Genomic DNA, 56429 nt, shown 5'->3' on the forward strand with positions numbered 1-56429 from the left:
CGGGCGGTGCGCGACGTTGCCTGGTGTCGACGATGCGGGCGATGCTGTCGGGGAAGGGCCGGGCGTACGGGGACATCGAGGCGGCGCGTCAGTGGCTGTCCGGGTCTGCGGACTGCACGGGGAAGATCGGGGTCATCGGGTTCTGCATGGGCGGCGGGTTCGCGCTGATGACGCTGCGTACGGGGTTCGACGCGGCGGCCCCGAACTACGGGGTCCTGCCGCGTGACCTGGACGCGGCGGTGGCGGGGGCGTGTCCGGTGGTCGCCAGCTACGGCGGGAAGGACTTCGCCCTTCCGAACGCGGCAGCCAAGTTGGAGTCGGCACTGGCCCGGGCCGGTGTGGTCCACGACGTGAAGGAGTATCCGACGGCCGGTCATACGTTCCTGAACGACGCACTGGCCGGACCGAAGGTGATGCGTCCCCTGATGAAGGTCACAGGGATGGTGCCCGACCCGGAAGCCGCCGCCGACGCGTGGACGAGGATCGACGGTTTCTTCGGGGAGCACCTGGGTTGATCAGTAAGTGTACTGGCGGGCGCTGGAGGTGGCGCGCCGGTAGTCGAGTCCGCACGCCCGGACGACCTGGCCGAGACTGAGGTACCCCTCGATGCTCGTGGCCTTCGCGAATTTGCCGTCGGCCCGTACCGAGACCGTGACGCTGGACGCGACCGAATCGACCCGAGCGAGTTCGTACTCGTCGACGCCGCCGGCGGCCTGAGCCACACAGGTGACAGCGCCCTGGGCGTACGCGATCTCGATCAGGTCCTCGATCATGTGCGGGCTCCTCGCCTCGAAGTAACGGACTGAGGTTAGCCTTAGCTACTCGTCTCCTGTCAAGTCCTTCGATGCGGAATGCCGTCCTCGACCGTGGTCCGCGGGCGGTCCCGGCGTAACGTGACCCACGCTTTCGGACGGTGACAGCAAGGACTGAGAAGGGTTGCAGGTGTTCCATGGCTGACCGCACTTCCTCGACGGACTCGATCGGATCGGGCGGCGACCCGGGGACGGGAGCGGGCGGCGAACCGCATCTCTCCCGGCAGCTCGCCAATCGGCACATCCAGCTGATCGCGATCGGCGGAGCAATCGGCACGGGCCTGTTCATGGGGTCCGGGAAGACGATCTCGCTGGCCGGACCGTCGGTGATCTTCGTCTACATGATCATCGGCTTCATGCTGTTCTTCGTGATGCGGGCGATGGGGGAGCTGCTGCTCTCCAACCTGCACTACAAGTCGTTCTCCGACTTCACGGCCGACCTGCTCGGCCCCTGGGCCGGGTTCTTCACGGGGTGGACGTACTGGTTCTGCTGGATCGTCACCGGGATCGCCGACATCATCGCGATCTCCGGTTACGTCCGGTACTGGTGGCCCGACCTCCAGTTGTGGATCCCGGCGCTGATCGCCATCGCGGCGCTGCTGCTGCTGAATCTGCCGACCGTGCGGGCGTTCGGCGAGACCGAGTTCTGGTTCGCGCTGATCAAGATCATCGCCATCCTCAGCCTCATCGTCGTCGGACTGGTGATGGTGTTCACGCACTTCACGTCGCCGGGCGGTTCGGAGGCCGGTTTCGACAACCTGTGGAACGACGGCGGCATGTTCCCGACCGGCGCGATGGGCTTCGTGGCCGGATTCCAGATCGCGGTCTTCGCGTTCGTCGGTATCGAACTCGTCGGCACCACGGCGGCCGAGGCGAAGGATCCGGAGAAGAACCTGCCGAAGGCGATCAACTCCATCCCGATCCGCATCCTGCTGTTCTATGTGGTGTCGCTGATCGTGATCATCTCGGTCACGCCGTGGCGTGAGGTCGTCCCCGGGGAGAGCCCCTTCACGGCGATGTTCACGCTCGCAGGTCTGGGGATCGCGGCGGGGGTCATCCAGTTCGTGGTGCTGACGTCCGCGGCGTCCTCGGCCAACTCGGGGATCTATTCGACGTCCCGGATGGTCTACGGCCTGGCGCAGGAGGGTGACGCGCCGGCCAGGCTCGGCAGGCTCAGCTCCCGCAAGGTCCCGGCCAACGCGTTGATGTTCTCCTGCGCCTTCCTGCTGTCGGCGATCGCGCTGCTGTTCTCCGGCGACTCGGTCATCGAGGCGTTCACGACTGTGACGACAATCTCATCGGTGCTGTTCATCTTCGTGTGGACGATGATCCTGGCCAGCTACCTCGTGTACCGGAAGCGCCGCCCCGAACTGCACGAGGCCTCGAAGTTCAAGATGCCCGGCGGGGTGGTGATGTGCTGGGTCGTGCTGGCGTTCTTCGTCTTTCTCATCTGGGCTCTGACCCAGGAGGACGACACCCTCGAGGCGCTACTCGTCACCCCGGTATGGTTCATCGTGCTCGGTATCCCGTGGGCGGTGATTCGCCGGCGTGCCCCGCACCGCGCTCGGTACGCCGCCTTCAAGGCGGAACTCGAGGACCGCCGAACATAAACGTTCGGTAACGGTGGCGCGGACCTATACCGTTTTGTTACATTCTTCGCCAGACAGAGGAGCCCACCCCGGATGGGGAGAGCTGCAATCCGACGACTGACGAGGTATCAACTGTGGGTTCCCACCACCGGGCGAACGGGTCTTCCATTCGCTTCGAGATCGATCCGGACGCGACGCGCGGTCGCCATCGCAACCAGCAGGCCGGAGCGGGTGTGGGCATCAAGGCCGCGACTGTCGCGGCCGCCACCGGAGCCATCGTCGTCGGTGCAGCCCAGCTGGGTGCCGGAAACGCCGCCGCCGCCCCCGTCGACTCGCACGAGACCAACGGTGCGCAGACCCTGCCGGGCCTGCCGTTCGAGATCCCGGCCGGTGTCCTTCCCGCCGGCTTCGAATTGCCCGCAGACCTCGGCACCGCCGCCCAGAACCTCGGCGGGCCGGACCTCGGCGCCCAGGCTCAGCAGTGGCTGTCCTCCGTCAACCCGGTCAAGCCCCACACGGTTCAGCCGGTGTCGGGCAAGCTGACCTCAGACTTCGGTTCCCGCTGGGGAGCCCACCACGGCGGCATCGACATCGCGGCGCCCATCGGCACGTCGGTGCTCGCGGCGGCCGACGGTCAGGTCATCGACGCCGGCGCGGCGTCCGGCTTCGGACTGTGGGTGCGTCTGCTGCACGACGACGGCACCGTCACCGTCTACGGACACGTCAACGACTACACCGTGAGCGTGGGGCAGCGCGTCACCGCAGGGCAGGAAATCGCCCACGTCGGCAACCGCGGCCAGTCCACCGGACCGCACCTGCACTTCGAGGTGCACGACGCGAGCGGAAACAAGATCGATCCCGGCCGCTGGCTTCAGGAGCGCGGCGTGTCCGTCACCTGGGGCAACGCGGGCGCCAACGCGTAAGGGCCTACTCCGGCTCGAGATCGTCGTCGTTGCGGAACACGAGTGGTCCGCTGTCGAGGGCGATCGCCCAGCGGCGTGACACGGCCCAGTCGCGGCCGTACGAATCGTTGCTGATGTCCTGGACGCCGGCGAAATCGTCGACGATGACGCCGGCCTCCAGGGGCCACTTCTTCTCGGCCAGTTCGTGATCGGCCGAGTGCCGCGTTTTCACGCGCGTGCCCACGGAGAACTCTGGTTTCTTCTTGGAGTCGGTATCAGGCGTCATCTCCGGTCCTTCCGCTCACCAGCGTCTGGTTCGAGGTTAGCCCGCCATCCCGCATTCGCGCGGGCTGAACGGATATGCTCCCCCGTGAGCGCAGTTCGACGCGCAGTTGGGGAGTGGTATGGGTCGCGAAGTGACGTCTCGGACATTCACCCGAGAAGACCGGCGCCTGTTCCGGCAGAAGGTGCTCATGTGCGTCGACGCGCTCGAGAGGATGCTGCGGGAGGGAGCGTTCGCCGACGACGTCGACCCGCCGCGGCCCATGCTCGGCATGGAGATCGAGTTCAATCTCGTCCACTCGGACATGACGCCCGCGATGTCCAATCTCGCGGTCCTCGAGTCGATCGACGACGACGCCGTGTTCCAGACCGAGCTCGGACAGTTCAACGTCGAGATGAACGTCCGCCCCGGGCCGCTGAACGGTGAGGGGACGTTCGAGCTCGAACGGACCCTGCGGGCGTCGCTGCACGTCGCCGACGCCCGGATCCACGGGCACGACGCCCAGCTGGTGATGGTCGGCATGCTGCCGACGCTGGAACTCGAGCATCTCGGCCGCGAGTGGATCACGGCGAACCCCCGCTACGAGCAGCTCAACGACCAGATCTTCGCCGCGCGCGGAGAGGACATCGAACTCGACCTCGAGGGCGTGCCGCTCGAGGGGCGGGCCGCCGAACAGCTGAAGGTGGACGCCAATTCGGTGCTCCCGGAGGCCGCGTGCACGTCGCTGCAGTTGCACCTGCGCGTCGCTCCCGACGAATTCGCCGCACACTGGAACGCCGCGCAGTGCCTGGCAGGGGCCCAGGTAGCGCTCGCGGCGAACGCACCGTTCATGGCGGGCACGGCGTTGTGGCACGAATCCCGCATCCCGATTTTCGCGCAGGCCACCGACACGCGTCCGCTGGAGTTGAAGAATCAGGGTGTGCGGCCCCGCGTGTGGTTCGGCGAGCGGTGGATCACGTCGGTCTTCGACCTGTTCGAGGAGAACTCCCGGTACTTCCCGGCGCTGCTGCCGGAGGTGTCCGACGTCGACCCGTCGGCCGAACTCGACGCGGGCAGGGTGCCGGACCTCAACGAACTGCAGATGCACAACGGCACCATCTACCGGTGGAACCGCCCGGTGTACGACAGCGACGACGGCAAACCGCACCTGCGGATCGAGAACCGGGTGCTGCCCGCAGGCCCCACCGTCCTCGACACGATGGCGAACGCCGCGTTCTACTACGGTGCGCTGCGCGGGCTCGCCGAATCGGATCGGCCGGTGTGGTCGCGGATGTCGTTCAACGCCGCAGAGGAGAACCTGCACGCCGGCGCGAAATACGGCATGGACGCCGAATTGTATTGGCCCGGTGTCGGGTTCGCGGGCGCCGACGAACTCGTCCTGCGGCGGCTGCTGCCGATCGCCGACGAGGGGCTCGCGGCGTTCGGGTTGTCGGCGAAGGCCCGCGACCGGTACCTCAGCGTCATCGAGGGCCGATGCGTCACCCGGCAGACGGGGGCGTCGTGGCAGCGCGCGCAGGTGGTCCGGCACGAGAACGCCGGCCTGAGCCGCCGGGAAGCCCTGGCCGCCATGTTGCGTCAGTACGTGGACAACATGCGCGAGGGCAGCCCCGTCCATACCTGGCCGGTGTGAACGGCGCCGCGTCGGCAGTCACACGGTGGCCGACCAGCTGTCGGGGCCGAACACCTCGTAGTGGATGTTCTCGGCGGGCACGTCCTTGGCGAGTAGTGCCTCGCGTATTCCCAGCATGAAGGGCAGTGGGCCGCACAGGTAGGCGCGGGTGCCGGGCGCGATCGTGACCTCGCCGAGGTCGGCCCGTCCCTCCCGCAGGCCACCCTCGGGACGCCGGGCGCCCAGGTCTTCGTACCAGCGGTGCATCACCGCGAACGGCAGACGTTCCACCAGTTCGGTCAGCTCCGCGCGGTGCGCGTGACTGCTGGCGGACCGGTCGGCGTGGAGCACCGAGATCGGGCGGCTGTCGTCGGTGTCGGCGAGGTGGCTGAGCATCCCGATCATCGGCGTGCACCCGATGCCCGCGGACACCAGCAGCAGCGGTGTGTCGTCGTCCTGCAGGACGAGATCGCCGAACGGCGTCGACACCGTCAGCACATCGCCTTCGAAGACGTTGTGGTACAGGAAGTTCGACACCTCGCCGGCGCGCTTCACCGAGATCCTCCAGTCGCCGCGCGACGGGGCCGACGACAGGCTGTACTGACGGATCTGGCGCGCGCCGTCCGGCAGGCGAACCGCGACGGAGAGGTACTGCCCCGGAGCGAACGACGGGAGCGGTGAGCCGTCGACGGAGGTGAGGACGAACGACACCGTGTCCGCGGACTCGTGCCTGCGCTCGCGGACCCGCACGTCGCGCCACACGTCCCCGACGGCCACCCCCGCCGAGGCGTACAGGCCGGCCTCCATCGCGATCAGGGTCTCCGCCATCAGCCAGTACACCTCGTCCCAGGCGGCCGCGACCTCGGGAGTGACGGCGTCGCCGAGGACCTCGACGATGGCCGCGAACAGGTGCGTGTGCACGATCGCGTACTGCGAGGGTTCGATCCCCAGCGAGGCGTGCTTGTTGGCGATCCGCGACAGGATGAGGTCGACGCGCGCCTGATCGGGTTCGAGTTGGAGGGCGGCGAACGCGGCGATGGCCCCGGCCAGCGCCTTCTGCTGTTCGCCCTGCTTCTGGTTCCCGCGGTTGAACAGGTCGCGTTCGAGTTCGGGGTGAGCGTCGAACATCTTGCGGTAGAACAGCGTCGTGATGTCCGAGATCGCGGCGCCGACCACGGGCAGGGTGGCGCGGATGACGTCCGTCGAGGTGGGCGAGAGCATGTCATTCTCCGATCGTTCGAGAAAACTGGGAAGTGGAGGTGGCCACCCGGGGGAGGGCGAGCAGCACGGTTCCGGTGGGGGTTCGGGTGAGGTCTTCGACGGTGAGGCCGTCCAGCGAATCGAAGAACGCGTTCTGCGCGCGCCGGAGCGCCGACCGCAGCAGGCATCCCGATCGCAGCGGGCACGGCTGGGCGCCGTCGCAGTCGACGACCTCCGCGTCGCCTTCGAGTCGGCGGGCGAGCCAGCCGACGGACGCGGTGCGGCCGAGTTCGGTGATGGCCAGGCCGCCGGCGCGTCCGCGGCGTGCGTCGACGATGCCGAGTTCGCCGAGCCGGGTGATCACCTTGGCGGCGTGGGTGTACGACACCGACAGTTCCTCGGCGATCGCCCGGCTGCCCGGTCGTTCGCCGTCGCCGGCCACGGCCAGTCGCATGACCACCCGCAGTCCGAGGTCGGTGAACTGTGTGAGTTGCATGACCCGAACGTACTTTAATTCGCATCTCGGATACCAAATTTGTGACCGAGATCGCTCGGGGGATTCGATGGATCGAAAGGGTCAGTGGCGCAGTTCTATTCGAAGCGGGGCACACCACTCCACTTCTCATCATCGCCCAATCCGGCCGCTGCGGCTACGGCCGGACAGCCCGAATCGGTGGGGACTTAAGTCCCACGTCGAAAGGTGAACGGCGGCAGACGCGAAGAGGAGGCCGGGGATAGTGTGAAGCCATGAGCACACGGGACCGCAACAGCGTCGTCGTCGGCGTCGACGGATCGGACAGCTCGAAGTCCGCTGTCCGGGTGGCTGCCGAACTCGCCACCGAACGTGGACTGAACCTGAAGATCATCCACGCACTCGACTTCGCTCCGTACGGGTTCGGCGGCCCGTACATGGATTCGGGCGGCGTGTACGAGTGGGTGGAGTCGAGCGGCAAGGCGATTCTCGCCGAGGCGCAGGAGCGGGCGTTCGCGGTCAATCCCATCATCGACGTCTGCACCGAACTGTCGATCGGCAGCAGCGCTCAGTGGCTCGTCGACCTGTCCGAGAACGCCCGGATCGTGGTGGTCGGCGCGTCCGGGGCCGGGGCCGCGGCCACCGCGCTGCTCGGGAACACGGCCATCAACGTCACCAGCCACGCGCACTGCCCGGTCGTCGTGGTCCGCGGCGACGCTCACGCGGGCGGTCCCGTCGTGGTCGGCGTCGACGGCAGCGCCACCAGTGAGCGGGCGATCTCGGTGGCCTTCCAGGAGGCGTCGCTGCGGAATGCTCCGCTGGTGGCCGTCCACGTGTGGAGCGACCTCGGATCGAAGGCGTTCGAGGATCCGCGGGCCGCGGCCCTCGTGCCCCAGGGCCTCGAGGAGGACGAACACGCCGTCCTCGCCGAGAGCCTCGCCGGCTGGCAGGAGAAGTACCCCGACGTGCGGGTCACCCGCGAGGTGTACATCGACAATCCGCGGGCACGGTTGCTCGACTGGTCGACGAAGGCGCAACTGCTGGTCGTCGGCAGCCGGGGGCGCGGAGGGTTCAAGGGGATGCTGCTCGGTTCGACCAGCAACAGCCTGGTCGGTGGGGCACAGTGCCCGGTAGTCGTCGTGAGGCCTGCACGCCCCTGAGGCGATTGCGCGCAGTAGTGTTCTGGATCGAAGCAGGAACAGGTTGCAGGTAACGCCAGGATTGGGGAACGACGTGCGCATAGGAATGGGCTTGAACTACAGCGGCGGATTCGCCGAGACAGTCGACGAGGTCGCCGACCTGGAGAAAGCCGGGCTCGACATCGCATTCGTGCCCGAGGCCTACTCGTTCGACGCGGTGAGCCAGATCGGTTACCTCGCCGCCAAGACCACCACCCTGGAACTCGCGTCGGGCATCTTCCAGATCTACACCCGCACGCCGAGCCTGACGGCGATGACGGCCGCCGGCCTCGACTTCGTGTCGGACGGACGCTTCGTGATGGGGCTCGGCGCCTCCGGTCCGCAGGTGATCGAGGGTTTCCACGGCGTCAAATACGACGCCCCGCTCGGCCGCACCCGCGAGGTCGTCGACATCTGCCGCAAGGTGTGGCGCCGCGAGAAGGTCGAATTCCAGGGCAAGTACTACCAGATTCCGCTGCCCGCCGAGAAGGGCACCGGGCTGGGCAAGCCGCTGAAGATCATCAACCACCCTGTGCGTGATCGCATCCCGATCGTCATCGCCTCGCTCGGACCGAAGAACGTGGAGTTGACCGCCGAGATCGCCGAAGGCTGGGAACCCATCTTCTACCACCCGGAGAAGGCCGCGAGCGTGTGGGGCGAGCCGCTGGCCAAGGGCAAGGCGAAGCGCGACCCGAGCCTCGGCGACTTGCAGGTCTTCGCGTCGCCGGCCCTCGCCATCGGCGACGACGTCGACCACATGCTCGACTGGGTCCGCCCCGGTCTCGCCCTGTACATCGGCGGCATGGGCGCGAAGGGCAAGAACTTCTACAACGACCTCGCGGTCCGGTACGGCTACGAGAAGGAAGCCGAGACCATCCAGGATCTCTACCTGTCGGGCAAGAAGGACGAGGCCGCCGCCGCGGTGCCGGACGACCTGGTGCGGGCCGTGTCGCTGATCGGTCCGGAGAGCTACGTCGCGGAGCGGGTGGCCGCGTTCGCCGAGTCCGGGGTCACCACGCTCACCGTCACCCCGCTCGCCGCGGATCGTGCGGGACGCGTCGCGTTGGTCGAGAAGCTCCGCAAGATCTGCGGGTAGCACCGCACACCTCAGCAGTGCCCAGCCGGAAGAATCAGGAAAGGTGACCATGACCGGAATCAAGCCGATCGTCGTGGGTGTGGACGGATCCGAGTCGGCGTCCGCCGCAGTGGCGTGGGCCGCGCGGGCCGCCGCCGCACTGTCGCTCCCGCTGCACATCGTGACAGTGGTCCACATCCCTGCCTTCTATTACACCGAGCCGTATCTGGCCGAGAGCTTCAAGGAAGAACTCGAGGACACGGCGAAGGCCCGGCTGGGCAGTGCGCGGGTGCACGCCAAGCAGACGGTGGACGAGCCGCTCGACATCACCACCGAACAGTTCGAGGCCAAGGTGAGCCAGACCCTCATCGAACTGTCCGCGAACGCGCACATGGTGGTGCTCGGCTCGCGCGGGCACGGCGAGTTCACCGGCCTGCTGATCGGTTCCACGACGTCCGCGGTCGCCGCGCACGGCCACTGCCCGCTGGTGGTCGTGCGGGGGCGCACCCTGGACGGGCAGCCGCCGACCGAGGGGCCGATCGTGGTCGGCGTCGACGGGTCCGAAAGCAGCAGGGCCGCGTTGGAAGTGGCGTTCGAGCAGGCCGCCGCCCGGGGTGCGAGCCTCGTCGCGGTCAACGTGTGGAGCGATGTGAGTGTGCAGCCGTCGCTCGGCGCCAGCCCGGACGACCCGCTGTGGAGCAGCATTCAGACGGGCGAGGAAGTGGTGCTGTCGGAGCGCCTCGCCGGGTACCAGGAGCGGTATCCGGACGTGACGGTCGAACGCGTCGTCGCGCGCGACCGCCCCGTGCGGGTGCTCAGCGAATTCGCCGAGAAGGCGCAGCTGATAGTCGTGGGCAGCCGTGGCCGGGGCGGTTTCAAAGGAATGCTGCTGGGCTCCACCAGCAACGCCTTGCTCCACACCGCGGACTGCCCGGTGATGATCGTGCGGCCGGAGAGCTAGCGTGTTCTGTCAGTAGCTGGGAGGTGCGCACATGACCACGCGGGTGTTCCTGGTCGACGATCACGAGATCGTGCGACGAGGCCTGGTCGATCTCCTCGGCAGCGTTCCCGACCTCGAGGTGGTCGGGGAGGCTGCGTCGGTCGGGGAGGCGATGGCGCGGGTCCCCGGCAGCGGCGCCGACGTCGCCGTGCTCGACGTCCGGTTGCCGGACGGCAACGGCGTCGAACTGTGCCGGGATCTGCGCGCCGCACTGCCCGACCTGCGGTGCCTGATGCTGACGTCGTATTCCGACGACGAGGCGCTGTTCGACGCCATCATGGCCGGGGCGTCCGGATTCGTCCTCAAGCAGATCCTCGGCACCGACCTGGTGGCGGCCGTGCGGACGGTGGGGGAGGGCGGTTCGCTGCTCGACAGCAGGGCGACGTCGGCACTGATGAGCCGGATCAGGTCCGCCCGGCGGGACGACCCGCTGGCGCAACTGTCCGAGCAGGAACGCGCCGTGTTCGACTTGATCGGTGAGGGGCTCACCAACCGGGAGATCGCCGAGCGGCTCTTCCTCGCCGAGAAGACGATCAAGAACTACGTGTCGAGACTGTTGTCGAAACTGGGGATGCAGCGGCGGACGCAGGCTGCGGTGCTCGCCACCGAGTTACGCAAGCATCGCTGAAAGTTCGATCACGTCAACGGCACCCGCCAGGTGACGACGGTTCCCCCGTCCGCGGAGTCGACCGTGCAGACGCCGCCGCAGTGCTCGGCGCGCCGATCGAGGTTGTCCAATCCGCTGCGCCGGGCGCCGTCCGCGATCCCGATGCCGTCGTCCGCGACGGTGACGACGAGGTCGTTCCCGGCGGCCACCGAGATGTCGATGGTGGTGGCCCGCGCGTGCCGCAGCGCATTGCTCAGCGCTTCGCGCAACACCGCCTCCGCGTGGGGGTGGATGCGGCTGGGCACGAGAGTGTCGATGGCACCGGTGAACTGGACGTTCGGCGCGACCGGCGATTGGGAGGTGAGGTCGCCGATCACGTCGAGCAGGCGGCGCCGCAGACTGGTCGCCGACGCGATGCCGGTGGCCTGCAGATCGAAGATGGTGGTGCGGATCTCGCGCACCGTCCGGTCGAGTTGCTCGACCGCGGTGGCCACGATGGACCGCACGCCGTCCGGAACGTCTCCGACCGCGTGCGTGCTCTGCAGGCTCATGCCGGTGGCGAACAAGCGCTGAATCACGTTGTCGTGCAGGTCGCGCGCGATCCGGTCGCGGTCGGCGAGCACCGACAGCAGGCGTTGCTTGCTCTGCTGGTCGGCGAACTCGACCGCGACGGCCGCGAGGTCGGCCACCGATTCGAGTCGGGCCACCTCGTCCGGGTCCCACGGAGTGGTGCCCCGCGCCGTGACCACCAGGACCCCGCCGACCCCCGACGCCGTCGACAGCGGCAGCACCGCGGCCCGGCCCGCCTCGGCGGAGAACGGTGCGAGACCGTCGATGCCCGTCAGCAGCGCGGGGGTGCGGGAGCGCAGCACTTCGGCGAACGGTTCGGCCTGGACGGTGCTCCGGAAGTTGCTGCGCAGCGGCCGCACCGCGCTGTCCACCCCGACCACGGCGCCCTCACCGAGCGTCACGACGATGAAGACCTCGTCACCGCTGGACAGTTCGCGTACCTCGGCGGCGAGCGTGTGCAGCGTTTCGTCGAGTGATCCGCCGACCATCAGCCGGGAGGTGATCGCCGCGACGGCCGTCAACCACCGCTCCCGCGTGCGCGATTCCTCGAACAGCCGGGAATTCTCCACCGCCACGCCGGCCGACGTGGCGAGGGCGCGCAGAATGACCTCGTCCTCGTCGGTGAACTCCGGTCCGCTGAGTTTCTCGGTCAGGTAGATGCTTCCGAAGACTTTGCCCCGCATCATGATCGGCATTCCCAGGAAGCTCTTCATCGGTGGATGATTGGGCGGGAAGCCGAGCGACCCCGGATGATCGGCAAGGTTGGCGAGGCGCACCGGACGGGGGTCGTGGACCAGCAGTCCCAGCAGCCCGCGGCCCTCGGGCAGGTGTCCCATGCGTGCACGCTCGTCCGGCGTGATGCCCTCGTAGACGAACTCCGAGAGCCCACCGTCGGGGGAGTGGACACCGAGCGCCCCGTAGCGGGCGCCGAGCAGGGACGTGGCCGAAGTGACGATGCGCTGCAGAGTGGAATCCAGCTCGAGCCCCGACCCGACCACGAGGACCGCCTCGAACAGGCGCTGCAGACTCCGGCGCGTGGGGATCACGTCGGCGAGCCCCTCCCGGAACTCGCTGATCCTCGCCTCGTGCCCACCGTCCGCTCCCATGTCAGCAGCATAGGTCCGGGGGAGGCGTAACACCGCCAACCACGGCGTCGATAAGAGCTCGAGTGTTTACTCATCCGAACTAATGCTTACCCATTGACGTGACGAGGGAGAAGAAGAATGAATCGACGGCACTTCGCACGACGGGTCGCAGCAGGTCTGACCGCTGCAGTGGCAGCGACGATGATGTTCACCGGTGTCGTGTCGGCGCAGCCCGCAGATTCCGCTGCCGTCGTCGACCCGGCGACCGCGATCGCGAAGCTGCGCACCGTGGCCGCCGGAAACCCCGCGGCCGAGGCCGCCATCGAGCGGCTTGCCGCGTCGCCGGCCGACACCGCGGCGACGAACATCGCCCTGCCGGGCCAGATCTTCCAGGTCCCGGCGTACTCCGACACCGGGCAGGGCGGTCCCGTTCTCGGACAGCTGTACGGAGCGGGTGTGGCGACCAACATGAGCAACCAGTTCCGCTTCGGCTTCTTCGGCGGACCGGGCGTCATCGCGGGCGACCAGACCGGCGCCGAACTCGACGTCGTGTACTACAGCTTCGCCACCGGTGCCAGCGGCATCGCGAAGCTGGACCAGAACAACGTCGCGGTGCCCACGGTCGTGTCCACCGCCCCGGTCGCCGGACTCGGCAGCGGACTGGTCGTCGCGGCCGTGTACGGCTCGCTGAACCACCAGGTGGGGCCGAACGTCGTCAAGAGCACGATCTGGTGGCCCACCCTGGGCACCGTGCTCGCCTGACCGGTCGAGAACTCAGGTGGCAGGTCCGGCCCCCGGCCGGTCCTGCCACCACTCCGTCCACCGCTGCTCGAGCTCGGCCCACTCCTCGTCGTCCAGGCCGTAGGCCGCGAGCAGGATCTGCGCACCGCCGTTCGGACGCGCCGCGTTGACGGGCTGCTCCCCGAACTGCAACAGTCCGGGGCCGAGATCGTCGACGCTCACCGCGGTCTGGTGTGCGCCGACGAAACACACCACCCCGTGCAGCAGGTCGCCCGTGTCGGCGACCGCGGTGAAGTGATCGCCCACCGTCATGCCCGCGAGCTTGTCGAGGCCGAGCAGGTGCCGCGCCGAATCTCCGTCCGCGACCGGGCCTTCGAGGAACAGTGTGCGACGCTCGTCGAGTCCGTGCCGTTCGATGCCGAACTTGAGGAACTGCAGGAACGTGGTCCAGCCCTCGGTGACGTCGTCGTACCAGTCGTCGGCGGCGGGATCGGCGCCCCGGGGCGGCCGGGTGATCCGTACCAGCGTGGTGCCGTCGTGCTCGTGGAGGCTGAACCGGTCGGCCCCGCCGAGGGCGAGGGTGAAGGCCTCGGCGTCCTCCGTCACGTCGTCGCCGAAGTAGATTTGCCTGATCTCGTCGTCCAGGCCCTCGTAGTCCCAGCCGTGCCAGCGACGAAGCAACTCCGGGTCGCGCAGCGCAGGCCATACGACCGACGGCGCCGCAGCCACCGATACCTCGATCACGGGCGGGGTTTCCGTCATGGGCTCTCCTGCGTCTCCACTGTTGCCGGTCCGACCTGCACCACCGACCGCCACAGATGCACCACCATGACGACGAACGCCACGCACCACACGGTGAATGCACACCACAGTTCGGCACTACCGACCATACCGACGAGCGGAATGTGGTCCGCTCGGCCCAGGTAGATGCCGGCGACCGCGTACATGCCGAGGGGGAAGACGATGCTCCACACGGTGGCGTCGTAGCGCAGCGGCACCTTGTTGGCGATGTGACGCCACCATCCGGCGGCCACCAGGACCGGGATGAGCCAGGTCGCGAACGCCCAGAACACCACCGCGAATCCGCCGATGAGCCCGCGCGTGGCGTTCACCATCGGCGCGTCCTCCATCTCGACGATGCGGGCGCCCGCGAGAACGGTGATCGCGCACGCACCCATCGCCACCCAGTACGGCGCCGTGAGGTCGCGCGGCCGCAGCGGATACAGCAACATCCGCGCGGCGACGAAGATCCCCGCCGCGCCGTACAGGCACACTCCGACCGACCAGCAGAAGACGGCGACCACGGCCAGGAACCGGCGGGCGCCGTCGTAGACCGGTTCCAGGGTCGCGGCGGCCACGGCCACCGACTGCGCGGCGACCACCCAGATGAACCAGGTTCCGTTGGCACGTGCCACCACCGGACGTTCGGACGTGCCGAGGACGGCGGTCCACGGGACGACGTAGCCGAGCACGACCCACGTCAGCCCGGCGACGGTGAGCAGCACCGCGGTGGCAGCGTGGTGGCCGTCCATCGCCAGGCGCACGCCGAAGACATCGGTCCCGGCGATGAACGTGAAGAAACCGAATCCGCGGCTCGCGTCCGTCAGGTCGTCGACGACCTGACGCCGATACGCCGCGATCCGCCAGATCGTGAGGATCACCAGCGTCACGTAGGCCGCGGCGCAGACGATGAGCAGCAGAACCGACAGCACGTCGAATCCGCCCAGTTTCATGCCCACCGAGATGATCCCGCTGGCCATGACGATCGCGAAGTAGCCCGGATTCAGGGTCCGAACGGAATCCTCGAGACGATCGCGCACGACCGTCACATGGCGACGGTGAGCAGGAACGCGACGTCCTCGATGGCCTCGACGCTGTGCCGGTCCGTCGGGAGCACCAGCAGGTCGCCGGTGGAACCCTTCCACGAGTCCTCACCGGCCACGAGGTTCAGTTTGCCGCTGAGAATGAACAGGGTGGCCTCGCCCGGACTCTCGTGTTCGGCCATCTTCTGACCCGCGGCCAGGGCGATGACGGTCTGCCGGAGGCTGCGCCGATGCCCGCCGTACACGGTCTGCGAACTGCGGCCGCTGGACGTCCCGCCTGCCAACTTCAGTTGCTGACGGGCAAGGGCGGTCAGTGACTTCTTGTCCATGAGGTGAGTATGAACCACTGCGCGCACCGTCACCCGTCGAATGGGGTAACGGTGCGGTGGCAAACAGGTGGCCGGTCAGCGCCGGGTGTAGGTGATCCAGCGGTACCGGGTGCCGTCCTTCGCCGACGTGAGCCACTCACCACTGTCCTGTGCGTGCCAGGAGTCGTCGATGGGGGGTGCCCAGGCGTCGCCGTCGATCGTCACGTCGATCTCGGAGACCAGCAGCTGCGTGGCGAACGGCATTGCCGCCGTGTAGATCTGGCCGCCGCCGATGACGCAGACGTCCTCGTCGGTGAGCGCGAGCGCCGAGGCGATGCCGTCGGCGGATTCCGCCCCCTCCGCCGCCCAGCCGGGCTGACGGCTGATCACGATGTTGCGCCGACCCGGCAGCGGCCGGAATCGCGGGGGCAGCGAGTCCCACGTCCGGCGGCCCATGATCACGGGGTGGCCCTGCGTCACCTTCTTGAAATACGCCATGTCCTCGGGGACGTGCCAGGGGATCGTGTTGTCGCGGCCGATGACGCCGCCGGCGCCCTGGGCCCAGACCAGCTTGACCTCGCGGGCCACTAGACGGCCACCGGCGCCTTGATGGCCGGATGGTGCCGGTAGTCGACGATCTCCACGTCCTCGAACGTGTAGTCGAAGATCGAATCCCGCCGGTTCAGTTTCAGCGTCGGGTACGGCAACGGCTCCCGGCTCAACTGCTCGGTGACCTGGTCGACGTGGTTGTCGTAGATGTGGCAGTCGCCACCCGTCCAGATGAAATCGCCCGGTTCGAGCCCCGCCTGCTGCGCCACCATGTGGGTGAGGAGCGCGTAACTCGCGATGTTGAACGGCACACCCAGGAACAGGTCGGCGCTGCGCTGGTACAGCTGGCACGACAGTTTGCCGTCCGCGACGTAGAACTGGAAGAACGCGTGGCACGGCGCCAGCGCCATCTGCGGGATGTCGCCGACGTTCCACGCCGACACGATGATGCGACGCGAATCCGGGTTCGACTTCAGCGTCTCGATGGTCTGGCTGATCTGGTCGATGTGCTCGCCCGACGGGGTCGGCCAGCTGCGCCACTGCACGCCGTAGACCGGTCCCAGTTCGCCGTCCGCGTCGGCCCACTCGTCCCAGATCGTGACGCCGTTGTCCTGGAGCCACTTCACGTTGGAGTCGCCGCGCAGGAACCACAACAGTTCGTAGACGATCGACTTGAGGTGCACCTTCTTCGTGGTGATCAGCGGAAACCCGTCCGCGAGGTTCCAGCGCATCTGATGCCCGAAGACGCTCTTCGTGCCGGTACCGGTGCGGTCGGCCTTCGGGGTGCCCGTGTCCATGACGAGTCGGAGCAGGTCTTCGTACGGCGTCGGCACAGATGTCACGGTACGAGCATAGGCGGCTCCGCCACCCGTGCGCGGTTCGCGGGTCCCTGCACTCCTCGAGCACTCACGGGCGATAGCCTGCCGCCATGCGTGAACTCTTCGTGATCGGCATCGGCGCCGGCGACCCCGACCAGGTGACGGTCCAGGCGATCAAGGCGATGAACAAGGCGGACGTGTTCTTCGTCATCGGCAAAGGCGACGAGAAGCAGGACCTCGTCGATCTCCGCGCCGGCATCCTCGAGGAGCACGTCACCGGCCCGTACCGCGTCGTGGACATCGTCGACCCGCCCCGCGACCGCACCCCGTCCGACTACGAGGGTGTCGTCGACGACTGGCACGAGCGCCGGGCGGCGCTGTTCGAGGCCGAGTTCGCGTCGGAGCCGGGGGTCGGGGCGATCCTCGTGTGGGGCGACCCGTCGCTCTACGACAGCACACTGCGGATCGTCGAGCGGGTGCTCGCCCGCGGCAACGTGTCGTTCGACTACTCGGTGATCCCGGGCGTGACCAGCGTGCAGTCGCTGGCGGCCCAGCATCGGATCGTGCTCAACCGGATCGGCGAACCCGTCCACGTCACCACCGGGCGCCGCCTCGCCGAGGGGCTGCCGGACGGCGTCGACAACGCGGTGGTGATGCTCGACGCCCACTGCACGTTCACGCAGGTCCCCGGCGACGACGTCCGGATCTGGTGGGGTGCCTACCTGGGCACCCCCGACGAGGTGCTGATCTCCGGTCGCCTGCGGGAGGTCGAGGGCGAGATCCAGCGGGTGCGCGCCGAACTGCGCGAACGCAAGGGCTGGATCATGGACACCTACCTCCTCCGCAGGTGAGCGCGAAAGTGTGGAGGAGCACACTTTCTCGCTCACATGCCGTTAGCCTGGGACCATGCCCGAGCTGCCCGAGGTGGAGGCGTTAGCCGAGTTCCTGCGTGAACACGCCGTGGGAGCGGTCGTGGGCCGGGTCGACGTGGCGGCCCTGAGCGTGCTGAAGACGTTCGACCCCCCGATCACCGCCCTGCAGGGCCGCGACGTCACGGGTGCCGCCCGGTTCGGCAAGCACCTCGCGCTCGACTGCTCCGGGTTGTGGCTCGTCACCCACCTCTCGCGTGGGGGCTGGCTGCGCTGGACGGACAACCCGTCGGTTGCGCCGCCGAAACCGGGCAAGGGCCCGCTGGCGCTGCGGGTGCATTTCTTCACCCCGGAGGGGGCGACGCCGGCGTTCGACCTGACCGAGGCTGGCACGAAGAAGCGGCTCGCGGTGTGGCTGGTGCACGACCCGCAGGAGGTGGAGGGGATCGCCCGGCTCGGGCCCGACGCCCTCGCCGTCACCGAACCCGAATTCGCGGCGCTGCTGTCCACCACGTCGGCGCGGATCAAGAACGCGCTCGTCGACCAGTCGCTGCTCGCCGGCGTCGGCAACGCCTACTCCGACGAAATCCTGCACACCGCAAAGATTTCCCCGTTCGCGACGTCACGCACCCTGCCGGAAGACCAGGTGCACGTGCTGTACGACGCGATGCGTTCCGTGCTCACCGACGCCGTCGACCGGTCGCGCGGTCAGGACGCGGCGCGGCTGAAGGGGGAGAAGAGATCCGGGATGCGCGTCCACGCCCGGACCGGCCTGCCGTGCCCCGTCTGCGGCGACACCGTCCGTGAAGTGTCGTTCGCGGAGAAGTCTTTTCAGTACTGCGCGACGTGTCAGACCGGAGGCAAGGTGCTCGCCGACCGCCGGATGTCGCGGCTGCTGAAGTAGGCGCTGGTGTGAAACCGTGCCCGCATATAGTTGTGACCATGCGTGAACAGGCACCCGGACGGTTCGGTACCCCTCTGACGGCAGGCGCGACCCGCGTCATGCTCCTCGGGTCGGGTGAGCTGGGCAAGGAGGTGATCATCTCCCTCCAGCGACTGGGGGTCGAGGTGATCGCCGTCGACCGCTACGACAACGCGCCGGGCCACCAGGTGGCGCACCGCGCGCACACGATCGACATGAGTGACCCGGAGGCGCTGTTGCGGCTCGTCGACACCGAGAAGCCGCATTTCGTGGTTCCCGAGATCGAGGCCATCGCCACCGATGCGCTGGCCACCGTCGAGGAGCGCGGCGCCGCCGTCGTGGTTCCCACCGCGCGGGCGACGCAGCTGACGATGAACCGCGAGGGGATCCGGCGGCTCGCGGCGGAGGAACTGGGACTGCCCACGTCGCCGTACGAGTTCGCGGAATCGCTCGAGGAGGTCCGGGCCGCCGCCGGGCGCATCGGCTTTCCCTGTGTGATCAAGCCGGTGATGTCTTCATCCGGGAAGGGGCAGTCGACGGTGCGCGCCGCCGACGACGTCGAGAAGGCCTGGGACTACGCGCTCGCGGGCGGCCGCGTCAATTACGGCCGCGTCATCGTGGAGGGGTTCGTCGACTTCGACTACGAAATCACCCAACTCACCGTCCGGGCGATCGGCGCCGACGGCGAAGTGGGCACCTTCTTCTGCGAGCCGATCGGGCATCTGCAGGATTCGGGGGACTACGTGGAGTCGTGGCAGCCGCAGCCGATGAGTGACACGGCGCTCGCCCGGTCGCGTGAGGTGGCGGAGAAGGTGACGTCGGCGCTGGGCGGTCGCGGGATCTTCGGGGTGGAACTGTTCGTGAAGGGCGACGACGTGTACTTCTCGGAGGTCAGCCCCCGCCCGCACGACACGGGACTGGTCACCCTTCGGACGCAACGACTCTCGGAGTTCGAACTGCATGCCCGTGCGATCCTCGGGTTGCCCGTCGACACCACGCTCACGACACCCGGTGCGTCCGCGGTGATCTACGGAAAACTGGATGCCGCCGGGATCGGGTTCGAGGGTGTCGCCGACGCGATGGCCGTCCCCGAGACGGACCTGCGGCTGTTCGGCAAGCCGGAGAGCTTCGCGCGGAGGCGGATGGGCGTCGCCGTGTCCACGGGGCCGGACGTCGAGACCGCGCGCAGCCGCGCGCGGGAGGCGGCGTCCCGCGTCGTGCCCGTCGCGTGAGTCCGGTCGCGGAAGCCTTCGTCGGCCTGGCCGTCGTGGTCGGGCTCGTCGGGATCGTCATTCCTATTCTGCCCGGCACGATCCTCATCTTCGCGGCAATCCTGGTGTGGGCCATCATGACCGGTGGTGCGACGGCGTGGACGGTGTTCGCGGTCGCCACGCTGTTCCTCGTGATCAGCGGCGTCGTCAAATACACCTGGCCGGGCAGGCGGATGCGCAACGCGGGCGTGCCCAACGTGTCGCTGATCGTCGGCGGACTGGCCGGGATCGTGGGATTCTTCGTCGTTCCCGTGGTGGGGTTGTTCCTCGGTTTCATCGCGGGAACGTATGTGGCGGAGCTGTACCGGCTGCGTGCCCACAACCGGGCGTGGGCGTCGACGTGGCACGCGTGCAAGGCCGTCGGACTGTCGATGCTGATCGAACTGCTCGGCGCCCTGATCGCGTCGGGGGTGTGGCTGGCTGCCGTGGTCGCGACGTAGGTCGCCGAAATCGTCGCCGGGGGTATCCAGGAGCGACCTCCACCTGCGATGATGAAATGCGGATGTTGATCTTCCCGGCTAGCGGAGGAATGCGCCGTGAACAAGAAGACGACCTGGATTCTGGCCCCGCTCGCTGCGGCGGCCCTCGCACTGAGTGGCTGCGGCAACGACTCGTCCGACTCGTCCGCGCCGAGCGCCACCAGCGCCGCGGAGGCCACGAGCAGCGGCGAAGCGGCGCCCGCGTCGAACATGATGGAGAAGATTCCGTCACCCTTCGTGATGACCCCGCAGATGGACCCGACGTACGTCGGTTCGGTCGACGGGACCGACGCATACGTCGCGCTGGCCAGGTCGGGCAACGACATGGTCGCCTTCCTGTGCGACGGCGACGAGATGTGGACGTGGATGACCGGCACGATGGACGGCGACACGGCGTCGATGTCGTCGCCGGACGGAGCGACGCTCACGGCGTCGATGAGCGACGGCACCGTGACGGGGCAGGTCAGCGCGCCGGGCATGGCCGACAAGGCGTTCACCGCCAAACCGGTCGGCGCGGAGGACGGGCTGTTCCGGGCAACCACCAACCACGACGGCACCGACTACACCCTCGGCTGGATCATGACCCCCGACGGCGTCCGGGGGCTGGAACGGCAGGCCAACGGCTCGACCACCGGTGGCATCGCCGTCGACCGGAACGGCGACGACATGGACGATCGGCAGCGGGAGCGGCGGCAGGAACGTCGCGAACAGCTGGACTGCGACGAGATGAACACCTACAACACGTGGCTGGTGGCGCAGCCGCAGACGCCGCCGGTGGCCGAGATGGTGTCGATGAACAGCGTGCAGATGGAAGGCTGCTGACGAGGGCCGTGCGTGCTAGCAGCGTCCGTCCGGAGTGTCGCAGCGGTACCACGCACGCGCGTTGCCGCCCATGACCTTGTCGAAGTCGTCGCCGACCGCGTCCGCCACGATGTCGATGTCGCTGTCCTGGAACACTCTTCGGGATCGGCTGCCCGGTAGGTCGGTGCCGAACATCAGCGCCTCGGGGTTGACGGCGTGGATCTTGCGCAGCACGTCGCCGACGTCCTCGATGGTGGTTCGCCCGAACCCGGTGGCCTTCACCCGAACTCCCCGGTCGACGAGATCGAGGAGATACGGCAGGCCCCGCGTCGACATCCCCAGGTGGTCGATGCACACGGCGGGCAGCTTCGCGAACACCGGCTCGAGCGACAGCAGCAGGGTGGCGTCGACGTAGAACTCCGCGTGCCAGCCGGCCAGCTCGTACGCCCGCAGGGCCTGCTTGGTGAGGAGCTTCACGTCGGTCGCGCTGCGCCGAAGATTGAACCGGACGGCTCGGACCCCGGCGCGGTCGAGTTCGAGGATGCTCTCGTCCGGGGTGTCGAGTTCCATCTGGGTGACGCCCACCCAGCTGGGGCCGAGCTCCTCGAGCGCGGCTTTCAGGTAATTCTGGTCGGTGCCCTGGTACGAGGCCGTGACGACGGCGCCGCCGTCCACGCCGAAGCCTGCCGTGCGTGCCCGGTAGTCGGCGATGGTGAACGGCTCCGGAAGGTAGCCGTGGTTCTCGACCACCGGGAACCGGGGATCGATGATGTGAACGTGGGCGTCAAACACGACTCATATCCTGCCTTGTGCGGGGGACTGCCCGGGACATCGCGCCGCAACCGGGGCGACCTCGCCACCGCCCGGACACACCTGCTCCGAGACGACGGAAGGGAACCTCCCGCGGGAGGTTCCCTTCGCACCGAGTCTGAAGATCAGGCCTTGTCGGGCTCGCTGGCCTTGAGCATGTCCTCACGCTCGACGACCTTGATCCGCTCGCGGCCCTCGGGCTCGCCCAGACTGCGCTCGTGCGCGTCGAGGCGGTACCAGCCCTGCCAGGTGGTGTAGGGGACCTGCTTGCCCTCGAGGAACTCGATGATCGCGTCCTCGCCCGGGTTCGCGGGCTCGGGGAAGCCGGTCCGGTCCTCGAGTAGGTTCGCGACGGTCTCGTTGGCATCGCCCTTGGTGTGGCCGATCAGGCCGACCGGGCCGCGCTTGATCCAGCCGGTGACGTAGGTGGCCGGCATGAACCGGGCGTTGCCCTCGGCGGTGTCGTCGGCGATGACGCGTCCGGCCTCGTTCGGGACCGTGCCCGCCTGCTCGTCGAACGGCAGCTTCGCGATGTTCTGCGACAGGTAACCCACGGCGCGGTACACGGCCTGGACGTCCCAGTCGTTGAACTTGCCGGTGCCCTTGACGTTGCCGGTGCCGTCCAGCTGGGTGCGCTCGGTGCGCAGACCGACGACCTTGCCGTCCTCGCCGAGCACCTCGGTGGGCGATTCGAAGAAGTGCAGGAACAGCTTGTGCGGGCGGTTGCCCACGTCGCGGATGGCCCAGTCCTGCAGGGTGTTGGCGACCATGTCGACCTGCTTGGAGTTGCGGCGCGCCTGCTCGGAACCCTCGTCGTAGTCGATGTCCTCGGGGTCGACGATGACCTCGATCGTCGGCGAGTGATCGAGTTCACGCAGCTCGAGGGGGGTGAACTTGGCCTGCGCCGGTCCGCGGCGGCCGAACACGTGGACCTCGACGGCCTTGTTGGCCTTGAGTCCCTCGTAGACGTTGGCGGGGATCTCCGTCGGCAGCAGTTCGTCGCCGGTCTTGGCGAGGACGCGCGCGATGTCGAGGGCGACGTTGCCGACACCGAGGACGGCGACCTTCTCGGCCTCGAGGGGCCAGGTGCGCGGGACGTCGGGGTGGCCGTCGTACCAGGAGACGAAGTCGGCGGCGCCGTAGCTGCCGTCGAGTTCGATGCCCGGGATGTTGAGGGCGCGGTCGGCGTTGGCGCCGGTGGAGAAGATCACCGCGTCGTAGAAGCTGTGCAGGTCTTCGAGGGTGATGTCGCTGCCGTAGTCGATGTTGCCCAGCAGGCGGACCGACGGCTTGTCGAGCACCTTGTGCAGGGCGGTGATGATGCCCTTGATGCGCGGGTGGTCGGGGGCGACGCCGTACCGGATCAGACCGAAGGGCGCAGGCATCCGCTCGAAGAGGTCGATGCTGATCCCGCCGTCAGACGCGGCATCGGATTTCATGAGTGCGTCGGCTGCGTAGATACCGGCTGGACCGGCACCCACGATCGCAACGCGCAACGGACGTGTCTGATCAGTCATCTGGAGCGAACTACCTTCTGAAGGGCGGACAACGAAACCTCAGCTTAAATTAAGCCCAGCCTGATCGGGTGGCCGAGGTGCAGCAGACAGGGCAAAGCCCATTCTCGGGACTCACGCCTGTAGAGAGTAGTCGCCTCCGCGTTGGGGGGTCACAAACACGATTTGTAGGGGCAGCTCGATACACTCGTGGCCAGCCGAGATCGAAGGGAAGTCATGTCCGGTTCGAGCGAATCGCCTCAGCGCGACGCGGGAGGCGCGGAAGATCCGGTGGATCCCCGGCGCACCACGGCGGTGCCGTTCATCGCCGCAGTCACCGTCATCGTCGTCATCCTCGTCGCCATCGTGGTGTCCAGCATGCTCTCGCCCGCCGACGAGAACGTCACGGAGGCGGACCGCATCAACCGTTCGGTCGCCGACTTCATCCAGGCCCACAACCACGACGACGCCGATCTGCAGAAGACGCTGGTCTGCCCGACGTGGTCCGACGACCGGTCCGTGCTCCGGGGCAGGGAAGGCGACGTCACGCTGCAGGGCGTCGAATCGTCCGAGGTCAACGGCGACCGTGCCCGGGCGGAAGTCCGGGTCAGCGCCGACGACGGCAAGGGCGAGACGACGGACACCTGGCAACTGACGCGGGACGGCGACACATGGGTCGTGTGCAACTGACCGTTGCCCGGAAGGGCGCACAGAACAGGGTTGTGAAAAGCTGACATGGTGAGTTACGCAGGCGACATAACGCCGGAGCATGCCTGGGAGCTGCTCCGCGACAATCCCGACGCTGTGCTGGTGGACGTGCGGACGGACGCCGAGTGGAAATACGTCGGGGTCCCCGACACGACCTCCCTCGGGCGGAAGACCGTGCTGATCGAATGGGTCAGCTACCCGACGGGCAGTCGTAACGACAACTTCGTGGACCAGCTGAAGGAGGCCGGGATCGCGGGCGGCGACAACGCCCCGGTGATCTTCCTGTGTCGCTCCGGCCAGCGGTCCATCGGTGCGGCGGAAGCCGCGACAGCGGCGGGCATCGGCCCGTCGTACAACGTGCTCGACGGTTTCGAAGGCGGCCTGGACGCCGACGGTCATCGTGGGGCGGTCGGCTGGCGGGCGCTGGGCCTGCCGTGGAGGCAGTGGTGAGTGCAATTCCTCGAGGCGGCGCGTTTGACAAGGCGCTGCCGGACGACATCGGCCAGGGCACGATCAGCGTGCGCGGAGGAACCCTCCGTTCCGGCTTCGAAGAGACGTCCGAAGCGATCTTCCTGAACTCCGGTTTCGTGTTCGAGAGCGCCGGAGCGGCCGAGGCGTCGTTCACCGGCGACATCGACCACTTCGTGTACTCCCGGTACGGCAACCCCACCGTGAAGATGTTCGAGGAGCGGCTGCGCCTGATCGAGGGCGCGGAGGCCTGCTTCGGCACCGCCAGCGGAATGTCCGCGGTGTTCACCGCACTCGGCGCGCTGCTCAAGGCAGGCGACCGCCTCGTCGCGGCGCGCAGCCTGTTCGGCTCCTGCTTCGTGGTGTGCAACGAGATCCTGCCCCGCTGGGGTGTGGAGACGGTGTTCGTCGACGGTGAAGACCTCGACCAGTGGGAGAAGGCTCTGTCCGAGCCGACCACCGCGGTGTTCTTCGAGACGCCGTCGAACCCGATGCAGACACTCGTGGACGTCCCCCGGGTGGCGGAACTAGCACACGCCGCCGGCGCCAAGGTCGTGCTCGACAACGTGTTCGCGACCCCGCTGCTGCAGCACAGCCTGGAACTGGGCGCCGACATCGTCGTCTACTCCGGCACCAAGCACATCGACGGCCAGGGCCGCGTGCTCGGCGGGGCGATCCTCGGTCCGAAGGACTACATCGAGGGACCCGTCCAGAACCTCATGCGCCACACCGGGCCGGCGCTGAGCCCGTTCAACGCGTGGACGCTCCTCAAGGGGCTCGAGACGATGCCGATCCGGGTGCGGCACTCCGTCGGCTCGGCACTGGAGATCGCCCGGTTCCTCGAAGGCCACGCCGCCGTCGACTGGGTCAAGTACCCGTATCTCGAATCGCACCCCCAGTACGACCTCGCCAAGCGGCAGATGAGCGGCGGCGGCACCGTCGTCACCTTCGCGCTGAACGCGTCCGAGAGCGAAGCGAAGAAGCGGGCCTTCGAACTCCTCGACGCCCTGCGACTGGTCAACATCTCCAACAACCTCGGCGACTCCAAGTCGCTCATCACCCACCCGGCCACCACCACCCACCGGGCGATGGGGCCGGAAGGTCGTGCGGCAGTGGGCATCACCGACGGCGTCGTCCGGCTGTCCGTCGGACTCGAAGACACCGCCGACCTCCTGGCCGACCTGGAGCAGGCGCTGGGATAGGCGCACGAGCCCGGACGGCCTAGAGGTCGAGGCTCGAGGCCTGCGCGACCGCGTGGAGGCGCTCGGCAGTGACGGCGTCCTGGGCGTCGTACCGCCGGGCGCACTCGACGAGTGTCGCCGACATCCCGGCCAGCGTGCGCTGCAACGACTCCCGCCTGCCGTCGAGGTAGGACGTGAACCGGTCGAACCCGGCGCCGGCCGCTTCCGGCCACGCCGCCCCCGAGCCGGCGACGGCAGCGTCGATGGGGTTCAGCCGTGAGAGTGCATCGTCGAACAGGGCGTCGAGCTGACCGGCCGCTGCGCGCAGGGTACCGGTGTCGACGTGGGTGGAACCGCTCATGTTCGATCCTTCGTGTCGGTCGAGACGAGATCGGGCTCCCGCGGACGCGATCGATCCGCTAGGGTACGGGTATTATGCATCCTGGGGGGGATCGTGAATCTGAGGGACATAGCCCGGTGGGACGTCCGCGCGCTGCAGGCCGTGCAACGGTCGCTGTCCGAGCGGGCGGCGACCATCGCATTCGTGCAGGACGGTCTCGCCGACATCGGCCGGTTGCCGGTGTGGCAGGACGAGGCCGCGGACGCCCCACGTCGGCGGTTCCGGATCGTCGCGGATGAACTGAGCGGGGAGGCGGCGTCGGTCGCCGTCGTCGAGTCGTTGGCCCGCGAGTTGTTCGACGCGGTCACGCACCTGCAGACCGAACTCGACGGCGTCCGTGACGCGGCGGCCGCCCACGGCATGGCGCTGTCGGACGACGGGGACGTCGCGGACGCACCGGGACCGCCGGTCGACGTGCCGAACGCGGTGGGGCGCGAGGAACTCCGCGCCGAACTGGGTGCCGCGGCCCGGGCGTTGGTCCTGCAGGCGGAGGACCTCGTCGCCGACGCGGCGGCCGTCCTGACGCGGGCCGCGGACGGCGGTGTCGAACCCGGTGAGGTGGGTCGCGGCCTGTCCGCCCCGGCGCCTCCGCCGGACGGCTCCCCGCTGGCCAATCGCGAGTACTGGGACGCCCTGCCCGCGGCCCAGCGGCGGGAGGTGATCGAGCGGCATCCCGAGTGGGTGGGCAACCGCGACGGCATTCCGTCCGCGGTGCGGCACGAGGCGAACGTGAGCCGATTCGCCGGCGAGCGGTCCTGGTGGGAGTCGGAACGGGACCGCCTGCGGGACACGTTGGATCACAACGTGTTCGGTGGCGCGTTCACCGACGACGATGCGTGGCTGTGGTACGCCGAGCAGAAGCTGCGGGACCTCGACGACGTCGAGGCGCTCGTCCGCGACCACCCGGACGGCAGGCTGATGCTGCTCGATCTGCATTCGGGTGAACGGACGATGGCCGCCTTCGCGCTCGGCGACCCCGACACCGCCGACCACATCTCCGTCACCACACCGGGCATCGACACCACCGTCGGCTCCCTCCCCGGAATGACCGACGAGGCAACGGCGCTGAAGGCAGAAATCGAACGGCAGCTGGACCTTTCCGGCCGCACCGGCGACACGGTGTCGACGATCGCGTGGCTCGGGTATCAGCCGCCGACCACCACCGGTCCGGGCAATTACGACGTACCGTTCATCGACCAGAATCTCGGGCGCGGCTGGCTCCTCGACGCCTGGCACTCCGACCGCGCGACCGCGGGAGCCCCGAAGCTCGCCTCGTTCTACGAAGGACTCGACGTCGCCTCGCAGACGCCCGACCCGCACATCACCGCCCTCGGACATTCGTACGGTTCGTACACCCAGGGCCTGGCCCTGCAGGAAGCGGGACCGCGGCAGCCGGTCGACGACGCCGTGTTCTACGGGTCACCAGGCTTCGACGCGAACGACGAATCCGACCTCGGGCTGGCACCCGGCCACGGGTTCGTGATGCGCGCGCACGACGACCCGATCACCGTGGCGGACGGGTTCGGCCGGCTCGGACCCGATCCCGTGCAGACCGACCTCGAGCAACTGTCGGTGCGTGCGGCGACGACCTCCGACGGCATCCGGCGGGAAGACGCCAACGGGCACAGCGAGTATCCACGGCCGAGCGACAACGGCGAACTGCGGGCGTCCGGCTACAACATGGCCGTGATCGCGGCGGGCCTGCCGGAACTGGCGCTCCGGTGACGATCCGGTGGGCGACGAAGACGGTCGCCGCGATCGGCGCGGCGATCCTGACGAGCGGATGTGGTGGCGTGACGGACAACCCGTACAACTTCGGCGACGACGAGATCGCGGCGGCGGCCGAGAGTCTGAGCGGCAGGCCGACGCTCGCCGTCACCGAGAGACACGTCACCGATGCGCTGGTGCGGATCGGCGAAGCCGTCGGCGCGATCGCTCCGGAGGTCCGGTGGCGGTGGCATCGTGAACGCAGCCAGGGCGGCGGATGCCCCGGACCGTACGCCTACACGGAGGGGAAGTCCGTCACCACGCGAGCGCTACTGTCCGACAACCCGATCCGTGACGACGACTGGCCGGTGGTGCTGGCGGCGGCCCGCGCGGTCGCCGCCGACGCCGGGATGGATCGGCTCGACGTCCACGTCGACGAGCCCGGACGTCACGATGTGACGTTCGCCGGCGAGGACGGGAACCGGATCATGTTCGGGACGTACAAGGCTGCCTCGCTCCGGGGCGTCACCGGCTGCCGCCACCCGTGAGTACTTGTCAACGTCGGGCGGTTAACAAGTACTCACGGGTGGCGCAGCCGCATCGCCGAACGGATCCGACGTGCGGCCGACCAGGTCGGCGACCGATTTGAGAACCGCGGTGGGGCGGTAGGGGAACAGCTCCACCGAATCCCGCGTCGAGATTCCGGTGAGGACGAGGATGGTCTGCAGCCCGGCTTCGAGCCCGCAGACGATGTCGGTGTCCATGCGGTCACCGATCATCAACGTGTTCGCGGAGTGCGCGCCGATGGCCCGCAGCGCCGAGCGCATCATCAGGGCGTTCGGCTTGCCAACGTAGTACGGGTCGCGGCCGGTGGCCCGGCTGATCAATGCCGCAACGGATCCTGTGGCCGGAAGGGAGCCCTCGCGCGACGGTCCGGTGGGGTCGGGGTTGGTGGCGATGAAGCGAGCACCCCTCTCCACCAGGCGAATTGCGGTGGTGATGGCCTCGAAGGAATAGGTGCGGGTCTCACCGAGGACCACGTAGTCGGGATCGTTCTCGGTGAGGACGTATCCGATGTCGTGCAGCGCGGTGGTGAGCCCGGATTCGCCGACGACGTAGGCGCTGCCGCCGGGGCGCTGGTTCGCCAGGAACGTCGCGGTGGCCAGGGCGGACGTCCAGATCGATTCCTCGGGAATGTCCAGGCCGGTGCGGAGCAGCCGGGCGCGGAGATCGCGCGGAGTCCTGATGGAATTGTTGGTCAGGACGATGAACGGGGTGCCGGACTCCCGGAGTTCGGCCAGGAACAGGTCGGCGCCGGGGACCAGATGCTCTTCGTGGACGAGTACGCCGTCCATGTCCATGAGATAGGTCCAGCCCGGGTGCTCTACTTCGTTGCTCACCGACTCAGTATGGAGGAGCGGGAGGGTGCATGCGTGACTATGCGAGCAGCCGGAACAGGCCGATGAGACCGACGACGACGATGGTTCCCCGCAGCGCGGTGGGGGACAGGCGGCGGCCGTAGCGGGCGCCGAGGACGCCGCCGAGCAGCGAGCCCACCGCGATGAGGCCGGCGGCCGCCCAGCTGATCCGGTCGAAGGCCACGAGCGTGTACGCGGTCGCGGCGACGACGTTGACGATGAGCGACAGCAGATTCTTCGCGCCGTTCATCCGTTGCAGGCTCTCCGGCAGGATCGCGCCCATCACGCCCATCAGCAGAATGCCCTGCGCAGCGGTGAAGTATCCGCCGTACACCCCGACGGCGAACGTGCCGACGGTCAGCAGGGTGAGTCGCGTAGTGCTCAGGCCCGCCTCGTGGCTGCCGCGTTGCTTCGCCCAGGCCTGGATCTTCGGCTGCAGCACCACCAAAATCAGGGCGAGGATCAGCAGCACCGGGACGATGAGTTCGAACACCGTTTCGGGCAGGTGCAGCAGGAGCCACGAGCCGAGAATCGCACCGCACAGGGAGGCCGGGATCTGCCACCGCAGCCGCGGTCCCTGCCCGGCGAGCTCCCGCCGGTATCCCCACGTGCCGGACACGCCACCGGCGACGAGGCCGATCGCGTTCGACATCGTGGCGGTCACGGGAGGGAACCCGAAAGCCACCAGGGTGGGGAAGGTGATGAGCGTGCCGCTGCCGACGATGGCGTTGATCGCGCCCGCGCCGACGCCGGCGACGAGGATCGCGATGACTTCGAGTGGTGTCACCGAGGCGACGTTACAAGGGCCTCCGACGGCCCGGCAGCCGGGTCACGCGGCGGCGGCGATACGCGACCGCGCGTCCCATCCAACCGCATCCCCGACCGGTTGTCAGCACTTCTGCGCACGGTGATTCTTGCGTCCGCGCGACGCTATTTCCCTTGTGTTGCAGGGAAATACCCCGTGTTGACGACGTCCGGGAATGCAGCTAGTGTTCGCTTCAACCATCCAGAGCGACCGAGAGACCTGGCTCGTTGACGTCGCAGCAACCCTTCCGAATTTTTCGGGTGCGGGTGCTACCGCCGGGATCGATGGAAGGCAGCACATGAACTACCCCGCGCGCCCTGCGTGGCGCAGACGGCACATCGACCTGTGCCGTACCACCTCCTGCCACTGTTGACGAGGTCTCACCGCACGCTCACCGGGTGAAACGCCAGGTGAGCGCCTGACGCGCGCCCGCATCCCGCGGAAGACGCGCCCTCCTCCCCGTCCCGTCTCCAGGTGAAAGGCCGCCTCAGTGATGTCTGTACCCAGTGGTGAGCGAACGTGAGCGCCCCCGTCCGGGCGCGTTCGGCTGCGCCCCTCGATTCCGAACCGTCCGGCAATGGTGACCGGCCCGCGGACGCCGCGCTGGAGGTCGCACGACGGTGGCACCCGTGGCGGTGGGTGGTCAGCGCCGCCGTGCTGGTGCTGCTCGCCCAGTTCGTCCACGGCCTCGCCACCAACCCGGGGTGGGACTGGGCGACGTTCGCCAAGTACTTCACCGCCGGCTCCGTGCTGCAGGCCCTGTGGATGACGGTGAAGCTGACCCTCTGGGGGACGGTCCTCGGATTCGCGCTCGGCGTGGTGCTGGCGGTCGGCCGCCTGTCGCACAACCCGGTGCTGCAGGTGATCGCCTGGGTGTACATCTGGGCGTTCCGGTCGATCCCGCTGATCGTGCAACTCCTGTTCTGGTTCAACATCACGTACCTGTATCAGACTCTGTCGCTGGGCATTCCGTTCGGACCGGGCTTCTTGACGTTCGAGGTCAACGGCGTCATCAGCGGCTTCACCGCCGCCGTCATCGGTTTGGCACTGCACCAGGCCGCGTACTCCGCCGAGATCATCCGCTCCGGCATCATCTCGGTGGACCACGGGCAGATCGAGGCGGCCCAGTCGCTGGGCATTCCGCGTCGTCGCCAGTTCTTCAAGATCGTTCTGCCGCAGGCGATGCGCGGCATCCTGCCGAACGCCGCGAACGAGGTCATCAGCCTGTTCAAGGGAACGTCGATCGTGTCGACGATGGCGATCGCCGAACTGTTCTACCAGGTTCAGGTGATCTTCGGCCGCAACGGTCGCGTCGTACCCCTGCTGATGGTCGCGACGATCTGGTACATCATCCTGACCACGCTGTTGTCGATCGGCCAGTACTACGTCGAGCGGCACTACGCCCGCGGATCGGCCCGGGCGCTGCCCCCGACTCCGTGGCAGAAGGTCACCCGGAAATTCGCCGAGATCCGCGACGCCGGCGTCTCCGTACCGAGAGGGGCCACGAAATGACGACCGACACCCAGCAGGCGGAGTTCGCGGTCGAGGTCCGCGGAGTTCACAAGTCCTTCGGCGCACTCGAAGTCCTCCAGGGGGTGGACCTGCTGGTCCGCAAGGGCGAGGTGACGGTGATCCTGGGCCCGTCGGGTTCCGGCAAGTCCACGCTGCTCCGCACGCTCAACCACCTGGAGAAGGTCGACCGGGGCACCATCCGGATCGACGGCGACCTCATCGGCTACCGGCGCAAGGGCAACAAACTCCACGAACTGCGGGAACGCGACATCCTGAAGCAGCGGTCCCGAATCGGATTCGTGTTCCAGAACTTCAACCTGTTCCCGCACCTCACGGTGCTGGAGAACGTGGTCGAGGCACCGGTGTCGGCGCAGGGCCGCGACCGTGCCGAGGTCGAGGCCGAGGCGATCGCCCTCCTGGATCGGGTCGGCGTCGGCGACAAGGCTCACGAGTACCCGCGGCAACTGTCCGGTGGCCAGCAGCAGCGGGTCGCGATCGCCCGCGCCCTCGCACTGCGCCCGGCGGTGATCCTGTTCGACGAGCCCACGTCCGCCCTCGACCCCGAACTGGTCGGTGAGGTCCTCGCCGTCATCAAACAACTGGCACGCGACGGCGCCACCCTCGTCATCGTCACCCACGAGGTGGGTTTCGCGCGGGAGGTCGCCGACACGGCGGTGTTCATGGACGCCGGCGTCGTCGTGGAGCAGGGCCCGCCCGCGCAGGTCATCGACGACCCACAGCACGACCGCACCAAAGCTTTCCTCTCCCGAGTTCTCTGACCTCCACACCCCGGTGTGGATCCCCGAAAGGCACACATGTCCACCGCACGGTTCCGTAAGAAGATTCTGGCCTCGGCCCTCACCACCGTCGCGCTGCTCGCCGCCGCGTGCGGGGGCGGCGACGTCGAGGACGAGGGATCGGGGCCCACCTCGGCCGCCGGCTACAACCTCACCGCCGATCAGAATCGCATCACCACCGACGAGGTCGAGTCGATCGCCGCGAAGGTCCCCCAGCAGATCCGCGACCGCGGGACGCTCGTCGTGACGGGCAGCGCCGGATCGGCCCCGCCGCTGCGCTTCTACGCCGACGACGACAAGACGCTCATCGGCTCGGAGACCGACTTCGCATACCTGATCGGCGACGTCCTCGGCCTGAAGGTCGACCTGCAGGCCGCGGACTGGGCGCAGAACTTCGTCCGAATCGACTCGGGGGAAGCCGACGCCTTCATCTCCAACGTCACCGTCACCGAGGAGCGGAAGGAGAAGTACGACTTCTCGACGTACCGCCTCGACACGGTCGCGTTCGAGACGAAGAAGGACAGCGGTATCCAGATCAAGGAACCCAAGGACGTCGCGGGCCTGAAGATCGCGGTGTCCTCCGGCACCAATCAGGAAGCGCTGCTGGTGAAGTGGAGCGAGCAGAACGTGGCGGCCGGCCTCGAACCCACCGACATCACGTACTACCAGAACACCACCGACTACTATCTGCCGCTCGCGTCGGGTCGCATCGACGCCTACTTCGGCCCCAACCCGTCGTCGTCGTTCCACGTGGCGCAGGCAGGGGAGACCGAGATCGCCGGAACGTTCTCGGGCGCCGGCGACGCACTCCAGGGTGAGATCGCCGTGCTCACCAAGAAGGACAACGGGCTGATCACCGCAGTCAACGAGGCGATCAACCACGTCATCGAGAACGGCACGTACGCGCAGGTTCTCGACCGCTGGAACATCGCGAACGAGGCCGTGAACACGTCGGTCGTCAACCCGCCCGGACTCCCGAAGACCAGCTGACAGGAGGAACAGTGAGCGAGAGGACCGACCCCGTGCAGACCGTGTTCGTCGATCAGACCGATCCACTGGCCGCGCCGCTGCTCGAAGAACTGGCCACCGAATACAGCACGCGGTACGGGCGGTCCCGCGACCAGATGTACGAGGACCTCAGCACGTATCCGGCGGAAGAGTTCGCCGCACCGGTGGGTGCGCTGCTCGTCGTGGTCGAGGACGGGGCGTCGGTGGCGGGCGGGGCCTTCCGCCGCTACGACGACACGACCGCGGAACTGAAGCGGATCTGGACCTCGTCCTCGCACCGCAGGCGCGGACTCGGACGCATCGTGCTGCGGGAACTCGAGGCCGAGATCGTCCGGGCCGGCTACTCGCGCATCTTCCTCACCACCGGGCCGCGGCAGCCCGAGGCGGTGGCCCTGTACCTGGCCGCGGGGTACACGGCGCTGTTCGACCGCTCCCTCCCACCGCAGGAAATCGGGGTCCACGGATTCGAGAAGCTCCTGCCCACCGCCCTGCCTTCCGACTGCGCCGCAAAGGAGTACGAGTCCGTATGAAGTTTCTGCTGATGAGCCTGATCACTCACCACCCGGATCCGGTGACCGGGGAGAAGATCGGCACCGCGGCCAGGCTGCGGGAGGTCGTCGAATCGGCCGTCCTCGCCGAGCAACTGGGGTACGACGGTTTCGCGGTGGGCGAGCGCCACGAACATCCCTTCCTGTCCTCCTCGCCGCCCGTGGTGCTCAGCGCCATCGCGGCGCGGACCACCACCCTGCAGTTGTGGACCGCAGTGACCACACTGAGCCTGCTCGACCCGGTCCGTGCGTTCGAGGACTACTCGACGCTCGACAACCTGTCGGGGGGCCGGCTGCAACTCGTCATCGGCAAGGGAAACGGCACCGCGCAGGCACAGCTGTTCCACGTCACACCGGACGACCAGTGGGACCGCAACCGCGAAGGGTACGAGCTGTTCCGGAAGTTGTGGGAGAGTGAGGACGTCACCTGGGAGGGTACGTTCCGTCCGTCGCTCGAGCACGCCGTCGCACTGCCCCGCCCGTTGCAGCGGCGGATCCGGATCTGGCACGGCAGCGCGACGAGCAAGGAATCGGTGGATCTCGCCGCCCGCTACGGAGATCCGATCTTCTCCGCGAACGTGACGTATCCCATCGACTCCTACGCCGAACTGGTCCGGCACTACCGCGAACGGTGGACCCACTACGGTCACGATCCCGCCGACGCCCTCGTCGGCGCCGGGACCGCCGGGTTCTACGTCACACCGAACTCGCAGGACGCGCTCGACGTGTGGCGGCCGATTCACGCCGCCCGGCTCGACTTCGCCCGCAAGGCAGGACTTCCCGTGGTATTCGAGACCCTCGAGGACTTCGTCGAGCGCAGCTCCGCGTTGATCGGCAGCCCGCAGCAGGTGATCGACAAGGTGCAGCGCTACCACGAGCAGTTCGGCCACGAGGTGATCCACCTGAGCGCCGACCGCGTCGGCAGCGACAAACAGCACCGCGAGAGCCTCGAGCTGTTCCAGGCCGAGGTGGCACCCGCGCTGCGCGAGACCATTCCGAGCCGCCCCCTCGCGGCCGACACGGAGGAGGGACGGGCATGAGCCTGCATCTGGGCATCGAACTCGACGGCGAGGGAACGCATCCCGAGTCCTGGCGGCGCGCCGAGCACACTCCCGACCGGTTGCTGACCGGGCGAACGGTGGCGGATCGGGTCGCGGCGGCGGAGAACGCCGGGTTCACGTTCGCCTCCTTCGATGATTCGCTGCTGCCGCCCGGCGCCGACGGGGGACCCGTCGGCCGGATCGACGCCGTGAATCGCGCCGCGTTCGTGGCCGCGACCACCAGCACGATCGGGCTCGTCCCGGTGGTCGGCAGCACCTACGCCGAACCGTTTCACACGTCCTCCCAACTCGCGACACTCGACTATGCGTCGCGGGGACGCGGCGGCTGGATCGCCGCACGCGACACCGACCCGCGGGTCGCGGGCGCACTGGGCCGGACCGAGATCACCGCACCCGCCGACCTCGCGCGGGAGGAGCGGGACGCGATCGCCGTGATCCGGGACCTGTGGGATTCCTGGGAGGACGACGCGGTGATCCGCGACTACGCCACCGGCCGTTTCGTCGACCGCGACCGACTGCACTACCTCGACTTCCGGGGCGAGACGTACTCGGTGAAGGGTCCGGCGATCGTGCCGCGGCCGCCGCAGGGGCAACTGGTGGTGTTCGGGCTCGACGGGCAGACCGATCCGTCCCAGGTCGACGTGGTGCTGGTGTCCGGGACGACGCCCGGTGACATCGCCGACGCCGCCGCGCGGGCGAAGGACCGCGGGGCGGCGCTGGTGTTCGCCGAACTCGACGTGGCGCTCGGCGCAGCCACTCCCGCCCCGTCGAGCGAGCGGCTGTCGTTCGCCGGCGAGGCCACCGGACTGGTGGAACTGCTGCGCGCACTGGATCCGCACGTCGACGGTGTGCGTCTGCATCCCGCCGTGGTCGACGAGGACCTCCCGGTGCTGGCGCGGTACGTGATCCCGGCACTCCTGCGCGCCGGTGTCGCCCACCGTCCCGTACCCGGTTCGACCCTGCGCAGCACGCTCGGACTCGACCGCCCCGCCAACCGATTCCGGGCCGACCGCCTCGCAGAATCCTCTCGCTGAAAGGTTGTGGAGATCATGACCGACAACTCGTACGCCCGGCCCGATGCCCAGGTGCATTTCGGGGTCTTCTTCCAAGGCGTCAACCACACGACGATCTGGTCGGATCCGACGAGCGGATCGCAGATCGACTTCGAAACGTTCCGTCGGGTGGCACAGACCGCCGAGCGGGGCCTGTTCGACGCCTTCTTCCTGGGTGAGGGTCTGCGCCTGCGGGAACAGGAAGGCAAGATCCTCGATCTCGACATCGTGGGCAGGCCGGACGCGATCACCCAGCTGTCGGCGCTGGCCGGCATCACCCGGCGCATCGGGCTGGTGGCCACCCAGAACACCACCTACAACGAACCGGCCGACCTCGCCCGGCGACTGTCCGGGCTGGACCTGCTGTCCGGCGGACGCGCCGGCTGGAACGCCGTCACCACGGACAACGCGTGGACCGGGGAGAACTTCCGGCGCGGCGGCTTCCTCGATCACGCCGACCGGTACGAACGGGCCGGGCAGTTCCTGGGCGTCGCCCGGGCGATCTGGGACGCGTGGGCCGACGGCGCCGTCGCGACGAGCACCGAGGCGCCGTCCTGGGCCACCGCGGGCAGTGTGGAGGACGTGTCGCGGCGCACGTCGCAGTTCGATGTCACGATCACCCCCACCCTGCCGCGCAGCGCCCAGGGCCATCCCGTCATCTTCCAGGCCGGCGACTCACCGGCAGGCAGGGACTTCGCGGCCACGCACGCCGACGTCATCTTCTCCCGGCACGGAACCCATTTCGACGAGGCGCTCGCTTTCGCCGACGACATCCGGGCGAGACTGCGCCGAGCGGGGCGCCCCGAGGACGACGTCAAGATTTTGCCGGGCACCCAGATCGTGCTCGCGGAGAACGCGTCCGAGGTGGAGGACAAGGTCCGCTGGGTCCGCGAAGGCCAGTACACCGGGCAGACGGCGCTGTCGCTGGTCGGGCAGGTGTGGGGCCGCGATCTTTCCGATCGCGACCCGGACGGTCCACTGCCCGACTTCGATCCGGTGCCCGCACCGATCTCCGTCACCCGCGGGGCCGCCCGCGACGGCAAGGACCCGCTCGCCATCGCCCGCGAGTGGCGGGCCCTGGCGGAGGCGCAGAACCTGTCGCTGCGGCAGGTCGCGATCGCGACGACTCAGCGGTCCGGTTTCGCGGGTACCCCCGGGCAGGTCGCCGACGAACTCACCCGGTGGGTGCGCAGTGGCGCGACCGACGGATTCAATGTTTCGCCGTATCTGGTGCCCACCGGACTCGACGAGATCGTCGACCTGCTCGTGCCCGAACTGCAGGAGCGCGGCTCGTACCGAACGCAATACGAAGGCGCGACGCTGCGTGAGCATCTCGGTCTCCGCCCGCCGCTGTCGCGACGGGAACTCCCGCCCCGGCAGGCAGTCGGGTAGCGGGGGCCGTGTGGCGCGGCGACCGGCGATCTCTTACACTTGGTAACGACCATCCAGAGCGACCGAGAGACCTGGCTCGTTGACGTCGCAGCAACCCCCCGCCCCGCGGGTGCGGGTGCTACCGCCGGGATCGATGGAGGAACCATGTTGACCGAAGGCTTCGTGAGCGCCTGGGGGCGTCTGCACGTCGATCTCTGCCGGTTGTCCACCTCCATCTGTCACAGCTGATCTGACACCCCGGCACCTGCCCGGGGTTCCTGCTCTACACACCGCATCCGCGTCGGATCCGGTGTCCCTCACCTTTCTGTGCGCGTGAGCGCTGCCCACTCGACGGTCGGCGCGCACGGCACTTCTTCGAGATCACGGAGTTCTCGGTGCCATCAGTGCCTTTGTCCTCGTCCCACCGCGGCCGCATCGCGGCAGGTATCGGCGCCGCCGCCGTGCTGGCCACGGCGCTCACCGCCTGCGGTGGCGGCTCCAGCAGTTCCTCCGCGGACGCGGGCCCGCCGCAGCCCGGCGGCACCCTCCGCTACGGCCTGTCCCAGGCACCCACGTGCGCCGACCCCGCGCAGTCGGGCACCAACCAGACGATCTACGTGGCCCGGCAGGTGGTGGACTCGCTCACCGACCAGGACCCGGAGACGGGCGAACTGAAGCCGTGGCTGGCCGAGAGCTGGGACACCGACGCCGACGCGTCCTCCTTCACGTTCCACCTGAAGGAGGGGGTGACGTTCAGTGACGGAACACCTTTCACCGCGGAGTCGGTGAAGAAGAACCTCGACGCCATCGTGAACACGCTCACCGGTGCCAAGGCCGCACTGGGTGCCAGCTACCTCACCGGGTACACGGGCACCACCGTGATCGACCCGCAGACCGCGCAGGTCGACTTCGCCGCACCCAACGCGCAGTTCCTCCAGGCGTCGTCCACCCCGCAGCTCGGCATCCTGTCCGACAGTTCCGTCGCGAAGTCCGCCGAGGAGCGGTGCACCGGCAACATCTCGGGCACCGGGCCGTTCACGTACGCCGACTACCAGCAGGACAAGTCGGTCACCCTCGCCAAGCGCGCCGGATACAACTGGGGTTCCGACGTGTTCGCCCACGACGGCGAGGCCTACCTCGACACCATCGAGTTCACCGTCGTCCCCGAATCCGGTGTCCGCACGGGCAGCCTGTCCTCGGGACAGCTGGACGCGATCAGCGACGCGCTGCCGCAGGACGCCCCGCAGATCGAAGGTGCGGGCGGGCAGGTGCTCACCACCTCGAATCCCGGAACCCCGTTCGGCTTCCAGCCCAACGTGACCCGCGGACCGCTCGTCGACCCCGTCGTGCGCAGCGCGCTGGTGCCGGCGATCAACCGGCAGGAACTGGTCGACACCGTGCTCGGCCCCAACTTCAAGCCGGCCACCAGCACCCTGGCCAGCCGCACCCCGGGCTACGTGGCACTGCCCGACGTGACGTACGACCCGGAGAAGGCGAAGTCGATCCTGGATCAGGCGGGCTGGGTGCCCGGCGCCGACGGCATCCGCGAGAAGGGTGGTCAGAAGCTCGCCTTCCCCGTGCTGTTCAGCTCTGTATTCGCCGGCAACCAGGCCATCCTCGAACTGGTGCAGCAGCAGCTCAGAGCGGTGGGAGTGGACCTGCAGCTCGACCTCGTGTCGACCCCGGAAGCCACCGCTCGCCAGAATTCCAAGGACTTCGACGCCACCTACTACAACAGCACCCGCGCCGACGGCGACATCCTGCGCACACAGTTCGGGCTCGAAGGCCGCAATCTGAACAGCCGCGGCCCGATTCCCGCGCTCGACGACGTGCTGACGAAGCAGCTCGCCACCACCGATCCCGCCGCGCGGAGCGCGCTCGTCGCCGACGCCCAGCAGCAGGTCCTCGACAACGGCCTGTGGATCCCCACGGTGGAGTTGTCGCAGGCGATCGGCGCGGGCCCGAACGTGCAGGACCTGAAGTTCGAGGCCTCGGCCCGGCTCCAGTTCTTCGACACCTGGATCAGCGGACGCTGAAACATGATTCGCTACCTCGGACTCCGCGTGCTGCAGGCGATCGCCGTCCTGTGGGCGACGTTCACCGTGTCGTTCGCCGTGCTGTTCCTCCTGCCGTCCGACCCGGTGAGCATCGCCGTCGACTCGGCGTCCACCGGCACGACGGTCGACGCGGCCGCCGTCGCGGAACTGCAGGCGCGGTACGGACTCGACCAGCCGGTGTGGGTGCAGTACTGGAACTCGCTGAGCCACGCCGTCCGCGGTGACTTCGGGTACTCGATCGCCACCGGGCAGTCGGTGACCGAGGCCATCGGCAACGCGGTGCCCAGCACTCTCGCGCTGGCGTCCGCGGCGCTGGTCCTCGCCGTCGTGTTCGGGGCGGGGGTCGCGTTCCTCGCCACCTACACGCGGGTCCATTGGGTGCGGAACCTGCTGTTCTCCCTGCCCCCGCTCGGTGTCGCGGTCCCGACGTTCTGGGTGGGCCTGATTCTGCTGCAACTGTTCTCGTTCCGGCTGAACGCCTTCCCCGCGTTCGGCGACCAGGGGATCGCGACGCTGGTGCTGCCGGCGGTGACGCTCGCGCTCCCCACCGGGGCGGTGATCGCCCAGGTGCTCGCGGCGAGTCTGCAGACCACGTGGCGGCAGCCGTTCATCGAGGCCGCGCGGGCGAAGGGAGCGTCGCGCCGGCAGATCCAGACCCGGCACGCGCTGCGTCTGTCGAGCATTCCCGCGTTCACCATCGCCGGTGTGCTCGTCGGCAATCTGCTGGCGGGATCGGTCGTCGTCGAGACGGTGTTCTCCCGCGCCGGGGTGGGGCGCCTCACCCAGACTTCCGTGATGGCGCAGGACATTCCGGTGGTCCAGGGGATCGTGGTGCTGAGCTCGCTCGTCTACGTGCTCGTCAATCTCGCCGTCGATCTGCTCTACCCGCTGATCGACCCCAGGATCGTCGAGGGCAGGCGGAGTTCCGAGGGCAGCGACACCGTCGCGAATGTGGAGGAGAAGGTTCATGTCTGACATCCTCACCAGAGAACTGATCGAGGAGGCCGAGGGTTTCGGCCCTCCGCCGGTCGACGCGCTTCCCGCGATCGCGCCCCGTCCGCGCGGCCGCGGACACCGCGTGGTGGCGTGGTGGCGTCGCAACCTCGTGCTCGTCGCCTCGGCGGCGGTGCTCCTCGTCGCGGTCGGATTCGCGGTGGCGCCGTCGGTGTTCGCGAGCGGTGACCCGTTGGTCGGGGTGCCCGCCCAGAAGCTACAGGCGCCGAGTGCCGCACACTGGTTCGGCACCGACAACATCGGCCGCGACGTCTACACCCGGGTGGTCCACGGAGCCGGATTGTCGCTGACCGCGACACTGCTGGCGGTGGGCATCGCACTGGTGGCGGGCTCGCTGATCGGACTGCTGTCCGGCGCCCTCGGCGGCACACTGGACGCCGTCCTGATGCGGGCCGTCGACGTCCTCCTGTCGATCCCCGCGCTGCTGCTCTCGCTGGCACTGGTGACCGCACTGGGATTCGGCACGGTCAACGTCGCGATCGCGGTGGGCGTGTCGCTGATCGCGAACTTCGCCCGCGTGATGCGGTCGGAGGTGCTGCGGGTGCGGCGGTCGCTGTACGTCGAGGCCGCGTTCGCGTCGGGTGTCCGCTGGCACACGGTGCTGCGCCGCCACGTGCTGCGGAACTCGTACGCGCCCGTCGTCGCCCTGGCGGCGGTCGAGTTCGGCATGGCGGTCCTCGCGGTGTCGTCGCTGAGCTTCCTCGGATTCGGCGCCGTGCCGCCTACCCCGGAATGGGGCTCGCTGATCTCCGAGGGACGAAACTACCTCGCCACCGCGTGGTGGATGACAACCCTGCCCGGACTGGTGATCGTGGCCGTCGTGCTGTCGGCGCACCGACTCGGGCATGCACTCGAACAAAGGGAAGTGCGATGAGCGCGAACGACACTCCGCTGCTGCAGGTCTCCGGACTGCGGGTGGCGTACGGGAGCGCGGGCGATCCCGTCGTGGCCGTGCAGGGCGTCGACCTCACGGTCGCGCGCGGCGAGGTGGTGGCCGTGGTCGGCGAGTCCGGCTCCGGAAAATCCACCACCGGGCACGCCATCCTCGGACTGCTCAGCGGATCGGGGCGGGCCGTCGCCGGCACCGTCACGTTCGACGGTGAGCGCCTCGACACCAAGTCGGAACGCGCCCTCGAACGGGTCCGCGGCGCCCGGATCGGCCTGGTTCCGCAGGACCCGACGACGTCGCTCAACCCCGTCCTGCGGGTCGGCGCCCAGGTGGCGGAGGTGCTCCGGATCCACGGTCTCGCCGACCGGCGGACGGCAGGCATCGAGGCGGTACGCATCCTCGCCGAGGCCGGGATCGACGAGCCCGAGGTGCGGGCGCGGCAGTACCCGCAGGACCTGTCCGGCGGGCAACGGCAGCGCGTCCTGATCGGGATCGCGCTGGCGTGCAGCCCCGAACTCGTGATCGCGGACGAACCGACCAGCGCCCTCGACGTCACCGTGCAGCGCCGGATCCTCGATCTTCTCGACGCGCGGATCGCCGAATCCGGCACCGCGGTCCTGCTGATCACGCACGATCTGGGTGTCGCGGCCGACCGGGCCGACCGGATCGTGGTGATGAGCCAGGGCGAGGTGGTGGAAGCCGGCCCCACCCGTCAGATCCTCGAGAACCCACAGCACGAGTACACCCGCACCCTGCTGGCCGCGGCGCCGAGCCTGTCGGTGGGACAGGAACGAGCCCGCGGCGAGGAGGTGGGCGGCGCCGGCCCCGACGTCCTGCTGCGCGTGTCCGGGGTGTCCAGGACGTTCCGGATCGACCGGCGCACGTCCATCGACGCCGTCCGGGACGTGTCGTTCGAGGTCCCCCGCGGGCGCACACTGTCGCTGGTGGGGGAGTCCGGGTCGGGCAAGTCCACGGTGGCCCGGATCGCGATCCGGCTGGAGTCGCCCACCGCGGGCCGCGTCGAGTTCGACGGCCGGGACATCACCACCCTGCGCGGCGGCGCGCTGCGGGCCCTGCGCCGGCGGGTGCAGATCGTGTACCAGAACCCGTACGCCTCCCTCGATCCGAAGCTGGCGATCTCGGACATCGTCGCGGAACCGCTCGGTGCGTTCGGTGTCGGAACCAAAGCGGAGCGGGCCGCGCGGGTGGCCGAACTGCTCGAACAGGTCGCGTTGCCGCGCACCTACCTCGAACGGCGGCCGGCGGAGCTGTCCGGCGGGCAACGCCAGCGGGTCGCCATCGCCCGCGCGCTCGCTCTGCGCCCCGAACTCGTCGTGCTGGACGAACCGGTGTCGGCCCTCGACGTCTCGGTGCAGGCGCAGATCCTCGGCCTGCTCGAGAGCCTGCAGCGCGACCTCGGGCTCAGCTACCTCTTCATCTCGCACGACCTCGCCGTGGTCCGGCAGATCAGCGACACGGTCGCGGTGATGCGTGCCGGCCGCATCGTCGAATCGGGCACCGCGGCCGACATATTCGACAACCCGCGCCACGACTACACCCGGCAACTGCTCGACGCCATCCCGGGACGGTCCGTCGGGCGCCCACGTTCCGCACAGCTGGAGGAATCGATTCATGCCTGAGCCACACCGCCGCATCGTCGCCGTCGATCTGTACGGCACCGGGATCCATCCGCAGTCCTGGCGCCGCCAGGACTCGCGCGCCGAGGACCTCTTCACCGCCGACTACTGGACCGGCCTGATCGGGCAGGCCGACTCCGCCGGAGTCGACCTCGCGTTCGTCGGCGACTCCTTCGCGATCGCCACGACCGGACATGCCGATCAGCGTGGGCAACTGGACGCCGTGGCGATCACCGCCCGTGCCGTCGCGTCCACCGAGCGCATCGGCCTGGTCCCCACAGTGACCGTCACGCACACCGAACCGTTCCACGTGTCCAAGGCGATCGCCAGCCTCGACCACGCGTCGGGCGGCCGCGCCGGGTGGCAGGTGGACGTGTCCTCCGGCCAGGTCCAGGCGGATCTGTTCGGGCGCAAGGACGCGCAGGACGCCGAGAGTCTGTGGGCGGAGGCGGCCGACGCAATCGAGGTCGTCGGCCTGCTGTGGGACAGCTGGGAGGACGACGCCGAGATCCGCGACGTGGCCACCGGGCGCTTCATCGACCGGGACAAGCTGCACTACATCGATTTCGAGGGAGACCACTTCACCGTCAAGGGTCCCTCGATCACACCGCGGTCGCCGCAGGGGCAGTCGCTGATCGTGATCGGTGCGCGGGACGAGCACTCCACCCGAATCGCCGCCGCACGCGCCGACGTGATCCGCATCGCCGCGCCCACCGTCGACGCGGCGCGCGACCTCGCGGTCCGGGTGCGGCGTGCTGCGGCCGAGGCGGGGCGGCGCGACCCCGCGACGCTGCGGATCCTGCTCGACGTCGAGGTGGTGATCGCCGAGACCGCCGACGCGGCCGAACGTGACCTCGCGCAACTCGAGAACTGGTCCGACGCCCGGTACGAGCCCGCGTCGGTTCTCTACCGCGGCGACGCGCCGGGTCTGGCCCGGCTGATCACGGACGTGACGGCCACCGGGGACGTCGACGGCGTCACGCTCCGCCCGCTGGCGCTGCAGTCCGGCCTGGACGCCATCGCCGGGCACGTCCTGCCCCTGCTGCGCTCGCAAGACCCGGCCCCGGGCGGCGGACTGCTCCGGGAACGACTCGGCTTCACCCGTCCCGCCAACCGCTTCGCCGGACAGGACTGACATCATGAGCAACCAGCGCAAGCAGATTCACCTCGCCGCACACTTTCCCGGCGTCAACAACACCACCGTGTGGAGCGACCCCGAATCGAAGAGTCAGATCGACTTCGACTCGTTCGTGCACCTCGCGGAGACCGCCGAACGCGGTCTGTTCGACTTCTTCTTCCTCGCCGAGGGACTGCGCCTGCGCGAGCACCGGGGCCGGATCCACGACCTCGACGTGGTGGGCCGCCCCGACACGTTGACGGTGCTCGGCGCGCTCGCCGGCGCGACCACCCATCTGGGCCTGGCCGGGACGATCAACACCACGTTCAACGAACCGTACGAGCTGGCACGGCAATTCGCCTCGCTCGACCACCTGTCCGGTGGCCGGGCCGCCTGGAACATGGTGACGTCCTCGGACGCGTTCACGGGAGAGAACTTCCGGCGCGGCGGATATCTCGACCAGGCCGACCGCTACGTCCGCGCCGGCGAACTGATCCAGGGCGCCCGAAAGTTCTGGGACAGCTGGGATCGGGACGCACTGCAGATCGACCGCGCCCGGGGAGTGTTCGCCCCGGACCAGTCGATCCGCGAGGTCACGCACTCCGGTGCGCAGTTCGACATCCGGGGACGCTTCACCGTTCCCCGGAGCCCACAGGGGCACCCGGTGCTGCTGCAGGCCGGCGATTCCGACGAGGGCCGTGAATTCGGCGCCGCCCAGGCCGACGCCATCTTCACCATCCACGGATCACTCGAGGACGGCCGGAAGTTCTACTCGGACGTCAAGGGCAGGCTCGCGAAGTACGGGCGCGGCCACGACGACCTCAAGGTGCTGCCCGCCGCGACGTTCGTGCTGGGCGACTCCGCGGCGGACGCGGCCGAACGCGCCGACCACATCCGGCACCAGCAGGTGGGACCGCAGACCGCGATCGCGTTCCTCGAACAGGTGTGGGGGCGTGATCTTTCCGGGTACGACCCGGACGGGCCGCTGCCGGACGTCGAACCGGCGGAAGATTCGACCATCACCCGCGGCCGGGTCCGGCACGCGAAGGACCCCCGCGAGATCGCGGGCCAGTGGCGGGCGAAGGCGGAAGCCGAGAAACTCAGCATCCGGGAACTGATCATCGCCGTCACCACCCGCCAGCAGTTCGTCGGAACCCCCACCCAGGTGGCCGAGGAGATCGACCGCTACGTGCAGGCCGACGCGTGCGACGGCTTCATCCTGGTACCGCACCTCACTCCGGCCGGGCTGGACGAGTTCGTCGAGAAGGTGGTCCCGGAGTTGCAGAACCGCGGCAGTTTCCGCTCCGAGTACTCGGGGACGACCCTGCGCAGCCATCTCGGACTGCGCCATCCGCATCATCAGACAGAAGGAGTTCGGGCATCATGACCGCAGTCACCGAAGACGCGACATTCGAGCAGGGGTGGCAGGACTGGCATTCGGCGCGCGAGGACTACTTCGGCGAACCGCTGGGCTGGCTGAGCCTCACGGCACTGCACTGGCTCGTCGAGACCGACACCACGTTCCCCGACCTGCCCGGAAAATGGCGGGCCGACGCGGACGGCCTGATCGTCACGGCCCCGGCCGACGCCGGTCTCGAGATCGACGGCGAGACGGTCGACGGCACGGCGGCCCTCGCACCGCAGGAGGGCGCCCCCGGCCTGATCGTGCGCCACGGCAATCGGACCATCGAGGTGATCCGCAGGACGGGCGACGTCGCCCTGCGGATCCACGACCCCGAGGCCGCCACCCTCGCCGCGTTCACCGGCATCCCGGCGTTCCTGCCGGCGCGACAGTGGGCGGTGCCCGCAACGTTCACCCCGTTCCCGCAGTCCCGCGTCGTGACGACGGGTGCCGTCGTCGAGGGGCTCGAGCACCACCACACGGCGCTGGGGTCGCTCGCCTTCGAGTATGACGGCGCCGCACACGAACTCGTCGCGTTCGCAGGCAAGGACGGTGGGCTGCAGGTGCTGTTCACCGATGCCACCAGCGGGGTCAGCACGTACCCCGCGGCACGGTCGCTCGCCGTCGACGCCCCCGCCGCGGACGGCCGGGTGATCCTCGACTTCAACCGGGCGTCCAACCTGCCGTGCGCGTTCACCGACTACGCCACCTGCCCGGTCGCGCCCGCCGAGAACCGGCTGACGCTCGCGGTCGAGGCCGGCGAGAAGAACCCGCGGTAGGCATGACCGACAAGCAGGTCGTGCTCGGGGCGGCGGCGCCCGCGGGCCGGACGGATTTCGCCGTCCTCGCGGACGCCGCCCGCACCGCGGAGCGGGGACGATTCGACTTCTTCCTCGCCGACGGCGTCACTGCGGCGAACGCGCTGGCCGGATTCACCGACGCGGTGGGGCTCGCGGCGACGCTGGACACGACCTCCGCCGAACCGTTCGACGTGGCCCGAAGGTTGGCCTCGCTCGATCACCTGTCCGGCGGCCGGGCGGCGTGGAACACCGCGGCCCCTGCCGGCGGGCGGGCCGCCGAGTTCGTCGGCACCGCCCGCACCCTGTGGGATTCCTGGGCCGACGGCGTCGTGACCGTCGACCGCGGCGCGGGACGATTCGTGTCGGATCCCACCGCAGGCGCGTTCTATCACCGGGGCAGGCACTTCGACATCGGCGGACGCTTCACTGTCCCCCGCAGCCCGCAGGCGCAACCGGTGGTGATCGTGTCCGGTGACAGCCCGGAGACCCGGGATCTCGCCGCCCGGCACGGCGACGTGATCATCGCTCCTTTGAGCACGTTCGAATCCGCCCGCGCCGCCTACACCGACGTCGCGCGCCGGACGGTCGACGCAGGCAGGCCCGCCGGTGCGGTGAAGGTCCTGTTCACCGCGGCGTTCGCGGGCACCGCCGCGTCCGTCGCGGACCGGATCGTCCGGTGGGTCCGCGAGGACGCCGCGGACGGGTTCGTCCTGCCCTCCCTTCCCAACCCGGACGGACTCGACCCGTTCGTCGACACGGTGGTGCCGCTGCTCCAGGACCGTGGCGTTCTGCGCACCGACTACACCACCGCCACGCTGCGGCAGCACCTCGGACTCGGTGCCCCGCCCAGCCATCGTGCCGTCAATCCCCGCTCCCTCCAGAAAGTGCCCTCATGACCACTCCGTTGTCCGTTCTCGATCTGTCGCCCGTCAGCGAGGGCGCCACCGCCCGCACGGCGCTGCGGAACACCGTCGACCTCGCCCGGCACGCCGAGGCGTGGGGATACAAGCGGTACTGGGTGGCCGAGCACCACTTCGTCGGTGTCGCCAGTTCCTCGCCGGCCGTGCTCGTCGGGATCCTGGCCGCGGCGACCAGCACACTCCGGGTCGGTGCCGCCGCCGTGCAGCTGGGGCACACCACTGCGGCCGCCGTCGTCGAGGCGTTCGGCACCGTCGACGCGCTGTACCCGGGTCGCCTGGACCTCGGTCTCGGACGGTCGGGTCAGCGGCGGGCCGAGGCGCTGAAAGCGGTTGCCGAACGCAACAACCAGCCGGCCCCGCCCCGCCGGGAGACGGAGGTCCGCGACGGCGTGGTGATCCCCGCGCCGTTCGACCCGTCCGGGCTCCTGCTGTCCCCGCGGCTCGCGGCGGCGCAGTCGGTCCTGCAGCAGCCCGGCGCGCTGTCGCCCGCATTCGACCAGCAGGTCGACGACATCCTGGCACTGCTCGGCGGCACGTACCGCACCCCGGACGGGATCGAGTTGCACGCGAGTCCCGGTGAGGGCGCGGACGTCGAGGTGTGGGTGTTCGGCAGCAGCGCGGGGCCGAGCGCCGAACTGGCAGGCCGGCTGGGGCTGCCGTTCGGCGCGAACTACCACGTGAGCCCGTCGACGACCCTCGACGCGGTCGAGGCCTACCGCGCCGCGTTCCGCCCGTCGCCGACTCTGCCGAAGCCGTACGTCGTCGTCTCCGCCGACACGGTCGTGGCGGAGGACGATGCGACCGCGCAGGAACTGGCGTCGACGTTCGGGCACTGGACGCACAGCATCCGTAGTGGGCACGGCGCGATCCCGTACCCCGACCCCGCGCACACCGCTCCGCTCGGCGAGACGGAACGTGCGCTCGTCGAGGACCGGCTGATCACCCAGTTCGTGGGGGCGCCGGCCACCGTCGCGGACAAACTCGACAGTCTGCGAAGGCTCACCGACGCCGACGAACTGGTGATCACCAGCGTCACCCACGATCACGCCGACCGGTTGCGCTCCTACGAACTGCTCGCGGCCGAGTGGGGACTGCCGGGGTTGCTCGCCGCCTGAGACCCGCGATGATTGAACGCTGGTCCAATTGGGAATCCCAGGCCCATGGACACAGCAAATGCACCTGTGCCCGAGTCCCATGACGAGCTGGTCGAGCGGTTACGGCAGTACCTGAGCTCGATCACGTCGACGGAACTCGGTCCCGACGACGACTACTTCACCCTGGGACTGGTGAGTTCGTTGCGGGCACTGGAGATCGTCACGTACATCGAAGGCTCCCACGACGTCGTGGTCGAGGTGGAGGATCTCGACCTCGACAACTTCCGCACCGCGGCCCGGGTGGCGGGGTTCATACGGAGGAAGCGGGGCGAGCAGCTTCGTGCGACGGACGGGGCGTCGCCGTGATCGGACTCGACACACTCGTCGCCTCCGCCGAGACCGACGCCGGCAACTGGGACGAGACCGGGCTGCCGGTCGAGGTCATCGAGGCCGCCGCGAAGGCGGGTGTCCTCGGGCTGGACCGGACGACGGAGTGCCGGGGGCTGGGCCTGAACGCCGTCGAACTCGGCTCGGTCGCAGAAAGACTGGGGGCGGTCTGCACGTCGTTGCGGTCGCTGCTGACCGTGCAGGGAATGGTGAACGCCGCCGTCGATCGGTGGGGCACCGCCGAACAGCGGGCGAGGTGGCTGCCCGCCCTGACGACCGGTGAACTTCTCGCCGGGTTCGCCGCCACCGAAACCGGGGCGGGCAGCGACCTCTCCTCTGTGACTACCAGTTTCGAGGAGCACGGCACGGACCACCGCATTACCGGACGGAAACTGTGGGTCACGTTCGGCGAGGTGGCGGACGTCCTGCTCGTCCTCGGCCGGTCACCGGCCGGGCTGACCACCGCGCTGGTCGAGACGGACGCGCCGGGGGTGACCCTCGAACCGGTCCACGGTCAGCTGGGCATGCGCGGTGCCCGGATCGCGCACATCGCGCTGGACGGCGTCGCCGTCCCGGCCGACCACCTGATCGCCCCGCCGGGATTCGGACTGTCCCACGTCGTCGGAACGGCCCTGGACCATGGCCGGTACACCGTCGCGTGGGGGTGCGCCGGGATGGCGCGCGGGTGCCTCGCCGACGCCGTCGCGCACGCCTCCACCCGGGTGCAGGGCAGTGCCGTGTTGTCCGAACACGACTCGGTCCGCGCCATCCTCGGGCGCAGCTGGGTCGACGCGGCCGGCGCCCGCGCGCTGTGCGAACGGGCCGCCGAACAACGCGATGCGCGTGAGCCGAGCGCGCTGTTCACGACGATCGCCGCGAAGTACGCCGCCGCCCGCGTCGCCGCATCGGTGAGCGGGCAGGCGGTCCAGGTGCTCGGGGCCGCCGGATGCGCCCCCGGCAGCAGGGTGGGGCGCTTCTTCCGTGACGCGAAGATCATGCAGATCATCGAGGGCTCGACGGAGGTCGCCGAACTCCAGATCGGTGACTACGTGCTCGGGGGAGGTGTGCGATGACGGCAGACCCGCCGGTCACGATCGAGTCCGTCGCGCTGTGGTTCCCCGACGACGAGGTGACCGTGGCGGGATTGCCGGAACTCGACGAACTCCCGATCGCGCAGCGCGAGCACGCGCTGGGACTGGGCATCGACACGGTGCGGATCGGAATCGGTCTCGCCGAGGTGGATCTGGCCCGGGCCGCAGCGGAGGAGGCGCTCCGCACGTCCGGCCTCGACGCCACCCAGCTCGACGTGCTGCTGCTCGTGCAGGGCCGGGTTCCGCAGTATCTGCTCGCGTCCGAGGCGACGCGGCTGCAGCACCGCCTCGGCGCGACCCAGGCGTTCACGACCGGGGTGGGGGACCTCGGGTGCGTGTCCGTCTCGGCGGCGTTCACGCTCGCGTCGGCGCTGCTCCGCGGCGATCCCCGCTGCCAGAACGTGCTCGTCGTCGCGGCGGCGAAGACACCCACCCGGTCGCGGTACCGGTCGCCGATGACGCTCCTCGGCGACGGCGCCGCCGCGGTCCTGCTGACGACGTCGGGGACCGGACGGTACGAACTCGTCGACCAGATGATCCGCAGCGACGGAAAATACGCCGACCTGTTCCACATCGACTACCGCGACGTCCGCGAAGCCGACTGGATCGAGGAATGCGCCGACGAACCCACGTACTCGTTTCGCCTGGCGGTCGAGAGCCGGAAGCGGTTCACGGAGATCAACGCGGAGCTGCTGGCCCGGAACGGGCTGCAGCAGGACGGGATCGGCGTGTTCCTCATGCAGAACCTGTCGCTCGGCGCGTTCGCGTTCTGGCAGGAGGCGCTCGACGTCACGATCGATCCCGTCTGCCGCGACAACCTGGCCCGGTACGGCCACCTCGGCTCCGTCGACGTGGTGGCGAACCTCGAGCGCGTGGCGTCCGCGCAGGAGCCCGGCGACTACTGCGTGATCATGAACAGCAGCCCGGTCGCGGCGTGGAGCAGTGCGCTGCTCCGGCGCCTGCCGGACCGGCCCGGGCGGGGGGCGTGATCGCGATGGCGCCGACGGTCAAGTGCATGGTCTGGGATCTCGACGACACCATCTGGGACGGTGTCGTCCTCGAGCAGGACGCTCCCGTGCCGACGGCGGACGCCCTTCGCGCCCTGGACGTGCTCGATCGGCGCGGAATCCTGCACGCCGTGGCGAGCCGCGGCGAATTCGAACCCGCCGCCGCGCACCTGCGGATGCACGGCATCGAGGAACTGTTCTGCGCCATCGACGTCGGGTGGGGACCGAAGTCGGAGGCCGTGCGCCGCATCGCGGAGACCCTGAACCTGGGCCTCGACACCATCGCGTTCGTCGACAACGATCCCGTCGAGCGTGCCGAGGTGTCCGAGGCGCTGCCGCCGGTGCGGTGCTATCCCGCCGAGCAGATCGCGTCGTTCCCCGACCTTCCCGAGTTGACTCCGCCCGCCGTCACCGCGGAGGCGAGGCAGCGGAGGGCGCTGTATCGCGCGGAACGGATCCGGCAGGTGAGCGAACAGGAGTTCCGCGGGTCGAACGCCGAGTTCCTGGCCTCGCTCGACTTGGTCATGACGGTCCGCAGGGCGAACGAGGACGACCTCGAGCGCGCGCACGAACTCACCGTGCGGTCTCATCAACTCAACACGACGGGACGCACTTTCGGGATCGACGAACTGCGCGGGCTCTGCGCCTCCGACGATCACGAGGTGCTCGTCGCGTCACTCGGCGACCGGTTCGGCGGGTACGGCACGATCGGTCTCGCGGTGTCGGAGATCCGCGGCGACGATTCCGTCCTGCAACTGCTGCTGATGTCGTGCCGGGTGATGTCGCGGGGCGTCGGGACGGCGCTGATCCGGCACGTCGTGGAGCGGGCCCGCGCCCACGGCAGGCGGGCGCTCGCCGAGTTCGTGCCGACCGACGTCAACCGGGTCATGCTGGTGACGCTGCGATTCGCGGGCTTCGACGTCGTCGACCCGAATCCCGATCGGATGCTGTTGCGGTGCAACGACATCCGGAGTGCGGCGGCACCGAACGCCGATCACGTCACGGTCCTCTCCGAGGACGTGACGCCATGACGGACGTGGTCTCGAGCGGCGGAGTGACGTCCGGGATCCTCCGCCAGTGCAGGCGCGTTCCCGGCCGGATCGCGATCGTGGTGGGCGACCGTGCGCTGACGTACCGCGAACTCGACTCGGCGAGCGAGGCATTGGCGCGCAGGCTCGCCGCCCTCGGCGTGCGACCGGGCCAGGTGGTGCTGATCCACCAGCGGCAGAGCGCCGAAACGGTCGTCGGGATGATCGCGGCGCTGAGGCTGGGCGCGGCGTGGTGCGTGATCGAGCCCGGACATCCGGCAGGGCAGCTCCGCGCACTCCTCGGCGACATCGACTGCGGGGCCATCGTCTTCGGGTCCGCCGATCCGAAGACGTCACCGGAGACGGTCCGGGCACTGGCCGGCAGTGCGGGCGGACGGGTTCCGGCACTGCACGACCGGGATGCGAGCCCGGCGCCCGGAGACGAACCGGCGGTCGAACTTCCTGCGGACGTGCCCGCGGCCACCTCCGCCTACGTGATCACGACGTCCGGTTCCACCGGCATCCCCAAGGCTGTCGTCGCGAGCCGCGCCAACCTCGCGAGCATGGTCGACGGCCGCGACTACGACTACGACGAGGACGACCTGGTCACGTTCTCCGCGTTCCGCCTCACGTGGGACGGCTCCCTGCTGAAGACTCTCTGGGCGCTGTGCACGGGCGGCACCAGCGTGCTCCCGGCCGCGCACGAACTGATGGACGCCGAGGCGGTCGCCGCGCTCGCCCGGACGTGGCGGGCCACCCACCTGGTGGCGACCCCGTCGTTCTACCGGCTGCTGCTGCCGCACCTCGCCCCGCTGCGCGAGCGCCTGCGGTTGGTGACGCTTGCGGGAGAAGCCCTTCCGGGTGTGCTCGTCGCCCAGCACCGGGCGGTGCTGCCGGGGGTTCCGCTGAGCAACGAGTACGGGCCGACCGAGACCACCGTCAGCTGTCTCGCCCATGCGGTGCGCGACGTCCCCGCCTCGATCGCGCCGATCGGCAGACCTTTGGGCGCGAGCAGGGCGTACGTCCTCGACGCGAAACTGGTCGAGGTGCCGTACGGGGCCGTCGGGGACCTGTACGTCGGCGGTCCCCAGATCTCCGAGGGCTACGCGTCCCGCCCGGCGGCCACCGCGGCCCGGTTCGTCGCCGACCCCTTCGCGGAGCGGCCGGGCGCCCGGATGTATCACACCGGCGACCTCGCGCGCGTCGACCCGCACGGCGACATCGAATTCTGCGGCCGGTTCGACGGGCAGGTGAAGGTGCGCGGCGCCCGCGTCGAGAGGCACGCCGTGGAGGCAGTGCTGGAGAGCCACCCCGCGATCCACCAGGCAGTGGTCGTCGCGACCGCCGACGAACACGGGGAGACCGCCTTGACCGCGTTCTGGGTGCCCGCGGCCACGGCGACCGTGCTGCCCACACCCCGCGACCTGATCGCGCACTGCGCGGAACGACTCGTCGCGCAGGCCGTGCCCGACCGTTTCCTCGCGCTCGGCGCGCTCCCGCTCGCCCCGAGCAGCAAGGTGGACGAGGCGGCGTTGCGCCGGCTGCTCCCCGGCGGAGGTGGTGGCGTTGCCTGAACACCGTCCCGACACCCCGGGCCACGGCGAGACACCGTTCCCGCTGTCCTCCGCGCAATACGAGGCGTGGCTGGCGCAGCAACTCGCCCCCGACGTGCCGCTGTGCATCGCCCAGTACGTCGAGGTGCACGGCGACCTGGACGTCGACGTCCTGCGCGCGGCGACCGTCGCGACCGCGGACGAATTCGGATCGCCGTTCCTCCGGTTGATCGACAGGGACGGTCAGCCGTTCCAGATGGTCGACCCCGCCGCGGACCGCTCGATCGGGTTCGTCGACTTCCGCGACCACACCGAACCGGTGGACGCCGCACGCCGGTGGATGCGCGCCGACTGCGAGACCCCGCTCGATCCGACTCGCGACCGGCTCGTCGAATCGTCGATCCTCCGGGTCGGTGACGAACACTACCTGTGGTACAGCAAGATTCACCACGTCGCCCTGGACGGCTACGGTGCGATGACGATGCTCAACCGCATCGCGGCCCGGTATTCCGCGGCGGTGCTCGGCCGGGAACCGGCACCCGGCGAGGCCGCGCACCCCCGGCATCTGTACGACGCCGACCAGCAGTACCGGTCGTCGAACCGGTTCGCCGCGGATCGGCAGTACTGGGCCGATCGGATCGGCGGCCTCGGACCGGGATCGACCCTGGCGCGGCGGACGGGACCCGCGGTCGCCACGAGCACCGACGCCGCCGGGCCCCTCCCGGACGCCGCGGAGCGAGCGCTCGGCGAAGCAGGTACCCGCGGAACCGCCGCGATCATCGCCGCGTTCGCCTGCTACCTGTCGAGGATGACGGGACGCGCGGATGTCCTCGTGAAGATCCCGGTGTCCGCGCGCACCACCGCGATCCTGCGCAGGTCCGGTGGCATGGTCGCGGGTGTCGTGCCGCTTCCCGTGCGGATCCGCCCCGCGGACACCGTGGGGCAACTGGTCGAGCGGGTCCAACTGGACCTGATGGGTGCACTGCGACACCAGCGTTTCGGGCTCGGCGACATCCGCCGCGACGCGGGCGCCGCGGCGGCCCGGTCGCTGTCGGGACCGATGGTCAACGTGATGCTCTTCCATCAGGAACTCGCCCTCGGACCGCTCGTCGGCGAGTACCGCATCGTCACGTCCGGACCGGTCGAGGATCTGCTCGTCAACGTGTACCAGAGCGGGGCGCCGGTCCGGACGTTCGTCCACTTCCTGGCGAACCCCCACCGCTACGACGCCGGCGAGGTCGTTGCCCACCACCGGCGGTTCGTGGAACTGCTCGGCGACTTCCTCGCGGCCGGCGCGGACGCCGCGGTGGGCACCGTCCACGAGGAGACCGCCCGGCTCGACTTCTGGACGCGCACCCTGGCGGGTGCGCCCCCGCTGCTGGATCTGCCCACCGACCGTCCGCGCCCCGCACGGCCGTCCGGGCGCAGCGCCGCCGTCGACGTCGCACTGGACCCGGAACTGCGGCGCGGGCTGGCAGCGCTCGCCGAGGCGCATCGCACGGACGCCGCCACCGTCACGCACGCGGTGCTGGCGCTGGTGCTGGCACGATCGGCCCGCACCGGTGACGTCGTCCTCGGCACGCGGACGGGCACCGACGTGGTGGTGTCGCGGACCCGGGTGCGCGGCGCCGACCGGTTCGGCGACTTCGTCGACACGGTCCGGGACGCCGCCGCGCAGGCGGGCGCCCACCACGGCGTACCGGTGGAGGACGTCGCCCTGGCCCTCGACGTGCCGCGGTCCGCGTCCCACGCACCGCTCTTCCAGGTGCTGCTCGAATTCTCCGAGTCCGGTGGAGACCTCGGCGACCTCGATCTGCGGGTGACGGTGTCGGACACGACGGCCCGCTTCACCTACGCGACGGACCTGTTCGACGCCGCCACCGTGAACGGGTTCGCCCGGCGGTTCGTGCGGACCGCCGGCGCGGGTGTCGCGGATCCGTCCGTCGTGATCGGGGACATCGATCCGGCAGACCCGGACGAACACACCCTGCTGCGGGAATGGTCGACCCGGCGGGCGGATACCGCCGGCGAGACGACGCTCGGCGCGCTGTTCGCCGACCGTGCCGCGCGGAACCCCGGCGCCACCGCCGTCGTGTCGGGCGGCGAGCGCATCACGTACGGCGAACTCGACGCCCGGTCGAACCGCCTTGCCCGGCACCTCCTCTCGCTGGGGGTGGGCCCGGAGTCGACGGTCGCCGTCGCGATGCCGCGGACGGCAGCGCTCGTCGTCGCACTCGTGGCGGTCGTCAAGGCCGGGGCCGCGTACGTGCCCGTCGACGCGGATCACCCCGGTGAGCGTTCGGCGCTCGTCGTCGCCGACGCCCGGCCGGTGTGCGTGCTCGCGACCCGCGGCACCGCGGCCACACTGCCCGTGCCGGACGTTCCAATCCTGCTGCTCGATTCGACGGACCCCGAACTCGACGGGCGATCCGCGGACCCGCTGACCGACACGGAGCGGGCACCGGCCGATCCGGACTCGCTGGCGTACGTCGTCTACACGTCGGGATCGACGGGTCGGCCGAAAGGTGTTGCGGTGTCGCACCGCAACGTGGCGTCCCTCTTCACCGGCACCCGGGACCTGTTCCGGTTCGACGACACCGACGTGTGGACCATGTTCCACTCCCCGGCGTTCGACTTCTCGGTGTGGGAGTTGTGGGGCGCGCTGCTGCACGGCGGAACGCTCGTCGTCGTCGACCTCGACACCGCCCGGACACCCGCCGCGTTCCTCGCGCTGCTGCGCCGCGAGCGGGTGACGGTGCTGAGCCAGACGCCGACGGCGTTCTCCCAGCTGATCGAGGCCACCGAGGCCGACGGCGACGCAGGCCCGACGTCGTTGCGCTACGTCGTGCTCGGCGGCGAGGCACTCGACTTCGGGCAGCTGGAACGCTGGTACTCGCGCCGTGGCGAGGACGCGCCCGTGCTCGTGAACATGTACGGCATCACCGAGACGACGGTGCACGTCACCCACCTCCTGCTCGGTCGCGCACTCGCCGCCGCCGCGTGGACGAGCCGGGTGGGGCGGGCGATTCCCGGGCTCCGGGTGGCGGTGCTCGACGCGCGGCTGCATCCGGTGCCGGTCGGTGTGGCCGGCGAACTGTACGTGGCGGGAACCCAGGTGGCGCGCGGCTACC

58 protein-coding genes and 2 riboswitches (2 of these 60 running past the window's edge) are annotated in these 56429 nt (G+C 69.2%); of the genes, 43 read left to right on the forward strand and 15 right to left on the reverse strand.

All coding sequences use genetic code 11. From position 1 onward, the window contains the following. Positions 1-515: the 3' portion of a dienelactone hydrolase family protein gene (locus ACFU5V_RS29525; RefSeq protein WP_378703408.1), read on the forward strand. 256 nt of this gene lie to the left of the window's left edge; 515 of the gene's 771 nt are visible here — the last part of the coding sequence; its start codon lies off the left edge, out of view; it ends in the stop codon at positions 513-515. On the opposite strand, the gene ACFU5V_RS29530 is transcribed toward ACFU5V_RS29525, so the two are convergent. Further along, entirely contained in the window at positions 516-773 is a 258-nt protein-coding gene (locus ACFU5V_RS29530) for a hypothetical protein (protein ID WP_378430271.1), read from the reverse strand. 176 nt (positions 774-949) lie between these two features. Here ACFU5V_RS29530 and cycA point away from each other — a divergent pair, with 176 nt between their 5' ends. Then, on the forward strand, positions 950-2422 hold the full coding sequence (cycA, locus tag ACFU5V_RS29535; RefSeq protein WP_378703409.1) for a D-serine/D-alanine/glycine transporter: 1473 nt from the start codon (positions 950-952) through the stop codon (positions 2420-2422). A gap of 113 nt (positions 2423-2535) precedes the next feature. Then, positions 2536-3324: a M23 family metallopeptidase gene (locus ACFU5V_RS29540; RefSeq protein WP_378703410.1), complete on the forward strand. Its 789-nt coding sequence runs from the start codon at positions 2536-2538 to the stop codon at positions 3322-3324. A gap of 4 nt (positions 3325-3328) precedes the next feature. Here ACFU5V_RS29540 and ACFU5V_RS29545 read toward each other — a convergent pair whose 3' ends face one another. Continuing rightward, positions 3329-3589, reverse strand: a complete 261-nt coding sequence (locus ACFU5V_RS29545; protein ID WP_005251602.1) for a hypothetical protein — start codon at positions 3587-3589, stop codon at positions 3329-3331. Positions 3590-3707: 118 nt separating this feature from the next. Here ACFU5V_RS29545 and ACFU5V_RS29550 point away from each other — a divergent pair, with 118 nt between their 5' ends. After that, the gene (locus ACFU5V_RS29550) at positions 3708-5216 is read left to right on the forward strand and encodes a glutamate--cysteine ligase (protein ID WP_378703411.1); all 1509 of its coding nucleotides are present in this window, start codon (positions 3708-3710) and stop codon (positions 5214-5216) included. Positions 5217-5234: 18 nt separating this feature from the next. Here the strand turns inward: ACFU5V_RS29550 and ACFU5V_RS29555 are convergent, their stop codons facing one another. Both ACFU5V_RS29555 and ACFU5V_RS29560 read right to left on the reverse strand, forming a co-directional pair. After that, on the reverse strand, positions 5235-6416 hold the full coding sequence (locus tag ACFU5V_RS29555) for a globin domain-containing protein (RefSeq protein ID WP_378703412.1): 1182 nt from the start codon (positions 6414-6416) through the stop codon (positions 5235-5237). Between the two features lies 1 nt (position 6417). Further along, positions 6418-6891 (reverse strand): RrF2 family transcriptional regulator, encoded by a 474-nt coding sequence (locus ACFU5V_RS29560; protein WP_378430266.1) that lies wholly within the window; start codon positions 6889-6891, stop codon positions 6418-6420. A gap of 251 nt (positions 6892-7142) precedes the next feature. Here ACFU5V_RS29560 and ACFU5V_RS29565 point away from each other — a divergent pair, with 251 nt between their 5' ends. The 4 genes from ACFU5V_RS29565 to ACFU5V_RS29580 all read left to right on the forward strand — a co-directional run bounded on the left by ACFU5V_RS29565 (position 7143) and on the right by ACFU5V_RS29580 (position 10748). Next, positions 7143-8027 (forward strand): universal stress protein, encoded by an 885-nt coding sequence (locus tag ACFU5V_RS29565; RefSeq protein ID WP_378703413.1) that lies wholly within the window; start codon positions 7143-7145, stop codon positions 8025-8027. 73 nt (positions 8028-8100) lie between these two features. Further along, positions 8101-9141, forward strand: a complete 1041-nt coding sequence (locus ACFU5V_RS29570; protein ID WP_378430264.1) for an LLM class F420-dependent oxidoreductase — start codon at positions 8101-8103, stop codon at positions 9139-9141. Between the two features lie 49 nt (positions 9142-9190). Then, positions 9191-10081 (forward strand): universal stress protein, encoded by an 891-nt coding sequence (locus ACFU5V_RS29575; RefSeq protein ID WP_276139143.1) that lies wholly within the window; start codon positions 9191-9193, stop codon positions 10079-10081. 31 nt (positions 10082-10112) lie between these two features. After that, the gene (locus ACFU5V_RS29580; protein ID WP_378703414.1) at positions 10113-10748 is read left to right on the forward strand and encodes a response regulator; all 636 of its coding nucleotides are present in this window, start codon (positions 10113-10115) and stop codon (positions 10746-10748) included. An 8-nt stretch (positions 10749-10756) separates the two neighbouring features. On the opposite strand, the gene ACFU5V_RS29585 is transcribed toward ACFU5V_RS29580, so the two are convergent. After that, positions 10757-12403: a GAF domain-containing sensor histidine kinase gene (locus ACFU5V_RS29585; RefSeq protein WP_378703415.1), complete on the reverse strand. Its 1647-nt coding sequence runs from the start codon at positions 12401-12403 to the stop codon at positions 10757-10759. 117 nt (positions 12404-12520) lie between these two features. Between ACFU5V_RS29585 and ACFU5V_RS29590 the strand changes: the two genes are divergently transcribed. Beyond that, positions 12521-13144, forward strand: a complete 624-nt coding sequence (locus tag ACFU5V_RS29590) for a Tat pathway signal protein (RefSeq protein ID WP_378703416.1) — start codon at positions 12521-12523, stop codon at positions 13142-13144. Between the two features lie 12 nt (positions 13145-13156). Here ACFU5V_RS29590 and ACFU5V_RS29595 read toward each other — a convergent pair whose 3' ends face one another. The 5 genes from ACFU5V_RS29595 to ACFU5V_RS29615 form a co-directional block, all read right to left on the reverse strand. Further along, positions 13157-13885, reverse strand: a complete 729-nt coding sequence (locus ACFU5V_RS29595; RefSeq protein WP_378703417.1) for an SRPBCC domain-containing protein — start codon at positions 13883-13885, stop codon at positions 13157-13159. Continuing rightward, positions 13882-14952 carry a tellurite resistance/C4-dicarboxylate transporter family protein gene (locus tag ACFU5V_RS29600; protein WP_378703418.1) on the reverse strand — a complete coding sequence of 357 codons (1071 nt, stop codon included), beginning with the start codon at positions 14950-14952 and terminating at the stop codon, positions 13882-13884. Before ACFU5V_RS29600 ends, ACFU5V_RS29595 begins: the two co-directional genes overlap by 4 nt. Beyond that, the gene (locus ACFU5V_RS29605) at positions 14949-15275 is read right to left on the reverse strand and encodes a cupin domain-containing protein (RefSeq protein WP_087559051.1); all 327 of its coding nucleotides are present in this window, start codon (positions 15273-15275) and stop codon (positions 14949-14951) included. Before ACFU5V_RS29605 ends, ACFU5V_RS29600 begins: the two co-directional genes overlap by 4 nt. A gap of 75 nt (positions 15276-15350) precedes the next feature. Continuing rightward, on the reverse strand, positions 15351-15842 hold the full coding sequence (locus ACFU5V_RS29610; protein ID WP_378430258.1) for a dihydrofolate reductase: 492 nt from the start codon (positions 15840-15842) through the stop codon (positions 15351-15353). After that, positions 15842-16600 carry a thymidylate synthase gene (locus tag ACFU5V_RS29615; RefSeq protein WP_276139191.1) on the reverse strand — a complete coding sequence of 253 codons (759 nt, stop codon included), beginning with the start codon at positions 16598-16600 and terminating at the stop codon, positions 15842-15844. Before ACFU5V_RS29615 ends, ACFU5V_RS29610 begins: the two co-directional genes overlap by 1 nt. Before the next feature lie 131 nt (positions 16601-16731). Here ACFU5V_RS29615 and cobF point away from each other — a divergent pair, with 131 nt between their 5' ends. From cobF to ACFU5V_RS29640, 5 genes are all read left to right on the forward strand, one after another. Then, a complete protein-coding gene (gene cobF, locus ACFU5V_RS29620; protein ID WP_378703419.1) occupies positions 16732-17472 on the forward strand; it encodes a precorrin-6A synthase (deacetylating) in 741 nt (246 codons plus the stop codon). Between the two features lie 55 nt (positions 17473-17527). Continuing rightward, the gene (locus ACFU5V_RS29625) at positions 17528-18394 is read left to right on the forward strand and encodes an Fpg/Nei family DNA glycosylase (protein ID WP_378430256.1); all 867 of its coding nucleotides are present in this window, start codon (positions 17528-17530) and stop codon (positions 18392-18394) included. 38 nt (positions 18395-18432) lie between these two features. Continuing rightward, positions 18433-19644 (forward strand): formate-dependent phosphoribosylglycinamide formyltransferase, encoded by a 1212-nt coding sequence (gene purT / locus ACFU5V_RS29630; protein WP_378703420.1) that lies wholly within the window; start codon positions 18433-18435, stop codon positions 19642-19644. Continuing rightward, positions 19641-20123 (forward strand): DUF456 domain-containing protein, encoded by a 483-nt coding sequence (locus ACFU5V_RS29635; RefSeq protein WP_378430254.1) that lies wholly within the window; start codon positions 19641-19643, stop codon positions 20121-20123. Before purT ends, ACFU5V_RS29635 begins: the two co-directional genes overlap by 4 nt. Positions 20124-20219: 96 nt before the next feature. After that, the gene (locus ACFU5V_RS29640) at positions 20220-20984 is read left to right on the forward strand and encodes a hypothetical protein (protein WP_378703421.1); all 765 of its coding nucleotides are present in this window, start codon (positions 20220-20222) and stop codon (positions 20982-20984) included. Positions 20985-20999: 15 nt separating this feature from the next. On the opposite strand, the gene ACFU5V_RS29645 is transcribed toward ACFU5V_RS29640, so the two are convergent. Next, a complete protein-coding gene (locus tag ACFU5V_RS29645; RefSeq protein ID WP_378430252.1) occupies positions 21000-21755 on the reverse strand; it encodes an amidohydrolase family protein in 756 nt (251 codons plus the stop codon). A 143-nt stretch (positions 21756-21898) separates the two neighbouring features. Next, positions 21899-23290 (reverse strand): FAD-dependent oxidoreductase, encoded by a 1392-nt coding sequence (locus ACFU5V_RS29650; RefSeq protein ID WP_072947150.1) that lies wholly within the window; start codon positions 23288-23290, stop codon positions 21899-21901. 213 nt (positions 23291-23503) lie between these two features. Between ACFU5V_RS29650 and ACFU5V_RS29655 the strand changes: the two genes are divergently transcribed. From ACFU5V_RS29655 to ACFU5V_RS29665, 3 genes are read left to right on the forward strand one after another with little or no spacing between them, the layout of a single operon-like run. After that, positions 23504-23956 carry a hypothetical protein gene (locus ACFU5V_RS29655; protein ID WP_276139158.1) on the forward strand — a complete coding sequence of 151 codons (453 nt, stop codon included), beginning with the start codon at positions 23504-23506 and terminating at the stop codon, positions 23954-23956. Between the two features lie 48 nt (positions 23957-24004). Further along, positions 24005-24424 (forward strand): rhodanese-like domain-containing protein, encoded by a 420-nt coding sequence (locus ACFU5V_RS29660; RefSeq protein ID WP_072947168.1) that lies wholly within the window; start codon positions 24005-24007, stop codon positions 24422-24424. Continuing rightward, entirely contained in the window at positions 24421-25644 is a 1224-nt protein-coding gene (locus ACFU5V_RS29665; protein ID WP_378430249.1) for an O-succinylhomoserine sulfhydrylase, read from the forward strand. The genes ACFU5V_RS29660 and ACFU5V_RS29665 overlap by 4 nt, the downstream gene beginning before the upstream one ends. A 19-nt stretch (positions 25645-25663) precedes the next feature. Here ACFU5V_RS29665 and ACFU5V_RS29670 read toward each other — a convergent pair whose 3' ends face one another. After that, positions 25664-25984, reverse strand: coding sequence for a type VII secretion target (locus ACFU5V_RS29670; protein ID WP_378703422.1), 321 nt, complete (start codon positions 25982-25984; stop codon positions 25664-25666). Between the two features lie 93 nt (positions 25985-26077). On the opposite strand from ACFU5V_RS29670, the gene ACFU5V_RS29675 reads away from it, so the two are divergent. Both ACFU5V_RS29675 and ACFU5V_RS29680 read left to right on the forward strand, forming a co-directional pair. After that, complete coding sequence (locus ACFU5V_RS29675) at positions 26078-27748, forward strand: alpha/beta hydrolase (protein WP_378703424.1); 1671 nt, start codon at positions 26078-26080, stop codon at positions 27746-27748. Then, a complete protein-coding gene (locus ACFU5V_RS29680) occupies positions 27745-28278 on the forward strand; it encodes an LppA family lipoprotein (protein ID WP_378703425.1) in 534 nt (177 codons plus the stop codon). Before ACFU5V_RS29675 ends, ACFU5V_RS29680 begins: the two co-directional genes overlap by 4 nt. A gap of 21 nt (positions 28279-28299) precedes the next feature. On the opposite strand, the gene ACFU5V_RS29685 is transcribed toward ACFU5V_RS29680, so the two are convergent. Beyond that, positions 28300-29091 (reverse strand): HAD-IIA family hydrolase, encoded by a 792-nt coding sequence (locus tag ACFU5V_RS29685; protein WP_378703462.1) that lies wholly within the window; start codon positions 29089-29091, stop codon positions 28300-28302. Between the two features lie 76 nt (positions 29092-29167). Continuing rightward, positions 29168-29935, reverse strand: coding sequence for a sulfite exporter TauE/SafE family protein (locus ACFU5V_RS29690; protein ID WP_378430245.1), 768 nt, complete (start codon positions 29933-29935; stop codon positions 29168-29170). Between the two features lie 212 nt (positions 29936-30147). After that, a riboswitch (SAM riboswitch) is annotated at positions 30148-30244 on the forward strand. 7 nt (positions 30245-30251) lie between these two features. Here ACFU5V_RS29690 and ACFU5V_RS29695 point away from each other — a divergent pair. From ACFU5V_RS29695 to ACFU5V_RS29810, 24 genes are all read left to right on the forward strand, one after another. Further along, a complete protein-coding gene (locus ACFU5V_RS29695) occupies positions 30252-30326 on the forward strand; it encodes a putative leader peptide (RefSeq protein ID WP_369426197.1) in 75 nt (24 codons plus the stop codon). A 146-nt stretch (positions 30327-30472) separates the two neighbouring features. Further along, the gene (locus tag ACFU5V_RS29700; RefSeq protein ID WP_378703426.1) at positions 30473-31465 is read left to right on the forward strand and encodes an amino acid ABC transporter permease; all 993 of its coding nucleotides are present in this window, start codon (positions 30473-30475) and stop codon (positions 31463-31465) included. Then, positions 31462-32244, forward strand: coding sequence for an amino acid ABC transporter ATP-binding protein (locus ACFU5V_RS29705; protein WP_378703428.1), 783 nt, complete (start codon positions 31462-31464; stop codon positions 32242-32244). Before ACFU5V_RS29700 ends, ACFU5V_RS29705 begins: the two co-directional genes overlap by 4 nt. Before the next feature lie 36 nt (positions 32245-32280). Beyond that, positions 32281-33252, forward strand: coding sequence for an ABC transporter substrate-binding protein (locus ACFU5V_RS29710; protein ID WP_378703429.1), 972 nt, complete (start codon positions 32281-32283; stop codon positions 33250-33252). 11 nt (positions 33253-33263) lie between these two features. After that, on the forward strand, positions 33264-33800 hold the full coding sequence (locus tag ACFU5V_RS29715; RefSeq protein ID WP_378703430.1) for a GNAT family N-acetyltransferase: 537 nt from the start codon (positions 33264-33266) through the stop codon (positions 33798-33800). Further along, the gene (locus tag ACFU5V_RS29720; RefSeq protein WP_378703431.1) at positions 33797-34858 is read left to right on the forward strand and encodes an LLM class flavin-dependent oxidoreductase; all 1062 of its coding nucleotides are present in this window, start codon (positions 33797-33799) and stop codon (positions 34856-34858) included. The genes ACFU5V_RS29715 and ACFU5V_RS29720 overlap by 4 nt, the downstream gene beginning before the upstream one ends. Continuing rightward, positions 34855-35913, forward strand: a complete 1059-nt coding sequence (locus ACFU5V_RS29725; RefSeq protein WP_378703432.1) for an LLM class flavin-dependent oxidoreductase — start codon at positions 34855-34857, stop codon at positions 35911-35913. Before ACFU5V_RS29720 ends, ACFU5V_RS29725 begins: the two co-directional genes overlap by 4 nt. A 15-nt stretch (positions 35914-35928) precedes the next feature. Next, positions 35929-37323, forward strand: coding sequence for an NtaA/DmoA family FMN-dependent monooxygenase (locus ACFU5V_RS29730; protein WP_378430239.1), 1395 nt, complete (start codon positions 35929-35931; stop codon positions 37321-37323). A 46-nt stretch (positions 37324-37369) separates the two neighbouring features. Then, positions 37370-37463, forward strand: a riboswitch (SAM riboswitch). A gap of 4 nt (positions 37464-37467) precedes the next feature. After that, positions 37468-37551, forward strand: coding sequence for a putative leader peptide (locus tag ACFU5V_RS29735; protein ID WP_310794466.1), 84 nt, complete (start codon positions 37468-37470; stop codon positions 37549-37551). Between the two features lie 155 nt (positions 37552-37706). Then, the gene (locus tag ACFU5V_RS29740) at positions 37707-39338 is read left to right on the forward strand and encodes an ABC transporter substrate-binding protein (RefSeq protein ID WP_378703464.1); all 1632 of its coding nucleotides are present in this window, start codon (positions 37707-37709) and stop codon (positions 39336-39338) included. Between the two features lie 3 nt (positions 39339-39341). Further along, positions 39342-40334, forward strand: a complete 993-nt coding sequence (locus ACFU5V_RS29745; protein ID WP_378703433.1) for an ABC transporter permease — start codon at positions 39342-39344, stop codon at positions 40332-40334. Continuing rightward, positions 40327-41247, forward strand: a complete 921-nt coding sequence (locus tag ACFU5V_RS29750; protein WP_378703434.1) for an ABC transporter permease — start codon at positions 40327-40329, stop codon at positions 41245-41247. The genes ACFU5V_RS29745 and ACFU5V_RS29750 overlap by 8 nt, the downstream gene beginning before the upstream one ends. Further along, complete coding sequence (locus ACFU5V_RS29755; RefSeq protein ID WP_378703436.1) at positions 41244-42902, forward strand: dipeptide ABC transporter ATP-binding protein; 1659 nt, start codon at positions 41244-41246, stop codon at positions 42900-42902. The genes ACFU5V_RS29750 and ACFU5V_RS29755 overlap by 4 nt, the downstream gene beginning before the upstream one ends. After that, the gene (locus ACFU5V_RS29760; protein WP_378703438.1) at positions 42895-44034 is read left to right on the forward strand and encodes an LLM class flavin-dependent oxidoreductase; all 1140 of its coding nucleotides are present in this window, start codon (positions 42895-42897) and stop codon (positions 44032-44034) included. The genes ACFU5V_RS29755 and ACFU5V_RS29760 overlap by 8 nt, the downstream gene beginning before the upstream one ends. Before the next feature lie 4 nt (positions 44035-44038). Beyond that, the gene (locus ACFU5V_RS29765; protein ID WP_378703440.1) at positions 44039-45403 is read left to right on the forward strand and encodes an NtaA/DmoA family FMN-dependent monooxygenase; all 1365 of its coding nucleotides are present in this window, start codon (positions 44039-44041) and stop codon (positions 45401-45403) included. Further along, positions 45400-46197, forward strand: a complete 798-nt coding sequence (locus ACFU5V_RS29770) for a DUF1684 domain-containing protein (protein ID WP_378703442.1) — start codon at positions 45400-45402, stop codon at positions 46195-46197. Before ACFU5V_RS29765 ends, ACFU5V_RS29770 begins: the two co-directional genes overlap by 4 nt. Positions 46198-46199: 2 nt before the next feature. After that, a complete protein-coding gene (locus tag ACFU5V_RS29775) occupies positions 46200-47114 on the forward strand; it encodes an LLM class flavin-dependent oxidoreductase (protein WP_378703444.1) in 915 nt (304 codons plus the stop codon). Beyond that, positions 47111-48253, forward strand: a complete 1143-nt coding sequence (locus ACFU5V_RS29780; protein ID WP_378703446.1) for an LLM class flavin-dependent oxidoreductase — start codon at positions 47111-47113, stop codon at positions 48251-48253. The genes ACFU5V_RS29775 and ACFU5V_RS29780 overlap by 4 nt, the downstream gene beginning before the upstream one ends. A gap of 45 nt (positions 48254-48298) precedes the next feature. After that, the gene (locus ACFU5V_RS29785) at positions 48299-48598 is read left to right on the forward strand and encodes an acyl carrier protein (protein WP_378430230.1); all 300 of its coding nucleotides are present in this window, start codon (positions 48299-48301) and stop codon (positions 48596-48598) included. Beyond that, positions 48595-49692 (forward strand): acyl-CoA dehydrogenase family protein, encoded by a 1098-nt coding sequence (locus ACFU5V_RS29790; protein ID WP_378703448.1) that lies wholly within the window; start codon positions 48595-48597, stop codon positions 49690-49692. The genes ACFU5V_RS29785 and ACFU5V_RS29790 overlap by 4 nt, the downstream gene beginning before the upstream one ends. Next, positions 49689-50699, forward strand: a complete 1011-nt coding sequence (locus ACFU5V_RS29795; RefSeq protein WP_378703450.1) for a 3-oxoacyl-ACP synthase — start codon at positions 49689-49691, stop codon at positions 50697-50699. Before ACFU5V_RS29790 ends, ACFU5V_RS29795 begins: the two co-directional genes overlap by 4 nt. Further along, positions 50696-51748 carry an HAD-IIIC family phosphatase gene (locus tag ACFU5V_RS29800; protein ID WP_378430228.1) on the forward strand — a complete coding sequence of 351 codons (1053 nt, stop codon included), beginning with the start codon at positions 50696-50698 and terminating at the stop codon, positions 51746-51748. Before ACFU5V_RS29795 ends, ACFU5V_RS29800 begins: the two co-directional genes overlap by 4 nt. Then, positions 51745-53319 carry an amino acid adenylation domain-containing protein gene (locus ACFU5V_RS29805; RefSeq protein ID WP_378430227.1) on the forward strand — a complete coding sequence of 525 codons (1575 nt, stop codon included), beginning with the start codon at positions 51745-51747 and terminating at the stop codon, positions 53317-53319. Before ACFU5V_RS29800 ends, ACFU5V_RS29805 begins: the two co-directional genes overlap by 4 nt. Further along, on the forward strand, positions 53312-56429 hold the 5' portion of the coding sequence (locus ACFU5V_RS29810; protein ID WP_378703452.1) for an amino acid adenylation domain-containing protein. The gene runs 6011 nt beyond the window's last position; 3118 of the gene's 9129 nt are visible here — the first part of the coding sequence; the start codon lies at positions 53312-53314; the stop codon falls past the right edge of the window. Before ACFU5V_RS29805 ends, ACFU5V_RS29810 begins: the two co-directional genes overlap by 8 nt.

Origin of the sequence: Rhodococcus sp. NPDC057529 (assembly GCF_042802055.1) — a bacterium.
GTDB lineage: Bacteria > Actinomycetota > Actinomycetes > Mycobacteriales > Mycobacteriaceae > Rhodococcus_F.

Excerpts from the sequence above, each read along its gene's own strand:
- ACFU5V_RS29530 (WP_378430271.1), bottom strand. The coding sequence starts at position 773 with ATGATCGAGGACCTGATCGAGATCGCGTACGCCCAGGGCGCTGTCACC.
- cycA (WP_378703409.1), top strand. The coding sequence starts at position 950 with ATGGCTGACCGCACTTCCTCGACGGACTCGATCGGATCGGGCGGCGAC.
- ACFU5V_RS29545 (WP_005251602.1), bottom strand. The coding sequence starts at position 3,589 with ATGACGCCTGATACCGACTCCAAGAAGAAACCAGAGTTCTCCGTGGGC.
- ACFU5V_RS29550 (WP_378703411.1), top strand. The coding sequence starts at position 3,708 with ATGGGTCGCGAAGTGACGTCTCGGACATTCACCCGAGAAGACCGGCGC.
- ACFU5V_RS29555 (WP_378703412.1), bottom strand. The coding sequence starts at position 6,416 with ATGCTCTCGCCCACCTCGACGGACGTCATCCGCGCCACCCTGCCCGTG.
- ACFU5V_RS29560 (WP_378430266.1), bottom strand. The coding sequence starts at position 6,891 with ATGCAACTCACACAGTTCACCGACCTCGGACTGCGGGTGGTCATGCGA.
- ACFU5V_RS29565 (WP_378703413.1), top strand. The coding sequence starts at position 7,143 with ATGAGCACACGGGACCGCAACAGCGTCGTCGTCGGCGTCGACGGATCG.
- ACFU5V_RS29575 (WP_276139143.1), top strand. The coding sequence starts at position 9,191 with ATGACCGGAATCAAGCCGATCGTCGTGGGTGTGGACGGATCCGAGTCG.
- ACFU5V_RS29580 (WP_378703414.1), top strand. The coding sequence starts at position 10,113 with ATGACCACGCGGGTGTTCCTGGTCGACGATCACGAGATCGTGCGACGA.
- ACFU5V_RS29585 (WP_378703415.1), bottom strand. The coding sequence starts at position 12,403 with ATGGGAGCGGACGGTGGGCACGAGGCGAGGATCAGCGAGTTCCGGGAG.
- ACFU5V_RS29590 (WP_378703416.1), top strand. The coding sequence starts at position 12,521 with ATGAATCGACGGCACTTCGCACGACGGGTCGCAGCAGGTCTGACCGCT.
- ACFU5V_RS29595 (WP_378703417.1), bottom strand. The coding sequence starts at position 13,885 with ATGACGGAAACCCCGCCCGTGATCGAGGTATCGGTGGCTGCGGCGCCG.
- ACFU5V_RS29605 (WP_087559051.1), bottom strand. The coding sequence starts at position 15,275 with ATGGACAAGAAGTCACTGACCGCCCTTGCCCGTCAGCAACTGAAGTTG.
- ACFU5V_RS29615 (WP_276139191.1), bottom strand. The coding sequence starts at position 16,600 with ATGGACACGGGCACCCCGAAGGCCGACCGCACCGGTACCGGCACGAAG.
- cobF (WP_378703419.1), top strand. The coding sequence starts at position 16,732 with ATGCGTGAACTCTTCGTGATCGGCATCGGCGCCGGCGACCCCGACCAG.
- ACFU5V_RS29625 (WP_378430256.1), top strand. The coding sequence starts at position 17,528 with ATGCCCGAGCTGCCCGAGGTGGAGGCGTTAGCCGAGTTCCTGCGTGAA.
- purT (WP_378703420.1), top strand. The coding sequence starts at position 18,433 with ATGCGTGAACAGGCACCCGGACGGTTCGGTACCCCTCTGACGGCAGGC.
- ACFU5V_RS29650 (WP_072947150.1), bottom strand. The coding sequence starts at position 23,290 with ATGACTGATCAGACACGTCCGTTGCGCGTTGCGATCGTGGGTGCCGGT.
- ACFU5V_RS29655 (WP_276139158.1), top strand. The coding sequence starts at position 23,504 with ATGTCCGGTTCGAGCGAATCGCCTCAGCGCGACGCGGGAGGCGCGGAA.
- ACFU5V_RS29670 (WP_378703422.1), bottom strand. The coding sequence starts at position 25,984 with ATGAGCGGTTCCACCCACGTCGACACCGGTACCCTGCGCGCAGCGGCC.
- ACFU5V_RS29685 (WP_378703462.1), bottom strand. The coding sequence starts at position 29,091 with ATGGACATGGACGGCGTACTCGTCCACGAAGAGCATCTGGTCCCCGGC.
- ACFU5V_RS29705 (WP_378703428.1), top strand. The coding sequence starts at position 31,462 with ATGACGACCGACACCCAGCAGGCGGAGTTCGCGGTCGAGGTCCGCGGA.
- ACFU5V_RS29710 (WP_378703429.1), top strand. The coding sequence starts at position 32,281 with ATGTCCACCGCACGGTTCCGTAAGAAGATTCTGGCCTCGGCCCTCACC.
- ACFU5V_RS29720 (WP_378703431.1), top strand. The coding sequence starts at position 33,797 with ATGAAGTTTCTGCTGATGAGCCTGATCACTCACCACCCGGATCCGGTG.
- ACFU5V_RS29725 (WP_378703432.1), top strand. The coding sequence starts at position 34,855 with ATGAGCCTGCATCTGGGCATCGAACTCGACGGCGAGGGAACGCATCCC.
- ACFU5V_RS29730 (WP_378430239.1), top strand. The coding sequence starts at position 35,929 with ATGACCGACAACTCGTACGCCCGGCCCGATGCCCAGGTGCATTTCGGG.
- ACFU5V_RS29735 (WP_310794466.1), top strand. The coding sequence starts at position 37,468 with ATGTTGACCGAAGGCTTCGTGAGCGCCTGGGGGCGTCTGCACGTCGAT.
- ACFU5V_RS29745 (WP_378703433.1), top strand. The coding sequence starts at position 39,342 with ATGATTCGCTACCTCGGACTCCGCGTGCTGCAGGCGATCGCCGTCCTG.
- ACFU5V_RS29750 (WP_378703434.1), top strand. The coding sequence starts at position 40,327 with ATGTCTGACATCCTCACCAGAGAACTGATCGAGGAGGCCGAGGGTTTC.
- ACFU5V_RS29755 (WP_378703436.1), top strand. The coding sequence starts at position 41,244 with ATGAGCGCGAACGACACTCCGCTGCTGCAGGTCTCCGGACTGCGGGTG.
- ACFU5V_RS29760 (WP_378703438.1), top strand. The coding sequence starts at position 42,895 with ATGCCTGAGCCACACCGCCGCATCGTCGCCGTCGATCTGTACGGCACC.
- ACFU5V_RS29765 (WP_378703440.1), top strand. The coding sequence starts at position 44,039 with ATGAGCAACCAGCGCAAGCAGATTCACCTCGCCGCACACTTTCCCGGC.
- ACFU5V_RS29770 (WP_378703442.1), top strand. The coding sequence starts at position 45,400 with ATGACCGCAGTCACCGAAGACGCGACATTCGAGCAGGGGTGGCAGGAC.
- ACFU5V_RS29775 (WP_378703444.1), top strand. The coding sequence starts at position 46,200 with ATGACCGACAAGCAGGTCGTGCTCGGGGCGGCGGCGCCCGCGGGCCGG.
- ACFU5V_RS29780 (WP_378703446.1), top strand. The coding sequence starts at position 47,111 with ATGACCACTCCGTTGTCCGTTCTCGATCTGTCGCCCGTCAGCGAGGGC.
- ACFU5V_RS29785 (WP_378430230.1), top strand. The coding sequence starts at position 48,299 with ATGGACACAGCAAATGCACCTGTGCCCGAGTCCCATGACGAGCTGGTC.
- ACFU5V_RS29795 (WP_378703450.1), top strand. The coding sequence starts at position 49,689 with ATGACGGCAGACCCGCCGGTCACGATCGAGTCCGTCGCGCTGTGGTTC.
- ACFU5V_RS29805 (WP_378430227.1), top strand. The coding sequence starts at position 51,745 with ATGACGGACGTGGTCTCGAGCGGCGGAGTGACGTCCGGGATCCTCCGC.